At 71.2% G+C, this 55,458-nt stretch carries 56 protein-coding genes and 4 tRNA genes (1 of these 60 only partly in view); 15 read left to right on the top strand and 45 right to left on the bottom strand.

Annotation, left to right across the window (positions count from 1 at the left end; all coding sequences use genetic code 11):
- The 22 genes from nusB to D9V37_RS05555 form a co-directional block, all read right to left on the bottom strand.
- A protein-coding gene (gene nusB, locus D9V37_RS05660; protein ID WP_121805184.1) for a transcription antitermination factor NusB crosses the window boundary here: on the bottom strand, positions 1–309 show its 5' portion. Its footprint begins 123 nt before the window's first position; 309 of the gene's 432 nt are visible here — the first part of the coding sequence; its start codon is at positions 307–309; the stop codon falls past the left edge of the window.
- 64 nt (positions 310–373) lie between these two features.
- Positions 374–937: an elongation factor P gene (gene efp / locus D9V37_RS05655; protein WP_121805183.1), complete on the bottom strand. Its 564-nt coding sequence runs from the start codon at positions 935–937 to the stop codon at positions 374–376.
- A gap of 47 nt (positions 938–984) precedes the next feature.
- Positions 985–1,413, bottom strand: coding sequence for a type II 3-dehydroquinate dehydratase (locus D9V37_RS05650; RefSeq protein WP_121805182.1), 429 nt, complete (start codon positions 1,411–1,413; stop codon positions 985–987).
- The gene (aroB, locus tag D9V37_RS05645) at positions 1,410–2,444 is read right to left on the bottom strand and encodes a 3-dehydroquinate synthase (RefSeq protein WP_198412397.1); all 1,035 of its coding nucleotides are present in this window, start codon (positions 2,442–2,444) and stop codon (positions 1,410–1,412) included. Before aroB ends, D9V37_RS05650 begins: the two co-directional genes overlap by 4 nt.
- Complete coding sequence (locus D9V37_RS05640) at positions 2,441–2,959, bottom strand: shikimate kinase (RefSeq protein ID WP_332835741.1); 519 nt, start codon at positions 2,957–2,959, stop codon at positions 2,441–2,443. The genes aroB and D9V37_RS05640 overlap by 4 nt, the downstream gene beginning before the upstream one ends.
- Complete coding sequence (gene aroC / locus D9V37_RS05635; protein ID WP_121805181.1) at positions 2,956–4,134, bottom strand: chorismate synthase; 1,179 nt, start codon at positions 4,132–4,134, stop codon at positions 2,956–2,958. The genes D9V37_RS05640 and aroC overlap by 4 nt, the downstream gene beginning before the upstream one ends.
- A 22-nt stretch (positions 4,135–4,156) precedes the next feature.
- On the bottom strand, positions 4,157–5,029 hold the full coding sequence (locus D9V37_RS05630) for a prepilin peptidase (RefSeq protein WP_121805180.1): 873 nt from the start codon (positions 5,027–5,029) through the stop codon (positions 4,157–4,159).
- A gap of 5 nt (positions 5,030–5,034) precedes the next feature.
- Positions 5,035–5,868 carry a shikimate dehydrogenase gene (locus D9V37_RS05625; RefSeq protein ID WP_121805230.1) on the bottom strand — a complete coding sequence of 278 codons (834 nt, stop codon included), beginning with the start codon at positions 5,866–5,868 and terminating at the stop codon, positions 5,035–5,037.
- An 11-nt stretch (positions 5,869–5,879) separates the two neighbouring features.
- Positions 5,880–7,088, bottom strand: coding sequence for an endolytic transglycosylase MltG (gene mltG, locus D9V37_RS05620; RefSeq protein WP_121805179.1), 1,209 nt, complete (start codon positions 7,086–7,088; stop codon positions 5,880–5,882).
- Positions 7,081–7,569, bottom strand: coding sequence for a Holliday junction resolvase RuvX (gene ruvX, locus D9V37_RS05615; protein ID WP_121805178.1), 489 nt, complete (start codon positions 7,567–7,569; stop codon positions 7,081–7,083). Before ruvX ends, mltG begins: the two co-directional genes overlap by 8 nt.
- 136 nt (positions 7,570–7,705) lie before the next feature.
- Positions 7,706–10,384 (bottom strand): alanine--tRNA ligase, encoded by a 2,679-nt coding sequence (gene alaS, locus D9V37_RS05610; protein WP_121805177.1) that lies wholly within the window; start codon positions 10,382–10,384, stop codon positions 7,706–7,708.
- Positions 10,371–10,634, bottom strand: coding sequence for a DUF6167 family protein (locus D9V37_RS05605; RefSeq protein ID WP_198412396.1), 264 nt, complete (start codon positions 10,632–10,634; stop codon positions 10,371–10,373). The genes alaS and D9V37_RS05605 overlap by 14 nt, the downstream gene beginning before the upstream one ends.
- Entirely contained in the window at positions 10,634–11,092 is a 459-nt protein-coding gene (locus D9V37_RS05600) for a hypothetical protein (RefSeq protein WP_121805176.1), read from the bottom strand. The genes D9V37_RS05605 and D9V37_RS05600 overlap by 1 nt, the downstream gene beginning before the upstream one ends.
- 11 nt (positions 11,093–11,103) lie before the next feature.
- Complete coding sequence (locus D9V37_RS05595) at positions 11,104–12,468, bottom strand: replication-associated recombination protein A (RefSeq protein WP_232524767.1); 1,365 nt, start codon at positions 12,466–12,468, stop codon at positions 11,104–11,106.
- A 56-nt stretch (positions 12,469–12,524) separates the two neighbouring features.
- A complete protein-coding gene (locus tag D9V37_RS05590; protein ID WP_121805175.1) occupies positions 12,525–13,793 on the bottom strand; it encodes an ABC transporter ATP-binding protein in 1,269 nt (422 codons plus the stop codon).
- Positions 13,790–14,908, bottom strand: coding sequence for an ABC transporter ATP-binding protein (locus tag D9V37_RS05585; RefSeq protein WP_121805174.1), 1,119 nt, complete (start codon positions 14,906–14,908; stop codon positions 13,790–13,792). Before D9V37_RS05585 ends, D9V37_RS05590 begins: the two co-directional genes overlap by 4 nt.
- A 20-nt stretch (positions 14,909–14,928) precedes the next feature.
- A complete protein-coding gene (locus tag D9V37_RS05580) occupies positions 14,929–15,942 on the bottom strand; it encodes an ABC transporter permease (RefSeq protein ID WP_121805173.1) in 1,014 nt (337 codons plus the stop codon).
- A 138-nt stretch (positions 15,943–16,080) separates the two neighbouring features.
- The gene (locus D9V37_RS05575; protein WP_121805172.1) at positions 16,081–17,808 is read right to left on the bottom strand and encodes an ABC transporter substrate-binding protein; all 1,728 of its coding nucleotides are present in this window, start codon (positions 17,806–17,808) and stop codon (positions 16,081–16,083) included.
- Positions 17,809–17,905: 97 nt separating this feature from the next.
- Positions 17,906–18,913, bottom strand: a complete 1,008-nt coding sequence (locus D9V37_RS05570; RefSeq protein WP_121805171.1) for an ABC transporter permease — start codon at positions 18,911–18,913, stop codon at positions 17,906–17,908.
- Between the two features lie 276 nt (positions 18,914–19,189).
- Complete coding sequence (gene aspS / locus D9V37_RS05565; protein WP_121805170.1) at positions 19,190–20,995, bottom strand: aspartate--tRNA ligase; 1,806 nt, start codon at positions 20,993–20,995, stop codon at positions 19,190–19,192.
- Positions 20,992–22,329 (bottom strand): histidine--tRNA ligase, encoded by a 1,338-nt coding sequence (gene hisS / locus D9V37_RS05560; protein WP_121805169.1) that lies wholly within the window; start codon positions 22,327–22,329, stop codon positions 20,992–20,994. Before hisS ends, aspS begins: the two co-directional genes overlap by 4 nt.
- Positions 22,329–23,009, bottom strand: coding sequence for an MBL fold metallo-hydrolase (locus D9V37_RS05555; RefSeq protein WP_121805168.1), 681 nt, complete (start codon positions 23,007–23,009; stop codon positions 22,329–22,331). The genes hisS and D9V37_RS05555 overlap by 1 nt, the downstream gene beginning before the upstream one ends.
- A 60-nt stretch (positions 23,010–23,069) precedes the next feature.
- Here D9V37_RS05555 and D9V37_RS05550 point away from each other — a divergent pair, with 60 nt between their 5' ends.
- Positions 23,070–24,407 (top strand): DUF349 domain-containing protein, encoded by a 1,338-nt coding sequence (locus tag D9V37_RS05550; RefSeq protein WP_121805228.1) that lies wholly within the window; start codon positions 23,070–23,072, stop codon positions 24,405–24,407.
- Between the two features lie 3 nt (positions 24,408–24,410).
- On the opposite strand, the gene D9V37_RS05545 is transcribed toward D9V37_RS05550, so the two are convergent.
- The 10 genes from D9V37_RS05545 to pdxT form a co-directional block, all read right to left on the bottom strand.
- On the bottom strand, positions 24,411–26,843 hold the full coding sequence (locus D9V37_RS05545) for a RelA/SpoT family protein (RefSeq protein WP_121805167.1): 2,433 nt from the start codon (positions 26,841–26,843) through the stop codon (positions 24,411–24,413).
- Positions 26,844–26,873: 30 nt separating this feature from the next.
- Positions 26,874–27,395 (bottom strand): adenine phosphoribosyltransferase, encoded by a 522-nt coding sequence (locus tag D9V37_RS20390; protein ID WP_198412394.1) that lies wholly within the window; start codon positions 27,393–27,395, stop codon positions 26,874–26,876.
- A complete protein-coding gene (gene secF, locus D9V37_RS05535) occupies positions 27,392–28,642 on the bottom strand; it encodes a protein translocase subunit SecF (protein WP_121805166.1) in 1,251 nt (416 codons plus the stop codon). The genes D9V37_RS20390 and secF overlap by 4 nt, the downstream gene beginning before the upstream one ends.
- Entirely contained in the window at positions 28,642–30,447 is a 1,806-nt protein-coding gene (secD, locus tag D9V37_RS05530) for a protein translocase subunit SecD (RefSeq protein WP_121805165.1), read from the bottom strand. The genes secF and secD overlap by 1 nt, the downstream gene beginning before the upstream one ends.
- 4 nt (positions 30,448–30,451) lie before the next feature.
- Positions 30,452–30,796: a preprotein translocase subunit YajC gene (gene yajC, locus D9V37_RS05525; RefSeq protein WP_158604385.1), complete on the bottom strand. Its 345-nt coding sequence runs from the start codon at positions 30,794–30,796 to the stop codon at positions 30,452–30,454.
- A 100-nt stretch (positions 30,797–30,896) separates the two neighbouring features.
- Positions 30,897–31,964 carry a Holliday junction branch migration DNA helicase RuvB gene (gene ruvB, locus D9V37_RS05520; protein ID WP_121805163.1) on the bottom strand — a complete coding sequence of 356 codons (1,068 nt, stop codon included), beginning with the start codon at positions 31,962–31,964 and terminating at the stop codon, positions 30,897–30,899.
- Entirely contained in the window at positions 31,964–32,563 is a 600-nt protein-coding gene (gene ruvA / locus D9V37_RS05515; protein WP_121805162.1) for a Holliday junction branch migration protein RuvA, read from the bottom strand. Before ruvA ends, ruvB begins: the two co-directional genes overlap by 1 nt.
- On the bottom strand, positions 32,560–33,078 hold the full coding sequence (gene ruvC / locus D9V37_RS05510) for a crossover junction endodeoxyribonuclease RuvC (RefSeq protein WP_121805161.1): 519 nt from the start codon (positions 33,076–33,078) through the stop codon (positions 32,560–32,562). The genes ruvA and ruvC overlap by 4 nt, the downstream gene beginning before the upstream one ends.
- 175 nt (positions 33,079–33,253) lie before the next feature.
- A complete protein-coding gene (locus tag D9V37_RS05505; protein WP_121805160.1) occupies positions 33,254–34,018 on the bottom strand; it encodes a YebC/PmpR family DNA-binding transcriptional regulator in 765 nt (254 codons plus the stop codon).
- Positions 34,019–34,031: 13 nt separating this feature from the next.
- On the bottom strand, positions 34,032–34,646 hold the full coding sequence (gene pdxT, locus D9V37_RS05500; protein WP_232524766.1) for a pyridoxal 5'-phosphate synthase glutaminase subunit PdxT: 615 nt from the start codon (positions 34,644–34,646) through the stop codon (positions 34,032–34,034).
- An 18-nt stretch (positions 34,647–34,664) separates the two neighbouring features.
- On the opposite strand from pdxT, the gene D9V37_RS05495 reads away from it, so the two are divergent.
- A complete protein-coding gene (locus D9V37_RS05495; RefSeq protein WP_121805159.1) occupies positions 34,665–35,420 on the top strand; it encodes a 3-keto-5-aminohexanoate cleavage protein in 756 nt (251 codons plus the stop codon).
- A gap of 40 nt (positions 35,421–35,460) precedes the next feature.
- Here the strand turns inward: D9V37_RS05495 and D9V37_RS05490 are convergent, their stop codons facing one another.
- Positions 35,461–36,306 (bottom strand): helix-turn-helix domain-containing protein, encoded by an 846-nt coding sequence (locus tag D9V37_RS05490; RefSeq protein ID WP_121805158.1) that lies wholly within the window; start codon positions 36,304–36,306, stop codon positions 35,461–35,463.
- A gap of 100 nt (positions 36,307–36,406) precedes the next feature.
- On the opposite strand from D9V37_RS05490, the gene D9V37_RS05485 reads away from it, so the two are divergent.
- Positions 36,407–37,093 (top strand): SDR family NAD(P)-dependent oxidoreductase, encoded by a 687-nt coding sequence (locus D9V37_RS05485; protein ID WP_121805157.1) that lies wholly within the window; start codon positions 36,407–36,409, stop codon positions 37,091–37,093.
- Positions 37,094–37,108: 15 nt separating this feature from the next.
- Here D9V37_RS05485 and pdxS read toward each other — a convergent pair whose 3' ends face one another.
- Genes pdxS through thrS form a run of 5 tightly spaced genes read right to left on the bottom strand, consistent with a single transcriptional unit; the run spans position 37,109 to position 41,893 of the window.
- Positions 37,109–37,957: a pyridoxal 5'-phosphate synthase lyase subunit PdxS gene (pdxS, locus tag D9V37_RS05480; RefSeq protein ID WP_232524769.1), complete on the bottom strand. Its 849-nt coding sequence runs from the start codon at positions 37,955–37,957 to the stop codon at positions 37,109–37,111.
- A gap of 41 nt (positions 37,958–37,998) precedes the next feature.
- Positions 37,999–38,625 (bottom strand): phosphatidylinositol phosphate synthase, encoded by a 627-nt coding sequence (gene pgsA, locus D9V37_RS05475; RefSeq protein ID WP_121805155.1) that lies wholly within the window; start codon positions 38,623–38,625, stop codon positions 37,999–38,001.
- 12 nt (positions 38,626–38,637) lie between these two features.
- Positions 38,638–39,393, bottom strand: coding sequence for an inositol monophosphatase family protein (locus D9V37_RS05470; protein WP_232524765.1), 756 nt, complete (start codon positions 39,391–39,393; stop codon positions 38,638–38,640).
- Positions 39,390–39,908, bottom strand: coding sequence for an HIT family protein (locus tag D9V37_RS05465; RefSeq protein WP_121805153.1), 519 nt, complete (start codon positions 39,906–39,908; stop codon positions 39,390–39,392). The genes D9V37_RS05470 and D9V37_RS05465 overlap by 4 nt, the downstream gene beginning before the upstream one ends.
- A complete protein-coding gene (thrS, locus tag D9V37_RS05460) occupies positions 39,905–41,893 on the bottom strand; it encodes a threonine--tRNA ligase (protein WP_121805152.1) in 1,989 nt (662 codons plus the stop codon). Before thrS ends, D9V37_RS05465 begins: the two co-directional genes overlap by 4 nt.
- Positions 41,894–42,063: 170 nt before the next feature.
- Here thrS and D9V37_RS05455 point away from each other — a divergent pair.
- Together D9V37_RS05455 and D9V37_RS05450 are read left to right on the top strand one after the other, a co-directional pair.
- A tRNA-Val gene (locus tag D9V37_RS05455) sits at positions 42,064–42,135 on the top strand.
- 577 nt (positions 42,136–42,712) lie between these two features.
- Positions 42,713–43,153 carry an SsgA family sporulation/cell division regulator gene (locus D9V37_RS05450; RefSeq protein WP_121805151.1) on the top strand — a complete coding sequence of 147 codons (441 nt, stop codon included), beginning with the start codon at positions 42,713–42,715 and terminating at the stop codon, positions 43,151–43,153.
- A gap of 44 nt (positions 43,154–43,197) precedes the next feature.
- On the opposite strand, the gene D9V37_RS05445 is transcribed toward D9V37_RS05450, so the two are convergent.
- Positions 43,198–44,022: an aminotransferase class IV gene (locus D9V37_RS05445; RefSeq protein WP_121805150.1), complete on the bottom strand. Its 825-nt coding sequence runs from the start codon at positions 44,020–44,022 to the stop codon at positions 43,198–43,200.
- A gap of 94 nt (positions 44,023–44,116) precedes the next feature.
- Here D9V37_RS05445 and D9V37_RS05440 point away from each other — a divergent pair.
- The 3 genes from D9V37_RS05440 (at position 44,117) to D9V37_RS05430 (ending at position 44,394) form a co-directional block, all read left to right on the top strand.
- Positions 44,117–44,189: transfer RNA gene (locus tag D9V37_RS05440), tRNA-Gly, on the top strand.
- 31 nt (positions 44,190–44,220) lie between these two features.
- A tRNA-Cys gene (locus D9V37_RS05435) sits at positions 44,221–44,291 on the top strand.
- A 28-nt stretch (positions 44,292–44,319) separates the two neighbouring features.
- Positions 44,320–44,394, top strand: a tRNA-Val gene (locus D9V37_RS05430).
- Positions 44,395–44,426: 32 nt separating this feature from the next.
- Here D9V37_RS05430 and D9V37_RS05425 read toward each other — a convergent pair.
- Complete coding sequence (locus tag D9V37_RS05425; RefSeq protein WP_158604384.1) at positions 44,427–44,834, bottom strand: RidA family protein; 408 nt, start codon at positions 44,832–44,834, stop codon at positions 44,427–44,429.
- Between the two features lie 223 nt (positions 44,835–45,057).
- Between D9V37_RS05425 and D9V37_RS05420 the strand changes: the two genes are divergently transcribed.
- Positions 45,058–46,308 carry a sensor domain-containing phosphodiesterase gene (locus tag D9V37_RS05420; protein WP_121805148.1) on the top strand — a complete coding sequence of 417 codons (1,251 nt, stop codon included), beginning with the start codon at positions 45,058–45,060 and terminating at the stop codon, positions 46,306–46,308.
- Positions 46,309–46,322: 14 nt separating this feature from the next.
- Here the strand turns inward: D9V37_RS05420 and D9V37_RS05415 are convergent, their stop codons facing one another.
- On the bottom strand, positions 46,323–46,949 hold the full coding sequence (locus D9V37_RS05415) for a LuxR C-terminal-related transcriptional regulator (RefSeq protein WP_121805147.1): 627 nt from the start codon (positions 46,947–46,949) through the stop codon (positions 46,323–46,325).
- A gap of 320 nt (positions 46,950–47,269) precedes the next feature.
- Between D9V37_RS05415 and D9V37_RS20860 the strand changes: the two genes are divergently transcribed.
- A complete protein-coding gene (locus D9V37_RS20860; protein ID WP_269778364.1) occupies positions 47,270–47,395 on the top strand; it encodes a hypothetical protein in 126 nt (41 codons plus the stop codon).
- Entirely contained in the window at positions 47,392–47,886 is a 495-nt protein-coding gene (locus tag D9V37_RS05405) for a DinB family protein (RefSeq protein ID WP_121805145.1), read from the top strand. Before D9V37_RS20860 ends, D9V37_RS05405 begins: the two co-directional genes overlap by 4 nt.
- 10 nt (positions 47,887–47,896) lie before the next feature.
- Here the strand turns inward: D9V37_RS05405 and D9V37_RS20385 are convergent, their stop codons facing one another.
- From D9V37_RS20385 to D9V37_RS05395, 4 genes are all read right to left on the bottom strand, one after another.
- A complete protein-coding gene (locus D9V37_RS20385; RefSeq protein WP_198412393.1) occupies positions 47,897–48,055 on the bottom strand; it encodes a hypothetical protein in 159 nt (52 codons plus the stop codon).
- Positions 48,056–48,230: 175 nt separating this feature from the next.
- Entirely contained in the window at positions 48,231–48,374 is a 144-nt protein-coding gene (locus D9V37_RS20380) for a GPGG-motif small membrane protein (protein ID WP_198412392.1), read from the bottom strand.
- 79 nt (positions 48,375–48,453) lie between these two features.
- Positions 48,454–49,527 (bottom strand): potassium channel family protein, encoded by a 1,074-nt coding sequence (locus D9V37_RS05400; RefSeq protein WP_232524764.1) that lies wholly within the window; start codon positions 49,525–49,527, stop codon positions 48,454–48,456.
- A gap of 2 nt (positions 49,528–49,529) precedes the next feature.
- Positions 49,530–49,871, bottom strand: coding sequence for a hypothetical protein (locus D9V37_RS05395; RefSeq protein ID WP_147455875.1), 342 nt, complete (start codon positions 49,869–49,871; stop codon positions 49,530–49,532).
- A 65-nt stretch (positions 49,872–49,936) separates the two neighbouring features.
- Between D9V37_RS05395 and D9V37_RS05390 the strand changes: the two genes are divergently transcribed.
- The 4 genes from D9V37_RS05390 (at position 49,937) to D9V37_RS05375 (ending at position 55,380) form a co-directional block, all read left to right on the top strand.
- Complete coding sequence (locus D9V37_RS05390; protein ID WP_121805224.1) at positions 49,937–52,381, top strand: DNA gyrase/topoisomerase IV subunit A; 2,445 nt, start codon at positions 49,937–49,939, stop codon at positions 52,379–52,381.
- Positions 52,382–52,385: 4 nt separating this feature from the next.
- Complete coding sequence (locus D9V37_RS05385) at positions 52,386–53,072, top strand: LppX_LprAFG lipoprotein (protein ID WP_158604383.1); 687 nt, start codon at positions 52,386–52,388, stop codon at positions 53,070–53,072.
- Positions 53,069–54,820: an MFS transporter gene (locus D9V37_RS05380; protein WP_121805142.1), complete on the top strand. Its 1,752-nt coding sequence runs from the start codon at positions 53,069–53,071 to the stop codon at positions 54,818–54,820. Before D9V37_RS05385 ends, D9V37_RS05380 begins: the two co-directional genes overlap by 4 nt.
- 86 nt (positions 54,821–54,906) lie before the next feature.
- Positions 54,907–55,380 carry a beta-class carbonic anhydrase gene (locus D9V37_RS05375; RefSeq protein WP_121805223.1) on the top strand — a complete coding sequence of 158 codons (474 nt, stop codon included), beginning with the start codon at positions 54,907–54,909 and terminating at the stop codon, positions 55,378–55,380.
- Positions 55,381–55,458 lie beyond the last annotated feature (78 nt).

The raw sequence follows: 55,458 nt of genomic DNA, 5'->3' as shown, positions 1-55,458 counted from the left end.
GGCGACGGCGTCGGGAACGTCGTCGGACCACAGCACCTCGAAGACGCCCAGCCGCAGGACGTTGCGGTCCACCGAGGGCATGCGGGCCAGCGGCCACTGGGTCGAGTAGCCGGTGAGCAGCTCGTCGATGCGGGTCCGGTGCTCCTCGACGCCGCGGACCAGCACGCCGGTGTAGTCGGCCACCGGGCGTGCGTCGGGCGCGGTGTCGGCCAGCTCCTCGTCGAGCGCCTCGACGGCCGATCGTCCCCGCACCTCGGAGGCGAAGAGCAGGTCGAGGGCCCGCTTGCGGGCCTTGGTGCGTGCGCTCATCTTGCGAGGTCCCCGCGACCTCGCTCAGGGGAGCGGAGCAGAGGAGAAGAGGGCCGCCGGGTGATCAAGAGCTGACGCGGCCCAGGTAGGAGGAGTCGCGGGTGTCGACCTTGATCTTCTCCCCGGTGGTGATGAACAGCGGGACGCTGATCTGGTGACCGGTCTCCAGCGTGGCCGGCTTCGTGCCGCCGGTGGAGCGGTCGCCCTGCAGACCGGGCTCGGTGTACTGCACGACCAGCTCGACCGAGGCCGGCAGCTCGATGAACAGCACGCGGCCGTCGTTGGTGGCGACGACCGCCTCCTGGTTCTCCAGCATGAAGTTGGCGGCGTCACCGACGACGTCCGGCGGCACCTCGAGCTGCTCGAAGGTGCCGTTGTCCATGAAGACGTAGGACGTGCCGTCGTTGTAGAGGTACTGCATCGTCCGCTTGTCGACGTTCGCGGTCTCGACCTTGGTGCCGGCGTTGAAGGTCTTGTCGACGGTCTTGGCCGACTCCACGTTCTTGAGCTTGGTGCGCACGAACGCCGGGCCCTTGCCGGGCTTGACGTGCTGGAACTCGATGACTGCCCACAGCTGGCCGTCGATGCGGAGCACCATGCCGTTCTTGAGGTCGTTCGTCGTTGCCATGAGCTACGTGTGCCTGCCTAGTCGTCCGGGTTGAGAGCCGCTCAAGCCTAACGGGCGGTGAGCAGCCCGAGCGCACGCCGGTACCCGTCGATGCCCTCACCCGCGACGACGGCCAGCGCGTGCGGCGTGATCACCGAGGTGTGGCGGAACTCCTCGGGTCGCTGGGCCGGGTCGGAGAGGTGGACCTCCACCAGCGGCGCCGTCAGCTGGGCGCATGCGTCGTAGAGCGCCCAGGAGTAGTGGGTCCAGGCGCCGGCGTTGAGCACCACCGGCGTGCCCTCGTCGGCGGCCGAGTTCAGCCAGTCCAGCAGGTCGCCCTCGTGGTTGGTCTGGCGCACCTCGACCTCCTGGCCGAGCTCGGCGCCCCACTGCACGCAGCGCTCGGCGAGCTCGGCGAAGGTGGTGGTGCCGTAGATCTCCGGCTGCCGCCGCCCCAGCCGGCCCAGGTTGGGTCCGTTGAGCACGAGCACCTTCACGCGAGCACCTCGTAGGCGGCCTCGAGCAGCTCGCGGGGCGGTCCCACGAGCCGACCGGGCTCGGCCAGCGCGTCGAGCACGACGAAGCGCAGCGTGCCGCCGCGGGACTTCTTGTCGACGGCGAGGTAGGGCGCGAGCTCCTCGTAAGGCGCGTCGTGCCAGCGCGTCGGCAGGCCGACCGCGGAGAGCAGCTGGGCGTGGCGTGCCGCGGTGTCGTCGTCGAGCCGGCCGGCCAGCCGGGCCAGCTCGGCGACGTAGACCATGCCGAGCGAGACGGCCTCGCCGTGGCGGACGCCGAACCGCGACCAGCTCTCGATCGCGTGGCCCATGGTGTGACCGTAGTTGAGGACCTCGCGCAGCCCGCCCTCCTTCAGGTCCGCCCCGACGACCTCGGCCTTGACGCGCACGGCTCGATCCACCAGCTCGGCCAGCACCGGGGAGGCGGGGTCGAGGGCGGCCTGCGGCTGGTCCTCGACGAGCCGCAGGATCTCCGGGTCGGCGACGAACCCGCACTTGAGCACCTCGGCCAGGCCGGAGACCAGCTCCTCGCGGGGCAGCGTGGCCAGCAGCGCGAGGTCGCACAGCACCGCGGCGGGCTCGTGGAAGGAGCCGACGAGGTTCTTCCCGGCGGCGGTGTTGATGCCGGTCTTGCCACCGACGGCGGCGTCGACCATCCCGAGGAGGGTGGTCGGCACGTGGACCACCCCGATGCCCCGCAGCCAGGTGGCGGCGATGAAGCCGCCGACGTCGGTGGTGGCGCCGCCGCCCACGGTGACCACGAGGTCGGAGCGGGTGAAGCCCGCCGCCCCGAGCTGCTCCCAGGCCGCGGCCACCACCTCGACGGTCTTGGCCGCCTCGCCGTCGGGCAGCCTCACCTCCAGCGCGGGCTCGATGGGCAGCTCCACCGTCAGGCTCGCGGGGCGCACGAGTGCCACCCGGGCCTCGCCGACGAGCCCGGGCAGCGCGGCCAGCGCACCGCTGCCGACCTCCACGTCGTAGGGCGCGGGGCCGTTCACGTGGATCGTCGTCACCGTCCCACCGCCTCTCGGACCGCGGCCGCCACCTCGAGCGCCGGGCGTCCGTCGGTGTCGACGGTATGGGTCGCCACCGACAGGTAGATCTCCGCTCGCTCTTCGATCAGCTGCTTCATCCGTCCCCGGACGTTGCCCAGCAGCAATGGCCGCGCCACCCCGAGGCCCACCCGCGAGGCCGCGTCGCTGAGCCCGACGCGCAGGAAGACCACCGTGTGGTCGGCCAGCAGGGCCCGGGTGCTGGGGTCCAGGACCGCACCGCCGCCGAGGGCGAGGACGCCGTCGTGCGCGGTCAGCGCGGCGGCCACGGCCGCCGCCTCGATGCGGCGGAACTCGGCCTCGCCGGCGTCGACGAAGATGTCCTGGACGCTCTTGCCGACGCCCGCCTCGACGTCGTGGTCGGTGTCGCGGAACCCGACGCCCCACTGCTCGGCCAGGATCCGGCCGACCGTCGTCTTGCCTGCACCCATCGTGCCGACCAGCACCACCCCGGGCGCGGTCACTCGCGCGGTCACCGGAAGCGGAGCGTGTCGAGGTAGGACTGGGCGTTGCGACGGGTCTCGGCCACCGAGTCGCCGCCGAACTTCTCCAGCGCCGCCTCGGCCAGCACGAGCGCCACCATCGCCTCGGCGACGACGCCGGCCGCCGGCACCGCGCAGACGTCGCTGCGCTGGTGGTGGGCGACGGCCTCCTCGCCGGTGGCGACGTCGACCGTGCGCAGGGCGCGCGGCACCGTGGAGATCGGCTTCATGGCCGCGCGCACCCGCAGCACCTCGCCGGTCGTCATACCGCCCTCGGTGCCGCCGGAGCGTCCCGACGTGCGCCGGATGCCGGCGTCGGTGGGCACGATCTCGTCGTGGGCCAGGGAGCCGGGCGTGGCGGCCAGCTCGAAGCCGTCGCCCACCTCGACGCCCTTGATGGCCTGGATACCCATGAGCGCACCGGCCAGCCGCGAGTCCAGGCGTCGGTCCCAGGAGACGTGCGAGCCGAGCCCCGGCGGTAGCCCGTGCACCACGACCTCCACGACACCGCCGAGGGTGTCGCCGTCCTTGTGGGCGCGGTCGACCTCCTCGACCATCGCCTTGGCCGCGTCGGGGTCCAGGCAGCGCATCGGGTCCTCGTCGATCCGCGCCGAGTCGCCGGGCCCGGGCACGCTGCCCGCGGGCGCGCGCACGGTGCCGATCTGCACGACGTGGGAGACGACCCGCACGTCGAGGGCCTGCTCGAGGAACGCCGAGGCGATGGCACCGAGCGCGACGCGGGCGGCGGTCTCGCGTGCCGAGGCGCGCTCGAGGATGGGCCGTGCCTCGGACCAGTCGTACTTCTGCATGCCGACCAGGTCGGCGTGCCCGGGCCGGGGCCGCGTCAGCGCCGCGTTGCGGGCCAGGGCGTCCAGCTCGACCGGGTCCACCGGGTCGCTGGCCATCACCTTCTCCCACTTCGGCCACTCGGTGTTGCCGATGACCACGGCCACCGGGCCGCCGAGCGTCTGACCGTGACGGACGCCGCCGGTCAGGCTGACGGCGTCCTGCTCGAACTTCATCCGCGCTCCGCGGCCGTAGCCGAGCCGACGGCGGGCCAGCGCCCCGGCGAGGTCGTCGGTGGAGATGCGGACGTGGGCGGGCAGTCCCTCGACGATCGCGGTGAGCGAGGGCCCGTGGGACTCCCCCGCGGTCATCCAGCGCAGCATGGCGAGGATTGTCCCAGAGGGCTCAGAGACCGATGCGTCCGGCGTACCACTGCCCCAGCGGCGGACCGATCGCCACCACCAGGGCCGAGGCCACGAGCATCGCCGGACCGAAGGGTCGCGCCACCGGGCGCCGCCGGCGCACGATCGTCACCAGCAGCTGCGGCAGTCCCTGGCCGAGGATGGGCGCGAACAGCCCGACGACGATCTCCGACCAGCCCAGGTAGCCCAGCATGATCCCGAGCAGCCCGGCCAGGCGGACGTCGCCGTAGCCCATGATGCGCGGGCTGATCAGCCACTGCACCAGGTAGAAACCGCCGATGACCAGCCAGCCGAACGCGGCGCGGCGTACGTCGGACCAGTCGCCGGAAAGCACGCCAGCCAGCAGCACCAGGACGACCAGAGCCGGGTAGGCCGGTGCGATCAGCCAGGTGGGGAGCAGACGGGTGTGCCAGTCGATGTAGCCCAGCGCCACCCCCAGCGGCACGAAGGGCACCAGGAACAGCAGTGCCCAGTCGAAGCCCAGGACCGCGCCGAACAGGACGCCGGCCAGGGCGCCGGCGAGCGCGGACCAGGGCGCCAGGTCGGGCCGGGCGGCGAGGTCGAGGTAGAGGGGTTTGGGGGGGTCGGCGGGGGCGGCCGGCCGCGGCGGGGGTTTTGCCGGGTGCCCGGCAAAACCCCGAGAATTTCCCGAAGGCTGAGACGCTGAGCCGAGTTTCGTGGGGTCACCGCCCGGTTCGCCCGGGTTCGACGCGACGTCCGCCTCCGCCTCCAGTTGCGCCTCGTCCGTCTGCGGCTCGGGCACCGGCTCGGGCACCGCGGCCACCAGCCGCGGGACGAACCACGAGGCGCCGCCAGCGAGAGCCGCGCACAGCAGCGCCGCCCAGACGTGGTCCACGCCGGTCAGTGTCCCTGCTGTCCGCGCGTGGCGAGCGCCGACTCGCCTGCTGCTCGCATCGCGGGCAGCGCGGCCTCGGCGGTGGTGGGGAGGAGCTCGGTCATCAGGCCTACCTGCAAGACGGCCTGGTGCACCAGCAGGTCGAGCCCCGAGACCAGCACGTGGTGCTCGCCCACCGACACCGCCAGCGGCGTCGGCCAGGGGTCGTAGACGACGTCGAAGAGCACCGGCACGTGCGCGAGGCGGACCAGCAGGTCGGCGGTCTGGGCCGCGGCGGGCACCGTGGAGACGGCGACGTCGGCCTCGAGCGGAGCGCCGATCAGGGGCGCGAGCTCGACCAGCGGGCTGCCGTGGCGGCGGGCCACCTCGAGCGTGGTCTCCGCGCGGGCCGGGTCGCGCACCAGCAGCGTGGCGTGCACGCACCCGAGGTCGGCCAGGGCCAGCAGCGCGGCCGAGGCCGTGGCGCCGCCCCCGACGACGACGGCGGTGCGCACCGGGCCGGTGTAGCGCTCGCGCAGCGCCGCGACCATGCCGGGCACGTCGGTGTTGTCGCCCAGCCGCAGCCCGTCGGCCAGCAGGACCGTATTGGCCGCGCCGGCGCGCTCGGCGGTGCGGGTGGTGGAGTCCAGCAGCGGCATCACCGCCCGTTTGAGCGGCATCGTCAACGACAGTCCGCGCCACGTGGGGTCCAGGCCCTCGACGACGTCGGGCAGGCCGGCCTCGTCGACGTCGATCGCCTCGTAGCTCCAGCCGGCGAGCCCGAGCGAGGCGTAGGCGGCGCGGTGGAGCACCGGTGAGAGCGAGTGGGCGATCGGCGATCCCAGGACGGCACAGCGCATCGACACGCGCCTCAGCAGGAGTCGTGGGTCTGGCAGTACTTCTTCAGGTCGGCCAGCGCCTTCTGCCGGGCCGGGCCGTCCTCGTCGAAGAACAGCGTGGTGTTGTTCTCATAGTCCGGCAGGAAGTACAGCCAGCTGCCCTTGGCCGGGGCGAGCGCGGCCTTGAGCGTGGCCTCGCCGGGGTTGCCGATGGGTCCGGGGGGCAGGCCGGTGTTCTTGTAGGTGTTGTACTTCGAGTCGCTGGCCCGCTCGGCAGCAGTCGTCCACACGTCGCCCTTGCGCTGGCTGAGGTAGCTGACGGTGGAGTCCAGCTGCAGGGCCATGCCCTTGTTCAGCCGGTTGTAGATCACCCGGGCGACCTTGGGGTAGTCGGCGGCGCGGTTGGCCTCGTACTCCAAGATGCTGGCCACGGTGAAGACCTGCTCGGGGTCGAGGTTGACCGCCTTGGCCTTGGTGACCAGGTCCAGCTCCTGCTCGACCTCCTCGGTCTTCTGCACCATCTGCTGCAGGAGCTGGGCGGGAGTCTCGTCGGGGGTGACGGTGTACGTCGCGGGGAAGAGGTAGCCCTCCGGGTTGCCGCCCGCCGCGGCCGGGAGTCCGAGCTGCGTCGGGTCCTTGAGCACCGCGTTCACCTGGGCCTCGGTGAACTTCGTGCGCTTGACGATCGTGGTGATGATGTCGCGGACCCGCGCGCCCTCGGGGATGGTGACGCTGGTCTGCTGGATGTTGTCGGGATCGACCAGGACCGCCAGTGCGTCGGCGGCCTTCATCTGCTTCTTCAGCTGGTAGTAGCCAACCTGGATCGAGCTGGAGCGGTCGTTCTTCTTCGCGGCGTCGATGAAGGCGTCGGTGGACTTCACGACGCCCTTGGCCTTGAGGCCGTTGCCCATGTTGGCGACGCTCTCGCCCTGGGTGACCTGGAAGCTCACCGAGCCGGTACCGGGACCGGGGTAGTCGGGCGCCGGGGCGAGGCGGTCCTTGAGTCGGCCGAAGCCGACCACGCCGACACCGACGACGAGCACCGCGATGACGACCAGGACCAGCAGCGCCTTGCCGCCGCCGCGCCGCCGCCGTCGGCGGGGACGCTCGCGGTGGAAGGTCTGGTAGTAGTCGTCGCCGTCGCCGGCCTGCTGGTGGGTGTCGTGGTGGGTGTCGTCGTGGACGTCCTCGTGCTCGGAGGTGTCGCTGTCCGAGCCGAGCATGCGGCCGAAGTCACTCATCTGCCGGCTCCTGTGGTGGCGTGACGAAGGTGGCCGGCACCGGCTCACCGGGCGGGCGCCCGGTCGCGCGCTCGGTGTCCAGCGCGTGCTGCAGGATGACCACCGCCGCGGCCTGGTCCACCACCGCGCGTCGCCTCCTGCCCTTCCTTCCCTGGTCCCGAAGCACCGCCTCTGCGGTGACCGTGCTCAGCCGCTCGTCGACCAGCCGCACCGGGAGCGGTGCGACCCGCGTGGCGAGCGCCTGCGCGAACTCCCGCACCTTACCCGCCGACGGTCCCTCGCGCCCCGAAAGCGACTTCGGCAGCCCGACCACGACCTCCACCGCCCCGCTCTCGCCGGCCAGCGCCGCCAGCCGGTCCAGGTCGCCCCGCCCGCGCGCCACCGTGTCCAGGGGGCTGGCCAGGAACCCGCTCGGGTCGCTGCTGGCCACCCCGATCCGGGCGTCGCCGGGGTCGAGGCCGAGTCGGGGGCCGGGGCGCATCAGTGGGCCGCCCGGGGGTGGGCGGTTTCCCCGCCTAGGCGGGAAAACCGTCCCGCACACCGGGCGAACCAAGACGCGAAAGGGCGGTTTCCTCCACCCGCACGTCCGTGGTGCGGCGTATGCCGGATCACCTGGGTCACGCGGTGGCGACCGCGGCGCGGACCGCCGCCAGCGCCTCGTCGACGCCGCCGGCGTCGGAGCCGCCGCCCTGGGCGACGTCGGCCTTGCCGCCGCCCTTGCCGCCCAGCTTCTCGCAGGCCGCGCGGACCAGGTCGTTGGCCGAGAGTCCCCGCTCGCGCGCCGGCTCGTTGGTGGCCACGACGACCGAGGGGCGTCCCTCGGCCACGCCGACCACCGCGACCACGGCCGGGCGGTCGCCGGGCAGCCGGCCGCGGACGTCGAGGGCCAGGGTGCGCACGTCGCCGCCGCCTGCGCCCTCGAGCCGGGTGCCGACGTAGGAGACCCCGCCGAGGTCCTCAGCAGCGGTGGCGAGCGTGCCGGCCGAGGCCAGCAGCTGGTCCACACGCACCTGCTCGATCTCCTTCTCGGCGGTCCGCAGTCGGTCCAGCACGTCGGAGACGCGCTCGGGCAGTTCCTCGGCGCGCACCTTCATCAGCTCGCTCAGCTGCGCCACCAGCGCGTGCTCGCGGGCCAGGAACCGGTAGGCGTCGCCACCCACCAGCGCCTCCACGCGGCGCACGCCGGAGCCGATCGAGGACTCCCCCATCAGCTTCACCATGCCCAGCTGCCCCGAGCGGCCCGCGTGGGTGCCGCCGCACAGCTCGCGCGCCCAGTCGCCGACGGAGACCACGCGCACGGTGTCGCCGTACTTCTCGCCGAACAGCGCCATCGCGCCCGAGCGCACCGCGTCGGTCTGGCTCATGAACTCCGCCTCGACCGCGAGGTCGGCCAGCACCAGGTCGTTGACCCGCGCCTCGACGTCGAGCATCGCCGACTCCGGTACCGCGCCGGTGGCGGAGAAGTCGAAGCGGAAGCGACCCGGTGAGTTCTCCGAGCCGGCCTGCGTCGCGGTCTCACCCAGCGCCTCGCGGAAGGCCTTGTGCACCATGTGGGTCGCGGTGTGCGAGCGGCTGATGGAGGCCCGCCGCTCGACGTCGACCAGCAGCTGCGCCGCGTCGCCGACGCCGACCTCGCCGTTGATCACACGCGCCTTGTGCACGATGACGCCCTTGACCGGCTGCTGCACGTCGTCGACCACCAGCCGCGCGCCGTTGGCCAGCTCGATGACGCCCTGGTCGGCCAGCTGCCCGCCGCCCTCGGCGTAGAACGGCGTGCGGTCGGTGACGAGCTCGATCTCGTCACCCTCGTGCGCCGCCGCGACACTCTCGCCGTCGGCGCCGACGATGCCCGTCACCGTGCTCTCGCCCCGCACCTCGCCGTAGCCGGTGAAGTCGACCGGCGCGCCCATCGCGTCGGCGATCGCCCGGTACGCGTGCGCGTCGGCGTGCTTGCCCTTCTTGGCCCTCGCGTCGGCCTTCGCGCGGTCGCGCTGCTCCTGCATCAGCCGCCGGAAGCCCGGCTCGTCGACGACCAGGCCCTTCTCGGCCGCCATCTCCAGGGTCAGGTCGATCGGGAAGCCGTAGGTGTCGTGCAGCGTGAAGGCGTCCGACGCATTCACCTGGCCGCCGCCGGAGGTCATCTCGACGAACTTGGTCGACCCCGCGCGCAGCGTCGCGCGGAACGCGTCCTCCTCGGCGTAGGCGACGGTCGCGATGCGGTCCCAGTCGCGGACCAGCTCGGAGTAGGTCTCGCCCATCTTGTCGCGGCTGACCGGCAGCAGCTCGGGCAGCACCTTGTCCTCGGTGCCGAGCAGCCGCATCGAGCGCACCGCACGGCGCAGCAGCCGGCGCAGCACGTAACCGCGGCCCTCGTTGCCGGGCGTGACGCCGTCGCCGATGAGCATCAGCGAGCTGCGGACGTGGTCGGAGACCACGCGAAACCGGACGTCGTCGTCGGGCGAGGCGCCGTAGCGCCGGCCGGTGAGCTCCTCGGCGCGCCGGATCACCGGGAACATGGTGTCGATCTCGTACATGTTCTCGCGGCCCTGCAGCAGCAGCGCGATGCGCTCGAGCCCCATGCCGGTGTCGATGTTCTTCTTCGGCAGCGGCCCGACGATGTCGAAGTCGGACTTGCTGCGCACGGCCGAGAGCTCCTCCTGCATGAAGACCAGGTTCCAGATCTCCAGCAGCCGGTCCTCCAGCGCGAACGGCATGTCGGGCCCGAGCGTCGCGGGGTCGAAGTCGGGACCGTACTCGGGCCCGCGGTCGTAGAGGATCTCCGAGCAGGGTCCGCCGGGCCCCGGCACTCCCATCGACCAGTAGTTCTCCTTCGCGCCCAGCCGCAGGATCCGCTCCTCGGGCAGCCCGGTGGTGCGCATCCACAGGCGCAGCGCCTCGTCATCGCCGTCGAGGATCGAGGGGTAGAGCCGCGACTCCTCCAGCCCCCAGCCGCCGTCGGCCTGCGGCTTGGTGACCAGGTCCCACGCCAGCTCGATGGCGCGCTCCTTGAAGTAGTCGCCGAAGGAGAAGTTGCCGCACATCTCGAAGAACGTGCCGTGCCGCGTCGTCTTGCCGACGTCCTCGATGTCGGGGGTGCGGATGCACTTCTGCACGCTCGTCGCCCGTGGCCACGGCGGTGTCTCCTGGCCCAGGAAGTACGGCTTGAACGGCACCATGCCCGCGTTGACGAACAGCAGGGTCGGGTCGTCGAGCAGCAACGACGCCGAGGGCACCGGGTGGTGGTCGGCGGCCTCGAAATGCTCAACGAAACGTCGTCGGATCTCACTGCTGTCCATCCGGACCACTCCCTCCACTGCTCAACAGTCGTCGTTCTCCATCAGGCGGGGTCAACAGCCGCTCGCGCAACTCGGTTTCCTTCTCGGCCATCCCCGCCCGCACCTCGTCGGAGAACATCTGCCAGCCCAGCTGCACCCCTGCGGCGCGGTCGTGCCAGCCCTCCGGCGTGAGCGCCTCGGCCGCTCGCCGCGCGCGCAGCATGACGTACACGCCGGCACCCGCGCCGGCCACGAACCACAGCGTCCGCATCAGGCGGCTTCCTGCTGCTTCTTCTCCCGCCAGGCCTGACGCATCTCGCGGCGCCGCTGCTTGCGCGTGTGCCGCACCTCCTGGCGCACGTGGAACCAAATCCGGTTGCGGCTCTCCGGGGCCAGCGCGCGGCGCACGCCGTGGGCCAGCGCCGCGGCCTTGACCAACGGCTCGCCCAGGGTCGCCGAGAGCACCAGCTGGTTGCCGACCGGCACCGGCTCCGGGTCCGAGCTGGCCTGGCCCACGCGAGTGATGACGAACTCGGCCTCCTGCGGAGCCGCCTGCTGGGCAGCGACCTGCTGCGGCACCACGGGTGCGGCCGGTTCCGGTGCGTGCGCGACGCGTGCGGCCAGCTCTTCGAGGCGACGTCGCTGCCCGATCACCACCCCGGCCAGCAGCCCCACGACGAGCGCGAGCAGCACGACGGCGCCCAACAGCGCCCAGGTGCCCGCGTCCATAACGGGCAACACTAACGGCCCCGCACGATGTTCCGGACCCGCTCCCATCGCTCCTTGACCCTGGCCTCGGCGCCGTGGTCGGTGGGCCGGTAGTACTCCGAGTCCAGCAGCTCGTCGGGCGCGTACTGCTGCTCGGCGATCCCGAACGGCTCGTCGTGGGCGTAGACGTAGCCGCCGCCGTGGCCGATCTGCTTCGAGCCGGCGTAGTGCGCGTCGCGCAGGTGGGCGGGGACGGCGCCGATCAGCCCGCGGCGGACGTCGGCCTGCGCCGCGTCGATGGCGGTGGTGACGGCGTTGCTCTTGGGTGCCACAGCTAGCGCGATGGTGGCCTGGGCGAGGTTGAGCCTGGCCTCGGGCAGCCCGATCAGCTGCACCGCCTGCGCGGCGGCGACGGCGGTGGTCAACGCGGTCGGGTCGGCCAGCCCGACGTCCTCACTGGCCGAGATGACCAGCCGACGGGCGATGAACCGCGGGTCCTCGCCCGCCTCGATCATCCGGGCCAGGTAGTGCAACGCGGCGTCGGCGTCGGAGCCACGGACGGACTTGATGAAGGCGCTGATGACGTCGTAGTGCTGGTCGCCCTGCCGGTCGTAGCGCACCGCCGCCCGGTCGACCGCCCGCTCGGCCGTGGCCAGGTCAATAGTGCTCGCCCCTGCCGCCTCCGCCGCCCCGGCGGCGGCCTCGAGGTAGGTCAGCGCCCGGCGCGCGTCTCCGCCGGCGAGGCGCAGCAGGTGGGCGCGGGCGTCGTCGTCCAGGCCGAGCGTGCCGCCCAGCCCGCGCTCGTCGCTCAGTGCGGCGGCCACGACGCCGGCCACGTCGTCGTCGGTGAGCGGCTCGAGGGTGAGCAGCAGCGAGCGCGAGAGCAGCGGCGAGATGACCGAGAAGAACGGGTTCTCGGTGGTGGCCGCCACCAGCGTCACCCAGCGGTTCTCCACCCCGGGCAGCAGCGCGTCCTGCTGGGCCTTGGTGAAGCGGTGCACCTCGTCGACGAAGAGCACCGTCTCCTCGCCCGTGCTCCCCAGCCGTCGCCGAGCGGAGTCGATGGCCGCGCGCACCTCCTTGACCCCCGCGGCGACGGCCGAGACCTCCACGAACTGCCGGTTGGTGCTGTGGCTGACGATGGAGGCGATGGTGGTCTTGCCGACCCCGGGCGGCCCCCACAGCAACAGCGACATCGGCTGGTCGCCCTCGACCAGCCGACGCAGCGGCGCTCCCGGCGCGAGCAGGTGCTGCTGGCCGGCCAGCTCGTCGAGCGTCCGGGGCCGCATCCGCACCGCCAGCGGCGCCGAGGCGTGGGCGTTGCCGGCCAGCGTGCCGCCGCCGGCCGATGCCGGCGACCGGGTCGGCTCGAGCTCCAGCAGCGGTTCGTCACTCACCCGTCGAGCCTACGGTCGGGCCTCGGACGGGCGCCGCGGCGTTCCCACCGACGACCTCAGCTGCCGACGGGCTGGCCGGTCTTCAGGTCGAGCCAGGTGTCCTGGTAGCCGGGGTGGTCCAGCAGGTCCGAGCGGCGCTGGGCTCCGGCCACGTCGTGGCCCTCGTCGTCGACGCCGAGCACACCGGTGGTGACCGGCGTGGCCGGGTGCTGGCCGAGCTCGCCGGCGAAGTGGCAGGCCACCTTGTGGCGCTTGCCGACCTGCATCAGCGGCGGCTCGACGCGGGCGCAGATGTCGCGAGCGATCGGGCAGCGGGTGCGGAAGCGGCAGCCCGAGGGCGGGTTGATCGGGCTGGGGACGTCGCCCTCGAGGCGGATCCGCTCGCGGCGGCCGCCGATGGAGGCCTGCCGGACGTCGGGCACGGCCGAGAGCAGCGCCTGGGTGTAGGGGTGGTGCGGCGCGCCGTAGATGGTGTCGCGGTCGGCGATCTCGACGATCTTGCCCAGGTACATCACCGCGACCTCGGGGCAGAAGTGGCGCACGACGGCCAGGTCGTGGGCGATGAAGAGGAACGCGATGCCGAACTCGTTCTGCAGGTCCTGGAGCAGGTTGATCACCTGGGCCTGGATCGACACGTCGAGCGCGGAGACCGGCTCGTCGGCCACCAGCAGCTTCGGCTGCAGCGTCAGCGCCCGCGCGATGCCGATGCGCTGGCGCTGGCCGCCGGAGAACTCGTGGGGGTAGCGGTTGTAGTGCTCGGGGTTGAGGCCGACCACCTCCAACAGCTCCTGCACGCGGGGCAGCACCTTGTCGCTGGGCACCACCTGGTGGATGCGCAGCGGGGCGCCGATGATCGAGCCGACCGTGTGCCGCGGGTTCAGCGACGTGGCCGGGTCCTGGAAGATCATCTGGATGTCGCGGCGCAGCGGGAGCAGCTGCCGCGAGCCGTAGCCGGAGATGTCGGTGCCCTCGAAGGCGATCGAACCGGCCGTGGGCTTGTACAGGCGCGTGATCAGGCGACCGGTGGTGGACTTGCCGCAGCCCGACTCACCGACCAGGCCCAGCGAGTCGCCCTTGCGGACCTCGAAGGAGACTCCGTCGACGGCCTGCACGTGACCGATCGTGCGCCGGATGATCCCAGCGCTCTTGACCGGGAAGTACATCTTGAGGTTGTCGACGGTCAGGATCGGCTTGGCGGAGAAGTCCGCCTCGCTCTGCCCGTGCGCCTCGAAGACGTGCCCGGGGTCGGGGATGATCTCCTCGGCTGCGCTGGACTGCTCGCCCGGGGCGGACTCCGCCGCTGGGGTGGGCTCGGCGTGGCTCATGCGGTGGGCTCCTGGTTCTGCTCGGCCAGCTCGGGCGCGATCTCGGGCAGGACCTCCTTGGCCCACACGTCCTCGGGGTGAACGAGGTGGCAGCGCTTGACGTGGTTCCCGCCGGTGGTGGCCGGGGTGAGGTCGGGCAGGTCGGTGCGACACAGGTTGCCGGGCACCTTGTCGAGGTGCGCGCAGCGGGGGTGGAACGCGCATCCGCTCGGCGGGTTGAGCAGGCTGGGCGGGTTGCCCGGGATCGGCACCAGCCGCGACTCGGTGTCGCCGGCGACGTCGGGCACGCTGGAGAGCAGACCCCACGTGTAGGGCATCTGCGGCTGGGTGAGGATCTCCTTGGTCGGGCCGTACTCCACGCAGCGGCCGGCGTACATCACCAGCACGTCGTCGGCCATCTCCGCGACGACCCCGAGGTCGTGGGTGATGATGATGATCGCGGAGTTGAACTCGCGCTGCAGGTCCTGGAGCAGGTCGAGGATCTGGGCCTGCACCGTCACGTCGAGCGCGGTGGTCGGCTCGTCGGCGATGAGCAGACCGGGGTCGTTGATCAGGCCCATGGCGATCATGGCCCGCTGCCGCATACCGCCGGAGAACTGGTGCGGGTAGTCGTCGACGCGCCGGTCGGGCTGCGGGATGCCGACCCGGTCGAGCATCTCGATCGCCCGGGCGCGGGCCGCCTTCTTCGAGACGTCGTGGTGGACCATGTAGGCCTCACCGATCTGGTTGCCCACCGTGTAGTACGGGTGCATCGCCGAGAGGGGGTCCTGGAAGATCATCGCCACGTCGCGGCCGCGCCGCAGCCGCATCTGCTCGTCGGAGATGGACAACAGGTCCGTGCCGTCGAGCAGGATCTCGCCCTTGACGATCGCTCGGGTGCCGCGCTGCAGGCCCAGGATCGTGGAGCTGGAGACCGACTTTCCCGACCCCGACTCCCCCACGATGCCCAGCGTCTTGCCGCGCGCGAGGTCGAAAGAGAGTCCGTCGGTGGCCTTCACGACGCCGTCGACGGTCGGGAAGTGGACCAGCAGGTCGCGCACCGAGAGGAACGGCTGGCCCGAGGGCCGTTGCTGCGGGACCGTCTCCGGAGCAGGCGAGCTTGCTGCGTGGGTCATGGGGTCAGTGTCCTTCCGCCTCAGCCGAGACGCACGCGCGGGTCGATGACCGCGTAGAGGATGTCAACGACGATGTTGGCCAAGATGATGAAGGCGGCGAGCACGACCACCAGACCGACGATGGTCGGGAGGTCCAGAGTGCGCACGGAATCGACGGCCAGCGCGCCCAAGCCGTCGTAGTTGAACACCGACTCGGTGATGATCGCGCCACCGACCAAGGCCCCGAAGTCGAGCCCGGCCATCGTCACGATCGGCGTCAAGGAGGCGCGCAGACTGTGCTTGACGAGCACCCGCCGGTTGGGCAGTCCTTTCGCGCGCGCCGTGCGGAGGTAGTCCTCGCCGAAGGACTCCAGCACGAAGGCGCGCGTCATGCGCACGTAGCCCGCCATGTAGATCAACGCCAACGTGAGGCTGGGAAGAACGAGATTGCCCAGCCACGCCAACGGGCTGTCAGTCAGGTTCACGTAGCTGGGCACCGGGAAGATCTGCCACTGGATGGCGAAGAACTTCAAGAAGAACAGGCCGATCCAGAACGTCGGGAACGCATAGAAGATCAGCGAGACCCCGACGATGCCGCGGTCGACGACGGTGCCTCTTCTCAGGGCCGCTATGACCCCGAAGAACACGCCGCCGACAATCCACATGATGAAGGCGAGAATCGCCAACGAGAAAGAGACGGGGAAGGCGGTCTTGACCTCCGTCGACACGTTCGTGGTGTTGACCACCGAGTACCCCAGGCATGGGGCGGGACAGGTCGACACCAGGCTGGGATTCGCCTTGGCCAGCGCCTTGTCCTCGGGGTACGTCCGTCCTGCCACCGTGCCCTTCAAGAACTCGCCCCACTGAACGACGGCGGGTTTGTCGTATCCCAGCGCCTTCTTGGTCTGTTCCCACTGAGCCGGGGAGCAGTTCTTGCCGCAGGCGGCACGCTCCGGGTGGAGGCCGCCGGAGAAGAAGAGCACGTAGGTCACCAGGCTCATCAGGATGAGCATGATCACGCCGGCGAAGATCCGCCGCATCGTGTAGGCAAACACTCACTACCTCATGTCCCGGCCGGTTGGCCGCGTGGTCACGTTATCGCGTTGCAGGTCGTGTTCGGTCACCACCGGCACGCCCCGGCCGGCGGTGGGCCGGCCGGGGCGGCGGGTGTGGGGAACCTCAGCCCACAGTCGTTACTTGGAGACGCCGATCGAGCCCAGATCCGGGTACATCGACGACGCCGGAGTGTTGGTGAAGCCCGTGACCTTCGATCCGTAGAGGAAGTAGAACTTTTGGATCTCCAGCGGGATGTAACCCACATCGGTGCCCAACTGCGCGTCGGCCTCCTGCAGCGCCGTCGTCTGCGCGCTCAGGTCCGAGGCGTTCTGGGCCTGGTCGACCAGCTTGTTGAACGCGTCGGACTTGTAGTTGCCGTAGTCCTGGCCGTTCGAAGCCTTGGTGATGTTCGGCCGACTGTCGAACAGCGGCGGCGTCACGGTGATGGCGGAGGGCCAGTCGGCACCCCAACCACCCCAGATGACCGAAGCGGGATCACTCGGCTTCTGGATGACGTCGTAGTAGGTGTCGCCCAGCCCGTCCAGCGTGGTCTTGAAGCCGGCCTTGTCCCAACCCGCCTTCAGTGCCGCGGCCTGCTTGTCCATGGTGTCGGAGCTCGGGTACTGGAACGTGATCGGGTACGGCGTCTGAACACCGGCCTCCTGCAGGAGCTTCTTGGCTGCCGCCGGGTCACCGCTCTCCGGGATGTCAGCGAAGGTCGGGTTCGCCTTGTAGCCGTTGACCGCGGGGTTCACGATGGACTTGGCCGGGGCGTATGCCTTGTCGCCACCACCCGCGTCGATCCACGACTTCACGTCGGTCGATTCGGCCAGTGCCTGCCGGACCTTCTGGTTGGTCAGCACGTTGAAGTTCGGCACCAGGTAGTCGACGTAGGGCGACTTCACGTTGACCGAGCGCTTGGCCACCGCACCGGTGATGCGCGAGTAGTACGCCGGCGGGACGATGTTGGAGGTCACCGCGTACTTGTCGTTGCCCGAGTCGGCGATCAGCCGGTCGTAGATGGTCTCGGCGGTGTTGCCCACCTGGAACACGATCTTGTCCGGGTTGGCCTGACGGATCTTCTTCAGGGCCGAGGTCGACTTGTAGTACTTGTTGCGGACGAACGTGCCGCCCTTCTCCTTGGACCAGGTGCCCTGCAGCTTGTAGGGACCGCTGGAGAACATCGCGTAGTTGGACTTGTTGCCCTGGTCCTGGCTCTTCTTGTACGGGTCCATCATGTGCAGCGAGGCCACGGCCAGCGGGAAGTCGGGCCATGGCTTGTTGAAGTTGTAGGTGATGGTGTTGCCGTCGCAGGTGATGGCCTTGTCGAAGGCGGCCTGCCCGGCCGCGGAGGACTTGTAGGGCCCGGTGTAGATGGGCAGACCGCTCTTGTCCTGCGGGACGTCGAGGTAGCTGAGGATGTAATTCGGGCCGCCCGTGATGACGTCGGTGGCGAACGTCCTCGAGGCGCCGTACTTCAGGTCGGCACAGGTGATCGTCGAGCCGTCCTGCCACTTCTGGCCGCTCTTGAGGGTGAACTTCCAGGTCTTCGCGCCATTGCTCGAGGTACCGGTGTCGGTGGCCAGGTCGGCGACCGGCTTGTTGGAGACGTCGGGGTTGGTCGAGATGGGGAACGCCACGAGCTGGCGGTAGATCATCCTCGTGTCGTTGGAGATCTGGACTCCCAGGTAGGTGCGCTGCGGGTCCTGGTGCTCGTACGGCTTGTAGACGTAGTAGTAGAGCGTCCCACCGCTGGACGCCTTCCCCCCGCCGCTGCTTGAGCCGCCGCCGCCGCAGGCAGCCAGCGTCATCGCAGCCACGGCCGTCGTGGCGATCGCCGCGACCATCCGCTTTCGATTGGCCATTACCTCTCCTTGTAAGTGTGTCGCGCCGAGAACCGGCGGCACCCGTCGGCAGCGGATGCTGCCGAAGTCTTCTTGGTGGTGCAGGGGGCGGCGCTCGTCACCGATCGCTCTTCGGGTCGAGTGCGTCGCGGATGCCGTCGCCGAGCAGGTTGAAGCTGACCACGATGATGGCGATGAGGAGCGCAGGGAAGAAGAAGAACAAAAAGTCCGACTGCGCGTAGTTGATCGAGCCGTCGAGGATGTTGCCCAGGGTGGGCGTCGGCGGCTTGATGCCGACGTTGAGGAACGACAGTGCGGCTTCGGTCGAGACGTAGGCGGGCATCGTGAGCGTGAACGAGACCAGGATCGGCGCCCACAGGTTCGGCAGGATCTCCTTGAAGTAGATCCTCCGCTGCGAGGCGCCCAGCAGGACGGCTGCGTCGATGAACTCACGCTCGCGGATGGAGAGGACTTGGCCCCGGATGAGCCGGGCGACCGTGGGCCAGCCGAAGAGGCCGAGCACGAGCACTTCGTAGATCCCGTTGGCCAGGTTGACGTTCACGTTCAGCGCGTTCTGGATGGCCAGCACGAACACCGTCGACAGCGCCAGCAGCATCAGCGTCTGCGGGAAGGAGAGCGTGAGGTCGATGACGCGGCCGATGGTGGCGTCGATCAGGCCGCCACGGAAGCCGGCGATGATGCCGAGCACCACGCCGAGGACGCTGGAGACGAGAGTGGCCGCCAGAGCGATCGTCAAGGAGAAGGTGACCCCGTACCACATGCGGGCCAGCACGTCGCGCCCCGTGCCCGGCTCGACACCGAGGAGGTGCGAGCCGCTCACGCCACCGAACTTGCCCTTGGGGATACCGCCCAGGTTGGCATCGAGGAGGTTCTGGTGGAACTTGAACGGGTCGATGAAGCCGATCTTGACGAGGATCGGAGCGAGCAGCGCCAGCACGACATAGGAAGCCACCACGACGAAGGCAACCATGGAAAGCCGGTCGCGGCGGAAGCGGCGCAGGGCCAATCGCGAGGGCGAGAGGCCGGCGACGGCCTTGGTGCTGGACTCATCAGACTCGACCGGAGTGGGCTCGAGGCTCTCCAGCTGCGACGTCTGCAGAGTCATGCTCACCTCGGGTCTTGGGAGTTCGTCGGCACCTGGGCGTGCCCGGCGGGGTGACGCATCGGTCCGAGGATCGCCCGGCACCAACGCGGAGGATGTTATGTGAACCCGGCGGCGGTGACGGTCTCACGCGCGTAACGATCTGGCTACGGACGATTTCCGTTCCAGACGCACGTTCGACGGAGTACTGCCGGAACAAGTCGGGTTCGTCCGGATATCTGGGCACCCGGCGGCCGGCCGCCGTGCGACAGACCGGAGCTCGTGTGTCCGAGACCGGTCTCAGGCACCGCCGCCGGGCTTCTCGGCCACTTCCGGCTCCTCGTCCTCGGGCACGGCGTCGACGCCGGCCTCGGCCCGCTGCTCGGGCGTGATCGGCGCCGGCGCGGCGGTGAGCGGGTCGTAGCCGCCGCCGGACTTGGGGAAGGCGATCACCTCGCGGATGGAGTCGCTGCCGGACAGCAGCGCACAGATCCGGTCCCAGCCGAAGGCGATACCGCCGTGGGGCGGGGCGCCGTAGGCGAAGGCGTCGAGGAGGAAGCCGAACTTCTCCCGCGCCTCCTCGGGCTCGAGGCCCATCACGGCGAAGACCCGCTCCTGGATGTCGCGGCGGTGGATACGGATGGACCCGCCGCCGATCTCGTTGCCGTTGCAGACGATGTCGTAGGCCCAGGCCAGCGCGTCGCCGGGGTCGGTGTCGAAGGAGTCGAGGTCCTGCGGGCTGGTGAAGGCGTGGTGCACCGCGGTCCACACTCCCCCGCCGACGGCGACGTCGCCGGCGGCGGTGGCCTCGTCGGCCGGCTCGAACAGCGGCGCGTCGACGACCCACAAGAAGCTCCACGCCGACTCGTCGATCAGCCCGCCGCGGCGGCCGATCTCGAGCCGGGCGGCGCCGAGCAGCGCCCGGCTGCTCTTGGACGGCCCCGCGGCGAAGAACACAGCGTCGCCCGGACTCGCGCCCACGTGCGCGGCGAGCCCGGCCAGCTCGGTCTCCCTGAGGTTCTTGGCCACCGGACCGCTCAGCGTGCCGTCGTCTTGGACCAGGACGTAGGCCAGACCACGGGCGCCGCGCTGCTTGGCCCACTCCTGCCAGGCGTCGAGCTGACGCCGGGCCTGCCCGGCCCCGCCCGGCATCACCACGGCGCCCACGTAGGGCGCCTGGAAGACCCGGAAGGGCGTGTCGGCGAAGTACGCCGTGCAGTCGGTGAGCTCCAGGCCCATCCGCAGGTCGGGCTTGTCGGTGCCGTAGCGGGCCATCGCCTCGGCGTAGGTCATCCGCGGGATCGGCGTGGTGATGACGTGGCCCACCAGCCGCCACAGCGCGACCAGCACCTCCTCGGCCAGGGCGAGCACGTCGTCCTGCTCCACGAAGCTCATCTCGATGTCGAGCTGGGTGAACTCCGGCTGCCGGTCGGCGCGGAAGTCCTCGTCGCGGTAGCAGCGGGCGATCTGGAAGTAGCGCTCCATCCCGGCCACCATCAGCAGCTGCTTGAAGAGCTGCGGACTCTGCGGCAGGGCGTACCAGCTGCCCGGGCGCAGCCGCGCCGGCACCAGGAAGTCCCGGGCGCCCTCGGGCGTGGACCGGGTCAGCGTGGGCGTCTCGATCTCGACGAAGTCGTGGGCGTCGAGCACGTCGCGCGCGGCCTTGTTCACCTTGCTGCGCAGCCGCAGCGCGTGGTTCGGCCCGCTGCGGCGCAGGTCGAGGTAGCGGTACTTCAGCCGCGCCTCCTCCCCGACGGCCCCCGACTCGTGACCGGTGTCGTCGATGGGGAACGGCAGCGGCGCGGAGGTGGAGAGCACCTCGACGTCGGCGGCGACCACCTCGATCTCGCCGGTGGCCAGGTTCTCGTTGCTGGCCCCCTCCTTGCGCTGCACCACCTCGCCGGTGACCTTGAGGCAGTACTCAGCGCGCAGCGCGTGGGCCACCACCTCGTCGCGGACGACGACCTGCACCACGCCGCTGGCGTCGCGCAGGTCGAGGAAGGCGACGCCGCCGTGGTCGCGGCGGCGGGCCACCCAGCCGGCCAGGGTGACGGTGCTGCCGGCGTCGGCCGCGCGGAGCGTGCCGGCGTCGTGGGTGCGGATCACGGGAGGTTCCTCACAACGTTGGGGGTCAGGTCGGTGTCGGGGGGTGTCCAGGCCTCGGGGTCGATCGGCACCTGATCACCGGAGCGGATGTCCTTGATCTCGGGCTGCTCGCCCGGGAAGAGCACGAAGGGGATGCCGCGACGCTCGGCGTAGCGGATCTGCCGGCCGAACTTCGCCGCCGACGCCGCCACCTCGCAGGCGATGCCGCGCCGGCGCAGCCGGGAGGCCAGTGCGTTGCTGGCGCCGCGGGACTCCTCGTCGGCCAGCGCCACCAGCACGGCGCTGGGTACGGCGCGGTCGGCGGCGAGGACGCCGTCGGCCAGCAGCGGGACCAGGGTGCGCGAGACGCCGAAGGAGACGCCGACGCCGGGGTAGGTCGTCTTGCCGTCGCTGGCTAGGGCGTCGTAGCGACCACCGCCGCCCACCGACTTGAGCCGCTCGTAGCCGGCCATGAAGATCTCCAGCACCGTGCCGGTGTAGTAGTCCAGGCCGCGGGCGATGCGCAGGTCGGCCTCGACGCCCACGTGGTCGTCGACGACGTCGGCGCAGCCGTCGAGCACGGCGGCCAGCTCGGCCAGTCCCTCCTCGAGCAGGTCGTCGGCGATGCCGAGTGCCGCGACCTGCTCGCGCAGCTCGGCGCTGCCGCTGACGCGGATGCCGGCCAGCTCCAGGCACCGCTGCGCCTGCTCGGGCGTGGCCCCGGCCGTCGAGACCAGCAGCGCCGCGACGTCGTCGGCCGACTGCTTGTCGAGCTTGTCGACGGCGCGGATCGCGGCCGTGACGTCGGGGATGCCGAGGCCGCGGTAGAAGCCCTGGATCAGCTTGCGGTTGTTGACGTGGAAGGCCAGCGGCGGCAACGGCAGCGCGCCCAGCGCCTCGACCATCACGCGCACGACCTCGACGTCGTGGTGCACCCCGAGCTCGCCCGCGCCGACGATGTCGATGTCGGCCTGGGTGAATTGCCGGTAGCGACCCTCCTGCGGCCGCTCACCGCGCCAGGCGGGCTGGATCTGGTAGCGCCGGAACGGGAACTCCAGCTTGCCGCCGAACTCCAGCACGTAGCGCGCGAACGGCACGGTGAGGTCGAAGTGGAGCCCGAGCCCGGAGTCGCTGCCGCCGTCGTCGGCCTGCAGCCGGCGCAGCACGTAGATCTCCTTGTCGATCTCGCCGCCCTTGGCCAGCCGGTCCAGCGGCTCAACGACGCGGGTCTCGATGTTGGCGAACCCGTGCAGCTCGAAGCTGCGCGAGAGGGAGGCGATGATCGAGCGCTCGACGAACCGTTCGGCGGGCAGCAGCTCGGGGAACCCGCTGAGCGGGGTGATCTTGGTAGCCATCAGATCTGAACGAGGTCCTGGAGGAAGGGGTTGGTGAGGCGCTCGCGCCCGATGGTGGTCTGCTCGCCGTGACCGGGCAGCACCGCGACGTCGTCGGGCAGCGGCAGCACCTTGGCGGCCAGCGTGCGCAGCATGGTGGCGTGGTCGCCGCCGGGCAGGTCGGTACGACCGATGGAGCCCGCGAAGAGCAGGTCGCCGGCGAACATCACCTGCGAGACGCCCGGCTCCTCGTACGGCGTCCGGAAGGTGACCGAGCCCTGAGTGTGGCCGGGCGTGTGGTCCACGACGAGGTCGAGACCGGCGAGCTGCAGCTCCTGACCGTCGGCCAGCTCGGCGACGTCGTCGGGCTCGGTGAACCGGTGGTCGCCACCGAGCAGCATGGCCGCGGTCTCCGGCGACATGCCCGTCATCGGATCGGCCAGCAGGTGCCGGTCGTCGGGGTGGATCCACGCGGTGGCGTCGTAGGTGCCGGCCACCGGCGTCACCGACCACATGTGGTCGATGTGGCCGTGGGTCAGCAGCACCGCGACGGGCTTGAGCCGGTGCTCGCGGACGACCTGCGCGATGCCCCCGGCGGCGTCCTTGCCGGGGTCGACGACGAGGCACTCGGTGCCGGGAGCGGTGGCGACGACGTAGCAGTTGGTCCCCCACGGACCCGCGGGGAAGCCGGCGATGAGCACGCGCCACTCCTGGTTGTCGACGACAGGCCGCCAGCCTAACTGGCTACGATGAGGCAGGTCATGGCCACTCCGAAGCCCCCCACCCCTGCCGCGCTCGCGCGGCCCAAGCGTCCCGCCCCGTCCGCACCGGCGCCGGTGGCCGACGAGCCTGCCGTCCCGGGCGTCGACGAGACCGAGGCGGCCCGCTGGGGCCGCGTCACCGACGACGGCACCGTGTTCGTCCGCAACGGCGACGGCGAGGAGCGCGAGGTCGGCCAGTTCGCCGCCGGCTCCCCCGACGAGGCACTCGCCTTCTACGTGCAGCGCTACGCCGCACTGGCCGGCGAGGTCGAGCTCCTCGACCGACGGGTGCGGGCCGGCTCCCTCTCCCCCGACGAGGCCCGCGACTCGGTCCGCACCGTCCGCGAGCAGGTCGAGGGCGCGGCCGCCGTGGGCGACCTCGCCGCCCTGGTGGGCCGGCTCGACGCGCTCACCGAGGTGATCGAGTCCCAGCGCGAGGAGCGCAAGGCCGAGCGGGCCCGACGCACCGAGCAGGCGCGTGAGCGCAAGACGCAGATCGTCGGCGAGGCCGAGAAGATCGCGGGTGGGCGCGACTGGCGCAACGGCGCCAACCGGCTGCGCGACCTGCTGGAGGAGTGGAAGGCGCTCCCCCGCCTTGAGCGCTCCGCCGACGACGAGCTGTGGCACCGCTTCTCGAGTGCCCGCACCACCTACACCCGCAGCCGCAAGGCCCACTTCGCCGAGCTCGACGAGAAGCGCGGTGCGGCCAAGGTCGTCAAGGAACGCCTCATCACGGAGGCGGAGGCGCTCGCCGAGAGCACCGAGTGGGGACCCACCTCGGGCAAGTACCGCGACCTGATGACGCGCTGGAAGGCCGCCGGCCCGGCCGCCCGCGACGATGACGACGCCCTGTGGAAGCGGTTCCGCGCCGCACAGGACTCCTTCTTCGGCGCTCGGGACGCGGCGAACGCCGCCCAGGACGCCGAGTTCGCGGCCAACGCCGAGGTCAAGGACGCGCTGCTCGTCGAGGCCAAGGCGCTTCTTCCCGTCAAGGACCTGGAGAAGGCGAAGGCCGCCTTCCGCGACCTCGCCGACCGCTGGGAGGCCGCCGGCAAGGTGCCCCGCACCCGGATGAAGGACCTCGAGGCGGGCATCCGCCAGGTCGAGCAGGCCATCCGCAGGGCCGAGGACGACCGCTGGAAGTCCTCCGACCCCGAGAAGTCCGCCCGCGCCGACGACATGGTGGGCAAGCTGGAGAAGGCGGTCGCCGACCTCGAGGCCCAGGTCGAGGCTGCCCGCGCGTCGGGCGACGCCAAGCTCAAGCGCCTCGAGGACGACCTGGCGTCCCGGCAGAGCTTCTTGGAGATGGCCCGGCGCACCGCCCAGGAGTTCGGCTAGGTCCTACTGCGTCACCCGGTAGGCGTCGAAGACCCCTTCGACCGCCCGTACCTGCTTCAAGATGGCGCCGAGGTGCTTGGTGTCGCCCATCTCGAAGCTGAACCGGCTCTTGGCCACGCGGTCGCGGGTGGTGGTCAGCGAGGCCGAGAGGATGTTCACGTGCTGGTCCGAGAGGGCCATCGTGATGTCGGAGAGCAGCCGGGCGCGGTCGAGGGCCTCGACCATGATCTGCACCAGGAACGTCGAGGACGCCGTGGGTGCCCACTCCACCTCGACCAGCCGCTCGGGCTGGGCCCGCAGCGAGTCGGCGTTGGTGCAGTCGGCGCGGTGCACCGAGACGCCGGCGGCCTTGGTGATGAAGCCGATGATGTCGTCGCCGGGCACCGGGGTGCAGCAGCGCGCGAGCTTGACCAAGACGTCGGAGACGTTGCGCACGATGACGCCGGAGTCCTCGGCGCTGCGCGAGCGGCGGCGGCCTCGGGTCATCCGCGGCGGCAGCGTGGCCTCGGCCAGGTCCTCCTCGACGCCGGCGGCGCCACCGTAGAGCTCGATGACCTTGCGCACCACGCTCTGGGCGCCGACGTTGTTCTCCCCCACCGCCGCGTAGAGCGCAGAGACGTCGGCCAGGTTCATGTCCTGGGCCACCAGGGTGAGCGAGTCGTGGGTCAGCACCCGCTTGAGCGGCACGCCCTCCTTGCGCAGCAGCCGAGCGATCTGGTCTTTCCCCTGCTCGATCGCCTCCTCGCGCCGCTCCTTGGTGAACCAGTGACGGATCTTGCTGCGCGCCCGCGGTGACTTCACGAAGCCCAGCCAGTCGCGGCTGGGCCCGGCCTGCGGCGACTTGGAGGTGAAGACCTCCACGACGTCGGAGTTCTCCAGCGTCGACTCCAGCGGCACCAGCCGGCCGTTGACCCGGGCGCCGATGGTGTGGTGCCCGACCTCGGTATGGATGGCGTAGGCGAAGTCGACCGGGGTGGCGCCGGCCGGCAGCTGGATCACCTGGCCGCGCGGGGTGAAGACGTAGACCTGGGCGGCGTTGATCTCATAGCGCAGCGAGTCCAGGAACTCCCCGGCGTCGCCGAACTCGTTTTGGAACTCCACCAGCTGCCGCACCCAGGGCATGTCGGCCTCGGCGACCTGGCGGTCGGTGTCGACGCCGTTGCGCGAGTCCTCCTTGTACTTCCAGTGCGCGGCGACGCCGTACTCGGCGGTGCGGTGCATCGACCACGACCGGATCTGCATCTCCACCGGCTTGCCCTCCGGGCCGATGACGGTGGTGTGCAGCGACTGGTACAGGTTGAACTTGGGCAGCGCGACGTAGTCCTTGAAGCGGTTCTGGATGGGCGTCCAGCGGTTGTGCAGGATGCCCATCACCGCGTAGCAGGTGGCGGCGTCGTCGACCAGGATCCGGATGCCGACCAGGTCGTAGATGTCGGAGAACTCGCGGCCGCCGTGGACCATCTTCTGGTAGATCGAGTAGTAGTGCTTGGGCCGGCCGGTGACCTTGGCCTTGACCTTGGCCTCCTTCAGGTCGGTCTCGACCCGCCCGATCACCTCGGAGAGGAACTGGTCGCGCGAGGGCGCGCGCTCGGCCACCAGCCGCACGATCTCGTCGTAGATCTTGGGGTGCAAGGTGGCGAACGCGAGGTCCTCCAGCTCCCACTTCAAGGTGTTCATGCCCAGCCGGTGGGCCAGCGGGGCGAAGATCTCCAGGGTCTCGCGGGCCTTGCGCTCCTGCGTCTCCTGCTTGAGGTAGCGCAGCGTGCGCATGTTGTGCAGCCGGTCGGCGAGCTTGATGACGAGCACCCGGATGTCGCGGCTCATCGCCACGATCATCTTGCGGATGGTCTCCGACTGCGCCGAGTCGCCGTAGCGCACCTTGTCGAGCTTGGTGACGCCGTCGACCAGCAGCGCCACCTCCTCGCCGAAGTCGGCCCGCAGCTGGTCCAGGGTGTAGTCGGTGTCCTCGACGGTGTCGTGCAGCAGCGCGGCCACCAGCGTCGGCTCGGTCATGCCGATGTCGGCCAGGATGGTGGTGACCGCGAGCGGGTGGGTGATGTAGGGGTCGCCGCTGCGCCGCAGCTGGCCCTCGTGGTGACGCTCGGCGGTCAGGTACGCCCGCTCGATGAGGGCGAGATCGGCCTTGGGGTGGCTGGCGCGCACGGCGCGGAACAACGGCTCCAGCACCGGGTTGGCCGACTGGCTGCGACCCAGCCGGGCCAGCCGGGCCCGCACCGAGAGGCCACCTTGCGTGGTGCCCGACGTGGTGACCGGCGGGGTGACCTGGGTCGACTCGGGCGCCTGCTGCACCGAGCGCTCCTGCGGCCGGGTCGCCCGCTCCCGCGTTGCCGCGCGCGAGGGTGCCGTCGGTCCGGTCGTGGTGGGCGTCGCGGCCGTCTCGACCTGGGCCGAGTCGAGCGGCTCGCGCTGCGCCATCGGCACTCCTGGGTAGCTGGTCTATCCAGTCTAGAACGTGTGGAGAACGTGCAGCGGCACGTCGCCGAGCACCTCGCGCCCGGGCAGGAACGAGAGCTCCATCAGCACCGCCACCGCGGCGATGGTGCCGCCGGCCCGCTCGACGAGGTCGACCGCAGCCCGCGCGGTGCCGCCGGTGGCCAGCACGTCGTCGACCACCAGCACCCGGCTGCCGGCGCCGATGGCGTCGGTGTGCAGCTGCAGGGTCTCCGAGCCGTACTCGAGGTCGTAGGAGATCTCGGTGGTCTCGTGCGGCAGCTTGCCGGGCTTGCGCACGGGCACGAAGCCGACGCCGAGGGCGAGGGCCACCGGGGCGGCCAGGATGAAGCCACGCGCCTCGATGCCGAGCACCACGTCGACCTGACCGCGGTAGGGCTCGGCCAGCGCCTCGACCACCTCCGCGAAGCCGGCTGCGTCGGCCAGGAGCGGCGTGATGTCCTTGAACAGCACCCCCGGCTCGGGGAAGTCCGCGATGTCGCGGACCAGCCGGGTGATCGTGTCGCTCGCGCTCACTTGCGGCCCCGCTTGGAGCGGGGCTGCCGGTTCGGCTGCTGACGCCCCGAGGCGCGCGACTCGGTGACGGGTCCCTTCGACTCGGGGGCGACGCGGCCCGAGCCGGTGGCCTCGGGGCGGCGGACGCGGGCCGGAGCGGCGAGCGGCTCTTCCTCGACGCTCTGCGTCGTCGAGAGTCCGTCGTCGGCGCCGGTGGGCTCCTCGGCGATGGGCATGTCCTCGGAGAACACCGGGACGCTGGCGTAGCGGTCGACGTCGCGGCGCTGGCGCGCCTTCGCGCGACGCTCGGCCTCGGTCACGGCCTTCTCGTTCGACTTCAGCTGCACCACGAGCGGCGTGGCGACGAAGATCGAGGAGTACGTGCCCGCGGCCATGCCGACGAACAGGGAGAGCGCGAGGTCCTTCAGGTCGCCCGCGCCCAGCGTGGTGACGCCGACGTAGAGGATGGCCGCCACCGGCAGCAGCGCGACGATCGAGGTGTTGATCGAGCGCACCAGCGTCTGGTTGACCGCGAGGTTGGCCGCGGCGGCGTAGGTGGTGCGCTTGGACTTGAGGTTCTTGGTGTTCTCGCGGACCTTGTCGAACACCACGACGGTGTCGTAGAGCGAGAAGCCCAGGATGGTCAGCAGTCCGGTCACGGTGGCCGGCGTGACCTCGAAGCCCGAGAGGGCATAGACGCCGATCGTGATGAGCACGTCGTGCGCCAGGGCCACCAGCGCGGCCACCGACATCTTCCATTCTCGGAAGTAGGCCCAGATGAACAGCACCACGAGCACCAGGAACACGATCAGCGCGGTGAGCGCCTGCTGAGCCACCTGCTCGCCGTAGCTGGGCCCGACCGCCTGCTCGGAGACGCGCGACTCGCTGACGTCCGCCGTGCGAGCGATCACCTGCTTGATCTGGTCGGACTCGCTCTGCGTGGCGTTCTTCGTCGAGACGCGCAGTGCCTTGTCGCCGGTGGTGACCACGGTCGGCTCGGAGGCGGCGTCGATGCCCGTGCCCTGCACCGCCGCCTTCACCTCGTCGGCCGCGTCCTGGGTGTTCTGCCCGGTCTGAATGTAGGAGACCGTGTACTGCGTACCGCCCTTGAACTCGATGCCCAGCTCGAGGCCCTTGATCGCCAGGCCGCCGATGCAGGCCACGAGGATGACGCCGGAGATGGCGTACCAGAGCCACTTGCGACCGACGAAGTCGACCGAGACGTCGCCCTCGTACAGCGCGTTGCCCAACCGCGAGAAGCGTCCCATCAGGCCCTCCCTCCTGCGGTGCTGCTCTGCCGCATGCCGTGGTGCCCCTCGTCGACGCCGAGGGTCTCCGACGACAGCCCGGAGAGCCGGTGCCCGGAGCTGAAGAACCGCACCCGCGCCAGCGCCGTCATCGACGGCTTGGTGAACCAGAAGAACACGGCGAGGTCGATCAGCGTGCTCACGCCCAGCGCGAACGCGAACCCGCGCACGACGCCGATGGTGAAGATGTAGAGCACCACGGCGGCCAGCAGCGAGACGGCGTCGGCGGCCAGGCAGGTGTTCCGCGCCCGCGCCCAGCCGAGCTCGACGGCGACCCGCATCGACTTGCCCGCGCGCATCTCGTCGCGGATGCGCTCGAAGTAGACGATGAAGGAGTCGGCGGTGATGCCGACCGCGACGATCAGCCCGGCGATGCCGGGCAGGGTCAGGGTGAAGCCGGCCGTCCTGGCCAGCAGCAGCACCACGGCGTAGGTGACCACACCGGCTACCAGCAGCGAGCCGATGACCACCACGCCCAGGCCGCGGTAGTAGAGCAGGCAGTAGACCATCACCAGCAGCAGACCGATGACGCCGGCGAGGATGCCGGCCGAGAGCTGGTTGCCGGCCAGCGAGGGCCCGACCTGGTCGACGGTGGAGTCGAACCGCAGCGGCAGGGCCCCGTACTTGAGCGAGTTCGCCAGCGACGCGGCCTGCTTCTGCGTGAAGCTGCCGGTGATCTGCGGCTGGCCGTTGAGGATCGGCGAGCTGACCGTGGCGTAGGAGATGACCTTGCCGTCGAGCACGATCGCGAAGAGCTTTTCAGTGCCAGCCAGCTGGGTGGTGATGGTCCCGAAGGTCTTGACCGCGCTGCCCTTCAGGCGCAGGTCGACGGCCCAGCTCGTGCTGTTCTGGGGCTGACCGTAGGACGCGGTCTTGAGCGAGGTTCCCTCGACGACCGCCTTGGACAGCAGGAACTTGTTGCCCTGCCCGTCACAGGTGACGAGCACCTGGTCGGGATCGTCGGCGGCCGGCGCCAGCGACTTGCCCTTCGCGGGACAGGTGTAGGCGGCGAGCTTGGCCTGCTCCGCGGCGGGCGGGTTGTCCATCCACGCCAGCTTGTCGGCGAGGCTGTCGCCGTCGACGTCGGCCGAGGAGGTCGGAGAGGCAGTGGGTGTGGCGGTCGCCGTGGGCGTGGGTGTCGACGTCTTCGACGCCTTGCCGCTGGGCTGGGCACTGGGTGTCGGGGTGGTGTCCAGCTTCGGCGCGACCCGTCCCTTCGGCGTGGCGGTGCCGCTGGTGCTGGCCTTCGGCGAGGCCTGCTGGCTGGCCGTGCCCGATGGGCCGGCCGAGGGGCTGGCCGAGGAGCCGGCCGAGGGGCTGGCCGACGTCGAGCCCGACGGGGTCGCGCTCGGCGAGGTGGTCTGGCTGCTCGCACGACCGGCCAGCGGCGAGCCGGTGGCCACCAGCCGGAACCGCAGCTGGGCGGTGCGCTTGACCGTGTTGACCAGGTCGGTGGAGTTCTTGCCCGGGATCTCGACCACGATGTTGCGACCGCCCTGGGTGGTGACGCTCGCCTCCGAGACGCCGCTGCCGTTGGCCCGCTGGTCGATGATGTTGCGGGCCAGCGCGAGCTGGCTGGCGGTGGGCGTCTTGGTGGCGGTCAGCGTGATCCGCGTGCCGCCTTCCAGGTCGAGGCCGAGCTTGGGGTGCCAGAGCGACTCGCCCTTCTGCGAGGGGCCGCCCACCAACACCAGGCCGTAGAGCGCCGCCACGACGATGACGAAGATCGCCAGCGTGCGACCCGGCTTCGGGGTCCTCTTCGCCACCTGCTCAGCTCTCCTCGGTCGGGGCAACGGTGCCCATGTCGGTGCCGGTTCCGGTCTTCCGGGAGCTGCTGCGCAGCTCCTCGGGGAGGTCGTCGACCTTGCGGACGACGACCTGGCGTGCCACCTCCACGACCGTGCCCGGCGCGATCTCCAGACGGGCCCGCGCCTCGTCGAGCTCGCGGATCGTGCCGAAGATGCCCGCCGAGAGCACCACCCGGTCGCCCACGGCGAGGTCGCGCTGGACCTTCGCCGTCGACTGCTGGCTGCGGCGCGCCGGCCGCAGCACGGCGATGTAGAAGATCACCAGGAGCGCGATGAGCACGAGGATCGAGTAGGCCTCGGACGACACGGTTCGAACTCCAGCGCTCGGGATCATGGACGCACGTCAACCGACGTGACGGCGGCGCGCCCGGCCGCGAAGCGGCGGCGAGCCGACCCCGGGAGTGTAGTCAGACGGAGTCGTCGGGATCGAACAGCACCTGCTGCTGGCGAGGCACCGCGAGCCCCAGGTGACGCCACGCCGCCGGGGTCGCCACCCGGCCCCGCGGGGTACGCGCCAACAGCCCGGAGCGCACCAGGAAGGGCTCGGCGACCTCCTCGACGGTCTCCCGCTCCTCCCCCACGGCCACCGCCAGGGTGCTCACCCCCACCGGACCGCCGCCGAACCGGCGGCACAGCACGTCGAGCACGCCACGGTCGAGCCGGTCGAGCCCGGACTCGTCGACCTCGTAGAGCTCCAGCGCGCGCCGGGCGACGTCGAGGGTGATCACGCCGTCGGCGCGGACCTGGGCGTAGTCGCGCACGCGGCGCAGCAGCCGGTTGGCGATCCGGGGCGTGCCGCGCGAGCGCGAGGCGATCTCGGCCGAGCCGTCGTCGGTCAGCGCGACGTCGAGCAGCCCCGCGGAGCGGTTGACGATCAGGTCGAGCTCGCGGGGCTCGTAGAACTCCAGATGGCCGGTGAACCCGAACCGGTCGCGCAGCGGACCGGGCAGCAGACCGGCCCGCGTGGTGGCACCAACGAGGGTGAACGGCGGGATCTCCAGCGGGATCGCCGTGGCGCCGGGGCCCTTGCCGATGACGACGTCGACCCGGAAGTCCTCCATCGCCATGTAGAGCATCTCCTCCGCCGGGCGCGACATCCGGTGGATCTCGTCGACGAAGAGGACGTCGCCTTCGTTCATGCCCGAGAGGATCGCGGCGAGGTCGCCGGCATGGGTGATCGCCGGTCCGGAGGTCAGCCGCAGCGGCGAGCCCATCTCGGCGGCGATGATCATGGCCAGCGTCGTCTTGCCCAGGCCGGGAGGACCGGAGAGCAGCACGTGGTCAGGTGCGCGGCCGCGACCGCGCGCGGCCTCCAGCACCAGTGCCAGCTGCTCGCGCACCCGCTCCTGGCCGACGACCTCGTCCAGGGTGCGCGGGCGCAGCGCGGCCTCGAGCGCCCGCTCGTCGCCGGTGGCCTCGGCCTCGACGACGCGGGTGGCGAGGTACTCGGTCTCCGCGGCCTCCAACGGGTCCATCAGCGAGCGAGCACCTGCAGGGCGGCGCGCAGCAGTCGCGCGACATCCGTGCCGTCGGCCTCGGCCTGCGGCGTGACGGCGTCGACCGCCTTGTCGGCCTCCTTGGCCGACCAGCCCAGGCCCACCAGGCCGGCGTGCACCTGGCTCTGCCAGCCGGCCGCCGCCGGGGCGTCGGTGCGCTGCGAGGGCACGCCGACGGGTGCGCCGATGCGGTCCTTGAGCTCGAGGATGATCCGCTGCGCGCCCTTCTGGCCGATGCCGGGCACGGCGGTGAGCGTCTTGACGTCGTCGGCGGCCACCGCGCGGCGCAACTCGTCGGGGCTGTGCACCGCGAGCATCGCCTGGGCCAGCTTCGGCCCGACCCCGCTGGCGGTGAGCAGGAGCTCGAAGGTCTGCTTCTCGTCGTCCTCGGCGAAGCCGAAGAGGGTCAGCGAGTCCTCTCGCACGACCATACTGGTGGGCAGCGTGGCGCGCTGCCCCTGCCGCAGGTCGGCCAGCGTGCGCGGGGTACACATCAGCTCCAGCCCCACGCCGCCGACGTCGAGGACGGCGGAGGTGAGCTCGAGGCGGGCGACGGTGCCGGTCACGAAGGCGATCATCTGCTGGCTGCTCTCTGCAGGGCGTTCTCGATGCGAGACTGGGCGCCACCGCGCCAGATGTGGCAGATGGCCAGCGCCAGGGCGTCGGCGGCGTCGGCGGGCTTCGGGGCGGCCTCGAGCCGCAGCAGCCGGGTCACCATGGCACCGACCTGCGCCTTGTCGGCCCGGCCGCTGCCGGAGACCGCGGCCTTGACCTCGCTGGGCGTGTGCAGCGCCACCGGGATCTCCCGGCGCGCGGCGACGACCATCGCGATGCCGCTGGCCTGGGCGGTACCCATCACGGTGCGCACGTTGTGCTGGCTGAAGACCCGCTCGACGGCGACCGCGTCGGGGCGGTGCTCCTCGATCCAGGCCTCGAGGCCCTTCTCGATCGTCACCAGCCGCCGCGCGACCGGCAGCGCGGGGTCGGTACGCACGACGCCGACGTCGACCATCCGTAGCGGCCGGCCGACGTCGCCCTCGACCACGCCGACCCCGCACCGGGTCAGCCCGGGGTCGATCCCGAGCACGCGCATACTCACCTCAGCGACTCGTCTACGAACAAGTGTTCGTCAGGGTAGTCGGAACGGGGCGTCGGGGCCGGCTGCGACGCGCCGGGGTCCGTTCCCCATGGTGCCGTGGGGAACGGACGGTTCCCACGATGGACGCATCGTGGCAAGCGACCGTTCGTCGTGGGAAGCACGGCGCCCCTCAGGCGTCGACGGTCTCCAGGACGTCGTCGGGGATGTCGAAGTTGGCGAAGACGTTCTGCACGTCGTCGAGGTCCTCGAGCGCCTCGAAGAGCCGCAGCACCTTGCCGGCGCCGTCGTGGTCGAGCTCGACCTGCATCGAGGGGACGAACGAGGCGTCCGCGGAGTCGTAGTCGACGCCGGCGGCCTGCAGCGCGGTGCGCACGGCGACCAGGTCGGTGGCCTCGGTGACGACCTCGAAGGACTCGCCGAGGTCGTTGACGTCCTCGGCGCCGGCCTCGAGCGTGGCCTCGAGGACGTCGTCCTCGCTGACGCTGCGGCCCTCCTGGGAGGTCGGCACGATGATGACGCCCTTGCGGTGGAACAGGTAGGACACCGAGCCCGGGTCGGCCAGCGAGCCGCCGTTGCGGCTCATCGCGGTGCGTACCTCCATGGCCGCCCGGTTCTTGTTGTCGGTGAGGCACTCGATGAGGAACGCGACGCCGTTGGGGCCGTAGCCCTCGTACATGATCGTGGCGTACTCCGCGCCGCCGGCCTCGGCGCCCGAGCCGCGCTGCACCGCGCGGTCGATGTTGTCCTTCGTGACCGAGGACTTCTTCGCCTTCTGGATCGCGTCGTAGAGCGTCGGGTTGCCCGCCGGGTCGCCGCCGCCCATGCGCGCGGCGACCTCGATGTTCTTGATCAGCTTGGTGTTCAGCTTGCTGCGCTTGGCGTCGACGACGGCCTTCTTGTGCTTCGTCGTCGCCCACTTGGAGTGGCCGGACATGTCAGCCTCCCTTCTACGTTCGTTGCACCAGCCGGTCCACGAAGTAGCGGTGCAGGCGCGTGTCGGTTCCGACCTCCGGGTGGAACGACGTCGCCAGCAGCGGACCCTGCCGGACCGCGACGATCCTACCCACGGCGCTCTCCATGTCCCTGGCCTCCCCGAAGCGCGCGAGCACCTCGACGCCCGGCCCGACGCTCTCCACCCACGGCGCGCGGATGAACACCCCGTGCACGGATCCGTCGAGGCCCTCGACCTCGACGGGCCCCTCGAAGGAGTCGACCTGACGGCCGAAGGCGTTGCGCCGCACCGTCATGTCGATGCCGCCGAGGGTCTCTTGGCCGGCGATGCCGTCGAGCACCCGGTCGGCGAGCAGGATCATCCCCGCGCAGGTGCCGAAGGCGGGCAGACCCTCGGTCAGCCGCTGGCGCAACGGCTCGAGCAGCCCGAACCGGTGGGCCAGCTTGACCATGGTCGTCGACTCCCCGCCCGGCAGCACCAGGCCGTCGACGGAGTCCAGCTCCTCGGGCCGGCGGACGGCCACGGGCTCGGTGCCGACCTCGGCCAGCGCGGCGAGGTGCTCGCAGACGTCGCCTTGGAGCGCGAGCACGCCGATGCGGATGTCGGTCACGGCTCCTAGTCTCGTGGCGTGCTGCAGGTGACGCCCAACGGCCCCTATGGCAAGGACCGGCATCCGGCCTTGCCCATCGCTGCCGGCGAGGTGCTGGCCGACCTCCGAGCCTGCTTCGCCGCCGGCGCCGAGGGCGTCCACCTCCACGTCCGCGACCACGACGGCGCCGAGACGCTGGCTCCCGAGCACGTCAACGCCACCTGCGAGGCGGTCCGCGCGGTCGCCGCCGACCTCGGCCTCACCGTGGAGGTCGGCCTCACCACCGGAGCCTGGATCCACCCGGGCCTCGCCGAGCGCATCGCCATGGTGCGCGAGTGGCAGGGGGTGGACTGCGCCACCGTCAACCTGTCCGAGCCGGGCTACGAGCAGCTCATGGCGGCCATGCTCGACGTCGGCATCGGCGTCGACGTCGGGCTGTGGGCGCCGCAGGAGCTGCCAGGACTCCTCGACTCCGGGCTGCTCCCCCACGCGCAGCGGGTGAGCATCGAGCTCGACGAGGGTGAGCCCTACTTCCTCACCGGCGACCCGCTCGAGGTGGCCGCCCGCACCAACGACGCACTCGACGCCGCGGGCTCGACCTGCCCGCGGCTGACCCACGGTGCCGGCCCATGGACGTGGCCCCTGGTCCACGACGCCTTCCGGCGCGGCCACGACACCCGCGTCGGCTTCGAGGACTCCACCGCGCTCCCGGACGGCACGACCGCCGCCGACAACGCCGATCTGGTGCGACACGCGGTGCGCATCAGGAACGAGACCGACCCGGCGGGCTCCTAGCGCCGGCCCCCACGTCAGCGCCCCCGGGTTGGCGGCGGGCTCAGCGGCCGGCGGTCATCGTCTGGGTGCCCAGGACCCGCAACAGGTCCAGCCGGTCGGCGTCCTCGCTGCCCGGCTCGGCGGAGTACACGGTGAGGGTCTGGTCGGATTCGGGGATCCCGAGCCGCTCGCAGTCGAGATGCAGCAGGCCCACGTCGGGGTGCTGGACGACCTTGGTGCGCCCGGTCCACACCTGAGCCGGCGCCTCCCGCCACAAGGACTCGAAGCGCTCGCTGCGGCCGCGCAGCGTCGCGAGCAGCCGAGTAAGGCCGTCGTCCTCGGGGTAGGCCGCCAGGCAGGCGCGCAGCTGACCCACCGACCGGCGGTCGGTCTGCTCGCGCTCCTCCTCGCCGACCACCAAGCGGTCGCCGTCGCCTAGGAAGCGCTGCCAGGCCAGGTTCCGCTCGTGCGGGCGCAACCGCGACCAGTCGCCGAACAGGGCCGAGGCCATCGCGTTCCAGGCCAGGATGTCGCTCTTGGCGCTGAGCACCATCGCCGGCAGGTCGACGAACCGGTCGAGGAGGCGCTGGACACTGCCGCGCACCACCAGGTCGATGGACCCGGCCCTCGGCGGCGCCACGCCGGCCAGCGCGAACACCTGGTCCTGCTCCTCCTCGCGCAGCCTCAGCGCCCGGCTCAGCGCACGCAGCACCGCCGCCGACGGGTGCGGGCCCCGTCCCTGCTCCAGCCGCACCACGTAGTCGACGCTCACGCCGGCCAGCGCGGCCACCTCCTCGCGCCGCAGGCCGGGCACCCGCCTGCGATCACCGGCCGGCAGCCCGACGTCGGCCGGCTCCACCCGTGAGCGGGCGATCCGCAGCACCCGGGCCAGCTCCTCGCGGTTCACCGCTCCAGTCTGCCGCGCCGGGCTCGCGCGCACCTGGGACCGCGGGTACCAGGCTGGGGCGTCCCTGGAACGGCCGATGGCCGCCGATCACGGTGGAGGCATGACAACTGCACTGATCACCGGCGCCAACAAGGGCATCGGACTGGAGACCGCCCGCCGGCTGCTGGGCCTCGGCTGGACCGTCTGGCTGGGCTCGCGCGACCCCGAGCGCGGCCGCGAGGCCCTCGCGCAGCTCGACGGCGACGTCCGGCTGCTCGACATCGACATCACCGACGACGCCTCGGTCACCGCCGCCGCGGCCGCCGTCGCCCCGACCGGGCTCGACGTCCTGGTCAACAACGCCGCTATCGCCTCCCAGCAGGCCGGCGAGGTGCCCGACGCCGCGGAGCTGGGCGGGGTCCTCGCCGTCAACCTGCTGGGCACGACCCGGGTGCTGCACGCCTTCGTTCCGCTGCTCCACGGCTCGCACGACCCGCGGGTGGTCCAGGTCTCCAGCACGCTCGGCTCGTTCGCGCTGGCGTCCGACCCGGCCACGCCGGCCGAGCTGTTCCACTACCCGACGTACGCCGTCTCCAAGGCCGCGCTCAACATGCTGACGGTGCAGCTGGCCCGTACGGTCGACGGGATCCGGTTCGTGGCCGTGGAGCCCGGCTACACGGCTACCGACCTCAACGGGCACTCCGGCACGCAGACACCGGCCGAGGCGGCGGCCAACGTCGTCGCCGCCGCGACCGCGGACCTGGCGACGGGCAGCTTCGTGGGCGCCGACGGCGCCATCGCGTGGTGACCGGCTGGTAGGCGTTTACCAGCCGCGCTCGGCGAGGCGGTGGGGCTGCGGGATGTCGTCGACGTTGATCCCGACCATCGCCTCGCCCAGGCCGCGCGAGACCTTGGCGACGACGTCCGGATCGTCGTGGAAGGTCGTGGCCTGAACGATCGCGGCCGCCCGCTCGGCGGGGTTGCCGGACTTGAAGATGCCCGAGCCCACGAAGACGCCCTCGGCGCCGAGCTGCATCATCATCGCGGCGTCGGCCGGGGTGGCGATGCCGCCGGCGGTAAACAGCACGACCGGCAGCTTGCCGGCGCGGGCGACCTCCCGGACCAGCTCGTAGGGCGCCTGCAGCTCCTTGGCCGCCACGTAGAGCTCGTCGTCGGGCAGCGACGTGAGCCTGCGCAGCTCGCCGCCGATGGTGCGCATGTGGGTCACCGCGTTCGACACGTCGCCGGTGCCGGCCTCGCCCTTGGAGCGGATCATCGCCGCGCCCTCGGTGATGCGTCGCAGCGCCTCGCCCAGGTTCGTCGCCCCGCACACGAACGGCACGGTGAAGGCCCACTTGTCGATGTGGTTCGCGTAGTCGGCCGGGGTGAGCACCTCGGACTCGTCGATGTAGTCGACGCCGAGGCTCTGGAGCACCTGCGCCTCGGCGAAATGGCCGATGCGGGCCTTGGCCATCACCGGGATCGAGACGGCGGCGATGATGCCGTCGATCATGTCGGGGTCGCTCATCCGCGAGACGCCGCCCTGCGCCCGGATGTCGGCGGGCACGCGTTCGAGCGCCATCACCGCCACGGCGCCCGCGTCCTCGGCGATCTTCGCCTGCTCGGGCGTGACGACGTCCATGATGACGCCGCCCTTGAGCATCTCCGCCATGCCGCGCTTGACGCGCGTGGTGCCTGTCTCCTGCTGGTCGTTCACGTGTCCAGCGTATTGCCCTGGGAGGCCAGCGCCTGACGCCGGACCATCAGCACCCGCTGCACGACGGTGACCGTGCTGGCCAGGGCCAGCGCCCACAGCGTGACGTAGGTCAGGATCGGCAGGTCGAACAGCCCGTTGAGGCCGGTCATCACCAAGATCGCGACCAGCCGGTCGGACCGCTCGGCGATGCCGCCCTTGGCCTCCATCCCCAGCGACTCCGCACGGGCGCGGGCGTAGGAGGTGATCGAGCCCATCACCAGGCAGAACAGCGAGAGCGCCAGGTAGAGCTCGGAGTCGCCGGGGCCGGCGTAGTAGAGCACCAGGCCACCGAAGATCGCGCCGTCGCCGAACCGGTCCATCGTGGAGTCGAAGAAGGCCCCGAACCTCGACGAGCGGCCCGAGGAGCGGGCCATGTAGCCGTCGATGATGTCGGAGAACACGAACGCGGTGATGACCAGGACGCCGATCAGCAGGTGGCCCGTGGGGAAGAACACCAGCGCGCCGGCGCAGACGCCGATCGTGCCGACCGTCGTCACCGCGTCGGGGCTCACCCCCAGACGCAGCAGCAGGTCGCCCACGGGTGACAGCAGGGAGTTCCAGAAGGCGCGAAATCTCTCGAGCATGGCGGTGGCACGCTACCGCTCGGTCAGGGCCGAGCAGACCTCCGCCACCGCGGTCGGCGCTCCCAGCACCGACCAGACGACCCCGGCCGCGCTCACCTGGCGCGCCGCACCCCCCAGCCCGAGCACGAGCGCGGCCCCGGGCAGCCAGTCCCAGATCGGCACGGAGTGCTGGCAGCGCACGTGCAGCCGGCCCTCGGCCACCGCGACCGAGTCCATCGTCCCGGAGCCGAGCATGCGCACCGTGGCCGCTCCGTTGACCATCCGCTCGAAGGCGGCGCCCACCTCGTCGCCGTAGAACGGCGGGTGGAGGTAGGTGGTGACGCAGGCGTCGGCCAGGGCGACGTCGGGCTGCGGCTCGAGTGGGACGCCGTCGCGGGTAGGCGGGAGGTCGGGACCGCCGACGTAGACGGCGTCGCTGGCGGGGTGGTGCACCGCACCCAGCACCACGTCGTCGCCGTCCTGCAGCGCGAGCGCCGAGCACCACCAGTCCAGCCCGCGCACGAAGTTGTAGGTGCCGTCCACCGGGTCGATCACCCAGCGGCGCGAGCCGGTGCCGGGCACCGAGGCACCCTCCTCGCCCACCACGCCGTCCTCGGGCCGGGCCTCACGCAGCCGGTCGACGACGATGCGCTCGGCCTCGCGGTCGGCCTGGGTCACCAGGTCGGAGCGGTCGGACTTCTGCTCGACGCTCAGCCCGGCCTCACGGATCCCGGCGGCGGCGCGACCGGCTCGGCGGACGACGTCGGCCGCGAGCTCCGCGTCGCTCACTCCCACGCGGCGGCCAGCAGGTCGCGAGTGTCGGCGAGCAGCTGGGGCAGCACCTTGGTGCCGCTGATGACGGTGATGAAGTTGGCGTCGCCCGACCACCGGGGCACGACGTGCTGGTGCAGGTGCTCCGAGAGCGAGCCGCCGGCCACTCCCCCCAGGTTCAGCCCGACGTTGAACGCGTGCGGTCCGCTGACCCGCTTCAGCACGCCGATCGCTCGCTGCGTCAGGCTCATCAGCTCCACGGACTCGACGTCGGTGAGGTCCTCGAGCTCGGCGACGTGCCGGTTCGGCAGGACCATCAGGTGCCCGGGGTTGTAGGGGTGCAGGTTGAGCACCGCGAAGGTGTGCTCGCCGCGGGCCACTACCAGAGTCTCGGCGTCGGGCCGCCCGACCATCGCGCAGAACGGACAGCCCTCGGGCGTGTGGACGTCGGTCTGGTCGCTGCCGGCATCGGCGATGTAGGCCATCCGGTGAGGGGTCCAGATGCGCTCGAACCCCTCGAAGCCGTCGGTCATACCTGCTCGCGCGACGCCACGGCCGCGGCGACCCGCTCGACGGCCTCGTCGACCGGCACGCCGTTGTCCTGCCGCCCGTCGCGATAGCGGAAGCTGACCGCACCCGCGGCGACGTCGTCGTCGCCGGCGATGACCATGAACGGCACCTTCTGCAGCTGCGCGTTGCGGATCTTCTTCTGCATCCGGTCGTCGGACTCGTCGACCTCGACCCGGATGCCGGCCGCCTTGAGCCGCGCCGCCACCTCGTAGAGGTAGTCCACGTGCCGCTCGGCGATCGGGATCCCCTGCACCTGCACCGGCGCCAGCCAGGGTGGGAAGGCGCCCGCGTAGTGCTCGGTGAGCACGCCGATGAACCGCTCGATGGATCCGAACTTCGCCGAGTGGATCATCACCGGCTGCTGCCGCGAGCCGTCGGCCGCCTGGTAGGTCAGGTCGAAGCCCTTGGGCTGGTTGAAGTCGTACTGGATGGTGGAGAGCTGCCAGGTCCGGCCGATCGCGTCCTTGGCCTGCACGGAGATCTTCGGGCCGTAGAACGCAGCGCCGCCGGGGTCGGGCACCAGGTCCAGCCCGGTGTCGACGGCCACGCGCTCCAAGATCGCGGTGGCCTCGGCCCACTCCTCGTCGGAGCCGACGAACTTGTCGGGCTTGGCGTCGTCGCGGGTGGACAGCTCGAGGTAGTAGTCGTCGAGACCGAAGTCGCGCAGCAGCCCGAGGACGAAGCCGAGCAGGTGCTCGATCTCGGCCGGCGCCTGCTCGCGGGTGACGTAGGAGTGCGAGTCGTCCTGGGTCAGCCCGCGGACGCGGGTCAGGCCGTGCACGACGCCGGACTTCTCGTAGCGATAGACCGAGCCGAACTCGAACAGCCGCAGCGGCAGCTCGCGGTAGGAGCGCTGCTTGGAGCGGTAGATCAGGTTGTGCATCGGGCAGTTCATGGCCTTGAGGAAGTAGCGCGCCCCCTCGAGGTCCATCGCCGGGAACATCGTGTCCTCGTAGTAGGGCAGGTGCCCGGAGAGGTGGAAGAGCCCCTCCTTCGAGATGTGCGGACTGCCGACGTAGTCGAAGCCCTCCTCGATGTGCCGCCTGCGGACGTAGTCCTCCATCTCGCGCTTGATCACGCCGCCCTTGGGATGGAAGACCGCCAGCCCGGAGCCGATCTCGTCGGGGAAGGAGAACAGGTCCAGCTCGCGGCCGAGCTTGCGGTGGTCGCGCTTCTCGGCCTCCTCGAGCCGGTGCAGGTGCGCCTCCAGGGCCTCGGCGGACTCCCACGCGGTGCCGTAGATGCGCTGCAGCTGCTGGTTCTTCTCGTCGCCCCGCCAGTACGCCGCGGCCGAGCGCATCAGCTTGAAGGCCGGGATCCGCTTGGTGGTCGGCAGGTGCGGACCGCGGCACAGGTCGCTCCACGCGACCTCGCCGTCGCGGCGGACGTTGTCGTAGATGGTCAGCTCGCCGCTGCCGACCTCGACGCTCGCGCCCTCGGCGGCGTCCTCTGCCCGGCCGCCGCCTTTGAGCCCGATGAGCTCCACCTTGTAGGGCTCGTGCTGCAGCTCATCGAGCGCGTCGGCGTCGCTGGTCACGCGCCGGGAGAACCGCTGGCCCTCCTTGATGATCTTGCGCATCCGGGTCTCGATCTTGGCCAGATCGTCGGGCACGAACGGGGTCTCGACGTCGAAGTCGTAGTAGAACCCGTCGGCGATCGGTGGCCCGATGCCCAGCTTGGCGTCGGGGAACAGGTCCTGCACCGCCTGCGCCATGACGTGCGCGGTCGAGTGCCGCAGGATGTCGTGACCGTCGGCGGAGTCGATCGCCACCGGCTCCACCCGCTCGCCCGGCTGCAGCTCGTAGGCCAGGTCGCGCAGCACCCCGTCGACGCGAGCCGCGATCACCTCGGGCTCGTCGCGGAACAGCTCCCACGCCTTCGTCCCCGTCGTGACCTGCTGCTCCACCTCGCCGGAGGGGCTGGCCACGATGACGGCTACGTCGGACACGGACGTGACTCCTGAGGTGTCGAGAACGGGACGCGGGTCAGGCTATCCGCGTGCCTGCGCCCACCGACAGCGAGTATGGGCGACGGCGACCGGGAGGGCGCACGGCGACGATGTGAATCCCGGCGGCCTCATCGGCTAAGGTCTCTCCTCGCACCACCCGGTGCACGTCTGGGCGATTGGCGCAGTGGTAGCGCGCTTCGTTCACACCGAAGAGGTCACTGGTTCGAACCCAGTATCGCCCACCCAGACCCACCACGCTCGACGCTGGTAGCAGCGGCTGCACCGTTGGCACCGAAGAGGTCACTGGTTCGAACCCAGTATCGCCCACCCAGACCCACCACGCTCGGCACCCCGCGGGACCTCGGTGCCGGCGGTTGCGCCGACGAGCACGGCGTGTCCTTGACGCTCCGTTGTGACCACCGCCGGCGCTCGCTCGTTGATCCGGGTACCGCGGCGCGCCGCCTCGCCCGCGGTCCCGCCCACTGCCAAGGTGGCGCGCGACGACGGCGATTGCTCGAGCACGCCCCTGCATTCCTGGGGTCATTTCTCGGGATTTCTCGAAATCTCTGAAACGGGCATCTGGCCTGTGCTAGGGCAGATCCGGACATGTCGCATCACCAGTCACATCTGTCACAACCCGGTCCCCCAGCACGCGCGCGTGTCAAGGCGTCGTCGCTTGAAATCCCGAGGTTTCTGGCCCGTAATGTCCGTTTTGATGGGAATAACGTGACCAAACGGACGATAGAGACTCGGCGTTTCGCGTGAAAGTCTTCTCGAAAGTCAGTGAGATGGGGGCCAGCCCGAAAGGAGGTCGAGGACGTGAAGCGCAACACCCGCAGTACCGTGATCTCGGAGCTCGTCGAGCTCGACTTCGTCGACGACGAGGGGCGCCGAGCTTGTCTCGACGCCGAGATGGTCTACGACCGACGCGACCCGTTCGCGATGTCGATGGTCTTCAAGACCCTGCCGCCGGTCACCTGGACCTTCTCCCGCGAGCTGGTGATGACCGGCATGTACGAGCCGGCCGGCGACGGCGACGTCCACGTGTGGCCGTGCCTGTCCGGCGACGGCGAGGCGGTCGTCATCTTCGAGTTCTGCTCGCCCGACGGCGAGGTGCTCGTCCAGGCCGGCCTGCGCGAGGTCGCGCGGTTCGTCCACCGGATGCTCGACTCGGTGCCCCAGGGCAGCGAGGAGCAGTTCCTCGACATCGACGAGACGATCAACCAGCTGCTCGGCGAGGCCGGCGACATCGCGGTCTGAGACGCTGCGGGTTCACCACGGCACCGTGGGAGCCCTCGCCGAGCTCAGGGGTCCGACGACTCCGGCTCCCGCGCCGCCCACACCCGCATCGCCTCGGCCGTCACCGGTCCTGGAGCGGACAGGTCGCGACCGTCGCAGCGATGGACCGGCTGCACGTCGCGCGTGGTGCTCGTGAGGAACACCTCGTCGGCTCGGCCCAGCACGTCGGCCGGCTCGTCGACCTCCCGGCCGCCGACCCACTCCAGCACCAGCTGACGCGTCACGCCGTCGAGGCAGCCCGACGCCAGCGAAGGCGTCCGCAGCTCGCCGTCCACCACGTAGAACACGTTGGTGCCGGTGCCCTCGCAGACGTGGCCGACGGTGTTGGCGAACAGCGCCTCGTCCGCACCGTGCTCGTGGGCATGGGCCAGCGCGACGACGTTCTCCGCGTACGACGTCGTCTTCAGGCCCGCCACCGCGCCGCGCTCGTTGCGCGGCCACGGCACGGTGATCACCGAGACCGACGCCGCGGCCGGCAGGGCCTGCGCAGCGGCGACCACCAGCGTCGGGCGCGGCTGGTCGGTCCGGCCACTGCCCATCACCGAGCGCCCGCCGGTCCACGTGATCCGCACCCGCCCCAGCTCCAGCCGCTGCACGGCGAGCACCTGCGCGACCGCCTGCCGCACGCTGTCGACGTCCGGCTCCGGCAATCCCAGCCCGGCGGCGCTGCGCCGCAGCCGCTGCAGGTGCCGGGTGAGCGCGAACGGCTCGCCTCGGACCACCTTGATCGCCTCGAACACCGCGTCGCCCACGGTGAAGCCGTGATCGGTCGCCGCCACCGCCGGCTCGTCCGCATCGCTCAAGAACCTGCCGTCCACCCACACCTGCACAGCACCGACCCTAGGGCGTGCCGGTGACCCGATTGGGACACCACGAGGGGATCGGATATGGTTCTCAACGCGCTGCCGGAGACGGTGGTCGCAGGCGGACGTAGCTCAGTTGGTAGAGCGCAACCTTGCCAAGGTTGAGGTCGCGAGTTCGAGCCTCGTCGTCCGCTCGGAGTAAGCCCGGTCGAGGTATCGGCCTCCGGTGGGTTGGCCGAGAGGCGAGGCAACGGACTGCAAATCCGTCCACACGGGTTCGAATCCCGTACCCACCTCGATCACGGCATCCAGGTTCCACCACCTGGGCGATTGGCGCAGCGGTAGCGCGCTTCCCTGACACGGAAGAGGTCACTGGTTCGATCCCAGTATCGCCCACCAGCATCACCGCAGGTCAGAGCGACTGGCTGCCCTCAGCCCACGATCGCGACGGCCTCGATCTCGACCAGGATCTCCGGGCGGAACAGGGCCTGCACGCCGACGATCGTGATGGGCGGCATCGGCTTGGCCAGGCCCCCGGACTCCTGCGCTCGCCGGACTCCCTCCACGACGTCGTCCCACATCTCAAGGCGCCAACCTGGGATGTAGCACGTCAGCCGAGCGATGTCGCCCACGTCGCCGCCACCGCCGCGGACTCCGATGACGATGTACTTCAGTGAGGCATACACCTGGCCCGAGAGGTCGTCGGCCTCGAGGTCGCCCTCGGGCGACGTGGCGGTCTGACCCGCCAGCAGGAGCAATCGAGATCCCGAGCCGATAGCGAGCGGCGCGTAGTCACTCTGCTTCAACAGGCCGTCGGGATGGCTGAGCTCACCAGACACAGGCACGCCTTTCGCAGTGCATGACGAACGGTTCGATTCTCGTCGTCGCGACCTGTGCTGCCCAGGGGCGCCAGGTGCCCCAGGGCTCAGGCTGGCTTCCACTCGGTGCTCACTCGTGCTCGACCCCCGGTCCCAAAGGGTGCACTTCGTCCCGGGCTGTTCGAGAAGCCCGTTCACGGGGGACCATGGTCAGATCGTCACGACCACTCCAAGGACGGGCCCTATGGACCTGCACCCGACCGGCATCGTCGAGGCCGCCCTCGCCCCGGGCCGGTTGGTGCCGGCCTACCAGCCCATCGTCGAGCTCGACACGCACCGGGTGGTCGCCTTCGAGGCGCTGGCCCGCTGGCCAGGCCAGGACGGGCTCGACCCGGCGACGGTCTTCGGGGCCGCAGCGGCCCTCGACCGGGTCGCCGAGGTCGACTGGGCCTGCCGGGCGGCAGCGATCGGCGCGGCCTTGGAGGCCGACCTGCCCGGCGAGGTCTCGCTGTTCGTCAACGTCGAGCCGGCCACCCTGGGCCAGCGGCCACCGGCGGGCTACGAGGACCTCCTCGACGAGGCCCCCGACCGCATCCGCGTCGTCCTGGAGCTCACCGAGCGGGCACTGCTGCGCGACCCCGCCCACGTGCTGAGCATGGTCAGCTGGGCCCACGAGCGCGGCTGGGGCATCGCCATGGACGACGTCGGGGCCGAGCCCGCCTCGTTGCAGTTCCTGCCCTTCGTGGCGCCCGAGGTGGTCAAGCTCGACCTCTCCCTCATCCAGCAGATCCACGGCCGCCCGCAGAGCGAGACGATGATGGCGGTGCTGGCCCACGTCGAGGAGACCGGCGCCGTCCTGCTCGCCGAGGGCATCGAGACCGAGGCCCACCTCGAGCAGGCCCTCTCGCTGGGGGCGCAGTACGGCCAGGGTTGGGCCTTCGGGCGCCCCGGACCGCTGGAGGTGACCGGCCCGGTCGCGAGCCTGCCGGAGGTCAAGAAGCAGTCCGCACCCACCGTCACACCGTTCGACCTGGTCGAGGACTCACCGCGGCTCCGACGCAGCCCGAAGGGATTGCTGCTAGGGCTCACCTACCAGCTGGAGCGGCGCGCGGTCAGCCCGCACGAGCCCGCCATCTTGCTGGCCGCCTTCCAGCACCGGGAGAACTTCACCGCGCCGACGGCGCTTCGCTACGAGCAGATGGTGCAGCGGCTGCCGTTCGTGGCGGCCTTCGCCGAGGGCATGGACGTCGAGCCCGTGCCGGGGGTCCGCGGCGCCCGCCTCGAACCGGGCGACCCGCTGATCGGCGAGTGGACGGTCGTGGTGATCGGCCCGCACTACGCAGGCGCCCTCATCGCGCGCGACTGCGGTGAGGACGTCGCCGACCTCGACCGCCACTTCGACTACGTCCTCACCCACCAGCGCGAGGTCGTCCTGCGGGCGGGGCGCTCCTTGATGAGCCGCATCGTCGGCGCCGACGCCTTCGCCCGGAACTGAGCCGGACCCGACCTCTACGGCTGGTCCGGCACGGGGCCGCGGTCGGTGGGCTGCAGCCGGTGGTCGACGGCCCACAGCACGGCCTGGGAGCGCGAGGCGACCCCCATCTTCTTGTAGGCCGAGCGGATGTAGGACTTCACGGTGTTGATGCTCAAGAAGAGCTGCCCGGCGACGTCGTCGTTCGACAGGCCGCGGGCGATGAGCGCGACGATGTCGCCCTCGCGCTCGCTGAGCCCCTCGCGCTGGCCGGGCCAGTCGGGCAGCACCTCGCCGGGGGTCTCGCTCGTCGGCGCCGGGGAGACGACGGTCTCGCCCGCCGCGATCCGCGACAGCGCCTCGACGAGCTCCTCGCCGCTCAGCGTGGTGCTCAGGTAGCCGTCGGCCCCGGCCTCGAGGGCCCGCCGCACCATCTCGGGCTCCAGGTCCCAGCACAGCGCCGCGATCCGGCGGGCACGGCTCTGCTCGCGCAGCCGGTCGAAGTCGGGGAGGCGCAGGACGCCGAACGTCGACCAGACGGCGACGTCGACCTCGCTGGACCGGTCGTCGACCAGGCTGACCTGGTCGGGGAACCGGGCGAGCACCGAGGCCACACCGGCCGAGATGAGTTCGTACTCGCTGAGCACCGATACCGTGATGGCCACGCCGCGACCCTAGACGGCCCGGCCGCGCGCTCGAACCGGCCCTGGGGGTGACCCGGCCCGGTCAGTGCACCGGTCGGTGCTCTCCTCGTCGGCGGACTGGTCCTCCTCCCCCGCCTCGGCCTGCCGCTCGAGGTCCTCCGAGCGCAGGGGGGCCAACGGTCTGCCGCCGGCCAGCCTGCGATCGGTGCGGGATTCGCGCATGACGACGACGCGGACCTGCGAGCCATCCTTGATTCGTTCCACCTCGATGAGGCTAGGCGGCAGCACCGACAGTGAGAGCGACAGCGCATCCTCCGCGCTGGTGCGGGCACTGGGGGCGCATGACCAGCAGCCCGCAGGAGGATCCACAGACCCACCCGGCCACCTCGGAGGAGGACGCTCCGGAGATCGTGCCCGGCGAGAAGCCGGAGGACGGGGAGGAGAAGGACCGCGGCGAGGCCTCGTGACGGAGTCGCAGCGAGAGCCGGCTCCCCGCAGCGACGGCGGTGAGGTCGAGCTCGCGCTGGCCTTCTTGGACTTCGCCCGCTCCAGCGTGGTGAAGAAGCTCGACGGCCTCTCGGAGTCCGAGGCGCGCCGGGTGGTGCTGCCCACCGGTACGTCGCTGCCGCGCCTGGTGCGTCACCTCACCGACGGCGAGCGCTACTGGTTCGGCGTCGTGCTGCGCGGCGTCGGCGAGGAGCCGGACTGGGAGGCCGCCCGCGCTGCGTCGGACGCGCAGCCCGTGGCCGATCTGGTGGCCGGCTACGAGGCCGCGATCACCGCCAGCAACGACGCCGTCCGCGAGGCGGGAGACCCCGCGGCGGTGTCCGCCGGCCGGGTCGACGGCGAGACGCGCACCGTGCGCTGGATCCTGGCCCACATGACGAGCGAGACGGCGCGTCACGCCGGGCACGCGGACGTCGTGCGTGAGCTCACCGACGGCGTCACCGGACGCTGACGGTCCGCTCTCAGCCCTCGTCGTCGGTCGCGGGCCCGTCCTCGGTGGCGCCGCCCTCGCCGGTCCAGTCACCGGCCTGACCCGCGTCGTCGGCGGGGTCGGAGACGACGTCGCCGTCGGCCTGCTCGGTCGGCTTGGCCTGCTCGGTCTGGGGAGACTGCTCGCTCATGACATGCCCGGTAGCCAGCCGGGTACCGGTCCATGCATGACGACCTCACCACAAGAGCCCGGCGCACCCGAGCCGGAGATCCACCCGTCGGCAGATCCCGACCCCATCCCGGCACCGGACCGGCCGGAGGCCACGCCGCAGCCGCCGCAGTGATCGGCGGCCGCGGCGCGACGGCCTAGTTGAAGATGCTGACGCCTCCGGGGCCGACCAGCAGGCCGACGACGATCAGCACGATCCCGTACAGGATCTGGCCCCGGATCGCAGTCACGATGCCGGCGATGACCAGCACGACGGCGATGAGCCACAAGATGGTGTCCATTGACAGTTTCCCTCTCCACGATGACCCGACCAGAGGGCTTTAGCCGTTTCGGGTGACGTTCAAACAAACCGGCGGTATGTCAGTCGTCCTCGTCCGCCCCGGCCTCGCCGTGTGTGCCCGGGCGGGGAGCCCAGGGCAGCTCCTTGCTGGGTCGTACGACGATCAGCCGGTCGCCGCGGGCGAGCTGGGTGACGGTCGGGTCGAAGTAGCGATAGACCTTGTCGTCGCGGGCCACCGCGATCACCTGGTCGGGCAGCTGCTGGGGCTGCTTGCCGACCTCGGTGACCAGCAGCTCGCGCTCGGCCACCTCCAGGCCGTCGCCGTAGGTGAGCAGGTCCTCCATGACCGAGCCCAGCGTCGGGCTGATCGAGGAGATGCCGAGCAGCCGCCCGACGGCGTCGGAGGAGGTGATCACCGAGTCCGCACCGCTCTGCTTGACCAGGGCGACGTTGTCGGACTCGCGCACGGCGCAGACGATGTAGGCGTCCGGGTTGAGCTGGCGTGCGGTCAGCGTGGCCAGCACCGAGGAGTCGTCGCGGCTGGTGGTGATGATCACCTGTGAGGCGGTCTCGACCCCGGCCCTTCGCAGCACCTCGCGGCGGGTGGCGTCGCCCGCGACGACGGCCAGACCGTCGGCGTTGGCGTCCTCCAGCGCCGCGGAGCCGGGGTCGACGACGACCACCTTCTCCTTGTCGACACCGTTGCTCACCAGCAGCTGGACGGCGCTGCGGCCCTTGGTGCCGTAGCCGACGACGACGACGTGATCCACCATCTTCTTCCTCCACCGGGCGACCCGGAAGCGTTCGCGGCCCTGGGAGGCGAGGACCTCCAGGGTGGTACCGATCAGCAGCACCAGGAAGGCGATGCGCAGCGGCGTGACGACGAAGGCGTTGATCAGCCGGGCGCCCTCGGTGACCGGCGCGATGTCGCCGTAGCCGGTGGTGCTGAGCGTGACGGTCGTGTAGTAGAAGGCGTCGACCAGCCCGACGTGTTTGGTCGGGTCGTTGTTGTCGACGTAGCTGCCCCGGTCGAGATAGACCAGCAGCACGGTGCCGGCCAGGATCGCCAGCGCCAGCAGCAGCCGTCGCGAGAGCTCCCACCACGGGGAGCGGACGACGGTGGGGAAGCGGACCAGGTCGCGCTCGACGGCCACCGCTAGCGCACCACGTCGCCGTAGATCAAGGTGGCCGGCTTGCGGTCGGAGTCCTGGCCGCGCACGAGCACGAACCGGAACTCCTGACCCTTGACCGGGGTGCTCGACGACGCCGCGCTGCGGCGCCAGGTGCCGCAGAGCACGCCGTCCTCGGCCCCGTCGGCGTCCTTGACCGCCTCGCCCTTCAGGCACAGCCGATCTCCCGCAGCGGTGAAGCTGCTCACCACGGCAGTGGTGCGCTGCGGGGTGTCGGGTCCGGCCACGACGCCGACCAGGTAGCCCCCGAGGAGGCACAGCGCCCCACCGGCGACGAGGACGGGCGTCGGCATGGTCGTGTTGGCCACACCCAGCAGCATCCCACGGCGCGGGTACGCGGGAATCGTCGGCGCGCCTTGCTTGAATGGCGCGCATGGCCCGACGCAGCGCTCCCCCGCCACCGGAGGACTTCGAGGAGAACATCGTCGACATCGACGTCGGCGACGAGATGCGCGCCAGCTACCTCGAGTACGCCTACTCGGTCATCTACTCCCGCGCCCTGCCCGATGCTCGCGACGGCCTCAAGCCCGTGCAGCGCCGGATCCTCTACACGATGAACGACATGGGGCTGCGACCCGATCGCGGCCACGTCAAGTGCGCCCGCGTCACCGGCGAGGTGATGGGCCGGCTGCACCCCCACGGCGACGGCGCCATCTACGACGCCCTGGTGCGGATGGCCCAGCCCTGGTCGATGCGGCTCCCGTTCGTCGACGGCCACGGCAACTTCGGCTCCCCCGGCGGCGACGACCCGCCGGCCGCGATGCGCTACACCGAGTGCCGGATGGCGCCGGCCGCGGTGGCGATGACCGCCTCCATCGACGAGGACACCGTCGACTTCCGACCCACCTACGACGGCCGCGAGACCGAGCCCACCGTGCTGCCGGCGGCCATCCCCAACCTGCTGGTCAACGGCGCCACCGGCATCGCGGTCGGCATGGCCACCAACATGGCGCCCCACAACCTGGTCGAGGTGGTGCAGGCGCTGCGGCACCTGATCAAGCACCCGCAGACCGACGTCGACGGGCTGATGCGGTTCATCCCCGGCCCCGACCTGCCCACCGGCGGCAAGATCGTCGGGCTCGACGGCGTGCGCGAGGCCTACGAGACCGGCCGCGGAACGTTCCGCATGCGGGCCACCGCGAAGGTCGACAACGTCACTCCGCGGCGCAAGGGCATCGTGGTCACCGAGCTGCCCTACGGCGTCGGCACCGAGCGGGTGAAGGAGGCGATCAAGAAGCTGGTCGTGGCCAAGAAGCTGCAGGGCATCAGCGACATCGTCGACCTGACCGACGGCGAGAAGGGGCTGCAGCTGGTCATCGAGATCAAGAACGGGTTCGTCCCCGAGGCCCTGCTCGAGCAGCTCTACAAGCAGACGCCGCTGGAGGAGTCCTTCGGCATCAACAACGTCGCCCTCGTCGACGGTCAGCCCCGCACGCTGGGGCTCAAGGAGATGCTGGAGGTGTTCCTCGGGCACCGCTTCGAGGTCGTGCGCCGCCGCTCGCAGTTCCGGCGCGACAAGAAGGCCGAGCGGCTGCACCTGGTCGAGGGGCTGCTGATCGCGCTGCTCGACATCGACGAGGTCATCCAGCTGATCCGCTCCAGCGACGACACCGCCACCGCCAAGGAGCGGCTGATCTCGGTCTTCGACCTCAGCGTGCCGCAGGCGGAGTACATCCTCGACCTGCAGCTGCGCCGGCTCACCCGCTTCAGCCGCATCGAGCTGGAGAAGGAGCAGGACGAGCTGCGCCGCGAGATCGCCGACCTCGACGAGATCCTCACCGACGACGCCCGGCTGCGCGCCGTGGTCTCCGAGGAGCTGGCCGACGTCGCCAAGACGTTCGGCACCCCCCGGCGCACCGTGCTGCTGGAGTCCGGCGGCCAGACCGCCACCGCCACGGCACCGCTGGAGGTGGCCGACGACCCCTGCCTGGTCTACCTCTCCTCCACCGGCCTGCTGGCCCGCACCAGCGACCTGGAGCCGGCCGCCGAGGGCGCTCGCACCAACCACGACGTCGTCGTCTCCACGGTCCGCTCCACGGCCCGCGGCGAGGTGGGCGTGCTCACCAGCACCGGCCGGCTGGTGCGGCTCGGGGTGCTCGACCTGCCGACGCTGCCGGCCACGGCCAGCCACCCGAACCTGCAGGGCGGTGCCCCCGCGGGGCTGTTCCTCGACCTCGCCCAGGGCGAGCGCATCCTCGCGCTCACCATGCTCGACCTCGACTCCCCCGGGCTCGCGCTCGGCACCCGCAACGGCGTCGTCAAGCGGGTCAAGCCGGAGCTGCTCTCCCGCGACGACTGGGAGGTCATCGCGCTCGCCGACGGCGACGAGGTGGTCGGCGGGCTGCAGCTGACCACCGGCACCGAGGAGCTGTGCTTCATCACCTCCGACGCCCAGCTGCTGCACTTCGGTGCCGAGGCGGTCCGCCCGCAGGGCCGCCAGGGCGGCGGCATGGCCGGCGTCAAGCTCACCGCCGGGCACCGCGTGGTGTTCTTCGGCGCCCTCGACCCCGCCGACGCCGTGGTGGTCACCGTGGCCGGGGCGGGCTCGGCGCTGCCGGGCACCGACGCCGGCTCGGTCAAGGTCACGCCCTTCGCGGAGTACCCGGGCAAGGGCCGCGCCACCGGAGGGGTGCGCTGCCAGCGTTTCCTGCGAGGCGAGGACACCCTGGTCTTCGCCTGGGCCGGCCGCGCACCGGCTCGCGCCTCGGCCGCCAGCGGTGCGCCGGTCGACCTGCCGGCCGCCGAGGGACGTCGCGACGGGTCGGGCGTGCCCGGCAGCCAGCCGATCTCGGCCTGTGCGGGTCCCGTGGCAGGCTGAGCGCGTGAAACGTCTGCTCGCCCTGGCCGTCGTGCTCGCCCTGGGCCTGGTCGCCGGGTGCGGTGGCGGGTCGGCGGCGGAGAAGAAGGCCCGCTCGCTCTCGCCGAGCCAGCGCCTGGCCGCCGCGCAGAAGTACCTCGACGACGCCAAGGCCGTCACCATCGCGCTGAGCACGCCCAAGCTGCCCAAGGGCACGCAGGGCATCCTCAAGGCCACCGGCGTCGGCACGAAGGCGCCGGCCTTCGAGGGCAAGATCTCGGTGGTGCAAAGCGGGTTGTCGGTGGAGGTGCCGGTGATCGCCGTCGACGGCGACACCTACATCAAGTTCGGCGGCTCCTACCAGAAGATCGATCCCGACGACTTCGGGGCGCCCGACCCGGCGTCGCTGTTCACGGCCGGGGGCGGGCTCTCCTCGGTGCTGAGCGGCGTCAAGGACCTGAAGAAGGGCAAGGACACCCGCGAGGGCAAGCAAGTGCTCTCCACGCTGACCGGCCGGGTCGCCGGCTCCAAGGTCGGCGCCATCATCCCCAGCGCGGAGAACCAGGACTTCGACGCCACGTTCACCCTGGACTCCACGAACCATCTCGTCACCGCCAAGATCAAGGGCCCCTTCTACCCCGGCGCCGACGACGTCACCTACACGGTCGGCTTCAGCCGGTACGGCAAGACGGTGAAGATCACCAAGCCATGACCACCCCGACGGCCCGGCGGCTGCTGGCCGTCGCGGCCGTCGCGGTCGCCTTCGCGGCCGCCGACACCTACGTCGTGGTGCTGGCGCTGCCCGACATGATGCTCACCGTCGGCCTGGGCGTCGACGAGCTGCAGCGCGCGGCCCCGATCGTGTCCGGCTTCCTGCTCGGCTACATCGCGATGCTGCCGCTGATCGGGCGCATCGCCGACGTCCGCGGCCGGGTGCCGGTGCTGACGGCGTCGCTGCTCGTCTTCTCCTTCGGCTCGCTGGTCACCGCCCTGGCCTTCGACCTGCCCAGCGTGGTGACCGGCCGGTTCCTCCAAGGCGTCGGTGGCGGCGGACTGGTGCCGGCCACGCTGGCGCTCGTGGCCGACCTCTACCCGCCCGAGCGCCGCGCCGTCCCGCTCGGCATCGTCTCGGCGGTGCAGGAGGTCGGCTCGGTGCTGGGCCCGCTGCTCGGCGCGGTGGTGCTGGCAGTGGCCCCGTGGGAGGCGATCTTCGTCCTCAACCTGGCCGTGGGCTTGGCGCTGGCCGTGGTGGTCGGGGTCGCTGGGGACGGGGTGGCCGGTGAACCCGGTGCGCGCCAAAACTCAACACTTGCGAAGGTCCGCGCCCGACATGTGCCGACAACCGGCCCACAACGGACACCACAACTGCGCAAGTGTGGAGTTGTGGCGGTCCCCGACCCGCTCGGCCTGCTGCTCCTGGCGGTCTTCCTGGCCGCGCTGGTGCTGCTGCTGTGGGAGCCCGAGGCGCTGGTGACGTCGGTGAGCCTCGGCACGCCGTTCGTGCCGGTGGTCGGGGAGAGCCGGTGGCTGACCCCGCTAGCACTCGTCGCCGTCGTCGCGCTGGTGCTGCTGGTTGCGCGGTGCTGGTGGGCGTCGCGGCCCCTGGTCGACCTGCGGGGCTGGCTGCGCGACGCCGGGCGTGCCGACCCGGTCGGGTCCGGACTCTTGGCCCTCGCCCTGGCCGGGGTGGTGCTCGCGTTCGCGACGGCCGATCCGGCCGTACGGGTCTTCTCCCCCGCCGGTCCATGGCTGCTGGCCGGCTCGGCGGTGGCCGCCGTGCTGCTGGTGCTGCACCTGCGGCGGGCCAGCGATCCGCTCGTCCCCCACGGCGCGCTGCGCCGCCGGCCGGCCTGGGGCAGCCTGGTGGTGAGCTTCTTCGTCGGTGCCGCGCTGATCGCCGCGCTGGTCGACATCCCCGTCTACGCCCGGCTCACGACCTACCGCGACTCCCAGCTGCTGGCGGCCCTGGTGCTGCTACGGCTGCTGGTCGCGGTGCCGGTGGGAGCCGTGCTCGGCGGACGCCTGGCCCGCCGGCTGGCGCCGGGGGCGGTGACCGCGCTCGGCATGACGGCCGCAGTGGCCGGCTTCGTCTGGATGGGCCGCTGGGACGCCCACTCGCTGGAGCACTGGACGGCCACACTGCCGCTGGTGCTCACCGGGCTCGGCTTCGGGCTCGCGCTGGCGCCGGTCAACCTCGCCCTGCTCGACGCCACCGACGCCGCGGTGCACGGCGTGGCCAGTGCGCTGGTCGTGGTGGCCCGGATGGTCGGGATGCTGGTGGGCATCTCGGTGCTCACCACGGTGGGGCTGCGCCGGTACTACGAGGCCTACCGGCCCGACCACGAGGTGGCCGCCGGCATCGTCCAGGTGCACACCATCTTCACCGGCGCGGCGCTGTGCGCTGCTCTCGCCGGTGTGCTCGCGCTCACGCTCTTCGGCCGCCGCCCGGCGGTAGGTTGACCTCCGTGACCGACACCGCCGCGGCCGAGACAGCGGCCGTCCCCACCGACCCCGCCGTCCCTGCCGACCACGACTTCGACGACCTGATGGCCGCCAACCGCGAATGGGCCGAGGACTTCGGGCTCTCCGGCTTCGACGGCATCGCCCGCGCCGGTGTCGCGCTGGTCACCTGCATGGACTCCCGCATCGACCCGCTGCGGATGATCGGCCTGGAGCCCGGCGACGCCAAGATCTTCCGCAATCCCGGCGGCCGCGTGACCCCGCAGGCCCTCGAGGCCCTCGTCCTCGGCGTCCACCTGCTCAACGTCAGCCGGATCCTGGTCATCCCCCACACCCGCTGCGCGATGGCCTCCTCGACGCTGACTGAGATCCGTGAGCGGGTCAGCGCCTCGGCCGGCCAGGACGCCAGCTGGCAGACCTTCGGCGTCGTCTCCGACCAGCGGGCCAGCCTGCGCGACGACGTCCACGCGGTCGTCTCCCACCCGCTCATCCCCGACACGGTCAAGGTCGGCGGCTTCCTCTACGACGTCGACAGCGGGTTGCTGGAACGCCTGGTCTGAGGCCGTCTCGCCGAAGGCCCCACGACGGGCGGCAGGATGGGGCTGCTGCACGGATCTGTGACATCTGAGATCGCTTGC

Origin of the sequence: Nocardioides mangrovicus (genome assembly GCF_003674065.1) — a bacterium.
Taxonomy (GTDB): domain Bacteria; phylum Actinomycetota; class Actinomycetes; order Propionibacteriales; family Nocardioidaceae; genus Marmoricola; species Marmoricola mangrovicus.
This window is presented reverse-complemented; position numbering and strand designations above follow the sequence as displayed.

What these genes read in the sequence shown, in the direction of transcription:
- D9V37_RS05420 (WP_121805148.1), top strand. Translation starts at nt 45,058, where the DNA reads ATGGACCTGCACCCGACCGGCATCGTCGAGGCCGCCCTCGCCCCGGGC.
- aroC (WP_121805181.1), bottom strand. Translation starts at nt 4,134, where the DNA reads ATGCTGCGCTGGATGACCGCGGGGGAGTCCCACGGGCCCTCGCTCACC.
- D9V37_RS05380 (WP_121805142.1), top strand. Translation starts at nt 53,069, where the DNA reads ATGACCACCCCGACGGCCCGGCGGCTGCTGGCCGTCGCGGCCGTCGCG.
- mltG (WP_121805179.1), bottom strand. Translation starts at nt 7,088, where the DNA reads ATGAGTGACTTCGGCCGCATGCTCGGCTCGGACAGCGACACCTCCGAG.
- D9V37_RS20860 (WP_269778364.1), top strand. Translation starts at nt 47,270, where the DNA reads ATGACCAGCAGCCCGCAGGAGGATCCACAGACCCACCCGGCCACCTCG.
- D9V37_RS05485 (WP_121805157.1), top strand. Translation starts at nt 36,407, where the DNA reads ATGACAACTGCACTGATCACCGGCGCCAACAAGGGCATCGGACTGGAG.
- D9V37_RS20385 (WP_198412393.1), bottom strand. Translation starts at nt 48,055, where the DNA reads ATGAGCGAGCAGTCTCCCCAGACCGAGCAGGCCAAGCCGACCGAGCAG.
- ruvC (WP_121805161.1), bottom strand. Translation starts at nt 33,078, where the DNA reads ATGCGCGTGCTCGGGATCGACCCCGGGCTGACCCGGTGCGGGGTCGGC.
- alaS (WP_121805177.1), bottom strand. Translation starts at nt 10,384, where the DNA reads ATGGACAGCAGTGAGATCCGACGACGTTTCGTTGAGCATTTCGAGGCC.
- D9V37_RS05575 (WP_121805172.1), bottom strand. Translation starts at nt 17,808, where the DNA reads ATGGCCAATCGAAAGCGGATGGTCGCGGCGATCGCCACGACGGCCGTG.
- pgsA (WP_121805155.1), bottom strand. Translation starts at nt 38,625, where the DNA reads ATGCTCGAGAGATTTCGCGCCTTCTGGAACTCCCTGCTGTCACCCGTG.
- D9V37_RS05550 (WP_121805228.1), top strand. Translation starts at nt 23,070, where the DNA reads ATGGCCACTCCGAAGCCCCCCACCCCTGCCGCGCTCGCGCGGCCCAAG.
- D9V37_RS05390 (WP_121805224.1), top strand. Translation starts at nt 49,937, where the DNA reads ATGGCCCGACGCAGCGCTCCCCCGCCACCGGAGGACTTCGAGGAGAAC.
- D9V37_RS05585 (WP_121805174.1), bottom strand. Translation starts at nt 14,908, where the DNA reads ATGACCCACGCAGCAAGCTCGCCTGCTCCGGAGACGGTCCCGCAGCAA.
- ruvB (WP_121805163.1), bottom strand. Translation starts at nt 31,964, where the DNA reads ATGGACCCGTTGGAGGCCGCGGAGACCGAGTACCTCGCCACCCGCGTC.
- hisS (WP_121805169.1), bottom strand. Translation starts at nt 22,329, where the DNA reads ATGGCTACCAAGATCACCCCGCTCAGCGGGTTCCCCGAGCTGCTGCCC.
- pdxS (WP_232524769.1), bottom strand. Translation starts at nt 37,957, where the DNA reads ATGGCGGAGATGCTCAAGGGCGGCGTCATCATGGACGTCGTCACGCCC.
- D9V37_RS05545 (WP_121805167.1), bottom strand. Translation starts at nt 26,843, where the DNA reads ATGGCGCAGCGCGAGCCGCTCGACTCGGCCCAGGTCGAGACGGCCGCG.
- D9V37_RS05375 (WP_121805223.1), top strand. Translation starts at nt 54,907, where the DNA reads ATGGCCGCCAACCGCGAATGGGCCGAGGACTTCGGGCTCTCCGGCTTC.
- D9V37_RS20380 (WP_198412392.1), bottom strand. Translation starts at nt 48,374, where the DNA reads ATGGACACCATCTTGTGGCTCATCGCCGTCGTGCTGGTCATCGCCGGC.
- D9V37_RS05605 (WP_198412396.1), bottom strand. Translation starts at nt 10,634, where the DNA reads ATGCGGACGCTGTGGTTCGTGGCCGGCGCGGGTGCCGGCGTGTACGTC.
- efp (WP_121805183.1), bottom strand. Translation starts at nt 937, where the DNA reads ATGGCAACGACGAACGACCTCAAGAACGGCATGGTGCTCCGCATCGAC.
- D9V37_RS05570 (WP_121805171.1), bottom strand. Translation starts at nt 18,913, where the DNA reads ATGACTCTGCAGACGTCGCAGCTGGAGAGCCTCGAGCCCACTCCGGTC.
- D9V37_RS05590 (WP_121805175.1), bottom strand. Translation starts at nt 13,793, where the DNA reads ATGAGCCACGCCGAGCCCACCCCAGCGGCGGAGTCCGCCCCGGGCGAG.
- D9V37_RS05505 (WP_121805160.1), bottom strand. Translation starts at nt 34,018, where the DNA reads ATGTCCGGCCACTCCAAGTGGGCGACGACGAAGCACAAGAAGGCCGTC.
- D9V37_RS05625 (WP_121805230.1), bottom strand. Translation starts at nt 5,868, where the DNA reads ATGCGCTGTGCCGTCCTGGGATCGCCGATCGCCCACTCGCTCTCACCG.
- ruvX (WP_121805178.1), bottom strand. Translation starts at nt 7,569, where the DNA reads ATGCGCCCCGGCCCCCGACTCGGCCTCGACCCCGGCGACGCCCGGATC.
- ruvA (WP_121805162.1), bottom strand. Translation starts at nt 32,563, where the DNA reads ATGATCGCCTTCGTGACCGGCACCGTCGCCCGCCTCGAGCTCACCTCC.
- secF (WP_121805166.1), bottom strand. Translation starts at nt 28,642, where the DNA reads ATGGGACGCTTCTCGCGGTTGGGCAACGCGCTGTACGAGGGCGACGTC.
- D9V37_RS05600 (WP_121805176.1), bottom strand. Translation starts at nt 11,092, where the DNA reads ATGGACGCGGGCACCTGGGCGCTGTTGGGCGCCGTCGTGCTGCTCGCG.
- D9V37_RS05465 (WP_121805153.1), bottom strand. Translation starts at nt 39,908, where the DNA reads ATGACCGACGGCTTCGAGGGGTTCGAGCGCATCTGGACCCCTCACCGG.